The following is a 57,671-nucleotide window of genomic DNA, read 5'->3' on the forward strand; positions in this document are numbered from 1 at the left end:
AGGCCGCAATGCTCTCGGCATTTTCGCGGAATGCATCCCTGCTGTAGGAAATGATGCTGGAGCGCTTTTGGAAGTCGTTCACATTTAGCGGGCTTGAAAATCTGGCTGTGCCGTTAGTCGGCAGAACATGATTAGGGCCCGCAAAATAATCTCCCACCGGCTCTGAACTGTAGCGGCCCAGGAAAATGGCGCCCGCGTGTTTGATTTGTCCGAGCAGGGCGTCAGGCTGAGCTGTTAAAATTTCCAAATGTTCAGGAGCGAGCTCATTGATGACGGAAACAGCTTCATGCATCGTCTTTGTAACATAGATCAAACCGTGGTTGTCAATCGACTGCCGTGTAATCTCTTTTCTTGGAAGATGCTCGAGCTGTTCGTAAACCTCTTTTAAAACAGATTCGGCAAGCGGCTTTGAGTCGGTGACAAGAATGCTCGCTGCCATCGCATCATGCTCAGCCTGTGAAAGTAGATCAGCAGCGATTTCCCGGTAGTTTGCCGTACTATCAGCGAGAATGGCGATTTCACTTGGGCCCGCGATCATATCAATATCAACCTGGCCGAATACTTCCCGTTTAGCCAAGGCGACATAAATATTTCCAGGTCCTGTGATTTTATCGACGGGGGAAATGGTTTCTGTTCCGTAAGCCAATGCGGCAATCGCCTGAGCGCCGCCCATTTTGTAAATCTCTGTGACGCCAAGCTCAGCCGCAGCCGCCAGTACTCCCGCCGACAATTTGCCGTCTTTTCCCGGAGGTGAGGCAAGGGCGATGCGATCGACACCGGCAACAAGCGCCGGAATAACATTCATCAGAACGGATGATGGGTAAGCAGCCGTTCCGCCGGGCACGTACACTCCCGCTGAATCCAGGGGCGTGATTTTCTGGCCGAGCATCGTTCCGTCCTTGCGGTGGTAAAACCATGATGATGCGAGCTGCCGCTCATGATATTCTTTAATGTTAAAAATCGCCGCCCGAATAATCTCGAGATCACGTTCATTGAGCGTGATGTATGCTTCCTTGATTTCCTCTTCAGAAACGCGAAAGTCGGCCACATCCGCTCCGTCAAATTGTCTTGTGAATGCGGAAACTGCTGAATTCCCGTACTTTTTCACTTCATCGATAATGCCGCGGACCGCTTTTCTTTGCTCTTCCGTTCCGGCGTCAATGGTGCGCTTTAGGGAAACCGACGTATTTCCGCTGATGGTTTTGATCTTCATTTTACTTTTTCACCTTCCACAATAAGAGAAAGTTTTGAAGCCATTTCATCGATGACTGCGTCTTTCATTCGGTAGCTGACAGGATTTACGATGAAACGTGACGTGATGTCGCAAATTTTTTCGGTTTCAACCAGCCCGTTTTCCCTTAAAGTCTGTCCTGTTGATACGATATCAACGATTCGGCCGGCAAGTCCGATTAAGGGAGCGAGTTCAATCGAACCGTTGAGCTTGATGATTTCCACTTGTTCTCCCTGCTCCCTGAAGTAGCTTGACGCGACATTTGGATACTTGGTCGCAACCCGGGGCGCAACGTTGTCGGCCGCCGTCTCTGGCAGGCCGGCTACGGCAAGACGGCATTTGCTGATGTTTAAATCAAGAACCTCGTAGACATCGCGTTCTTCTTCCAGCAGCACATCTTTGCCGGCGATTCCGACATCGGCCACCCCGTGCTCGACATATGTTGTGACATCCATCGGCTTGGCGAGGATAAAGCGAAGGTTCTCTTCAGGCACCTGAATGATCAGTTTTCTCGAATCATCGAATTCTTCAGGGAGCTGATAGCCTGCTTTTCGAAGCATATCGGCAGCTTCTTCAAATATCCGCCCTTTCGGCATCGCAATCGTCAATTCCTTACCCATGCTTCTCTTCCTTTCTGGCCCCGATAAAATAGGTCACGTTTTGAAAAGACTTTGTCATTTGGTCAATATCTCCGATTCCCGCTAAGTCCTGTATAACGACTTTTTTGCCCTTTCTTCGCTCTTCTTCGGCAAATTTGATCGCCTCTTTTCTTTGTTCCGTGCTGAAGATGACGACATCGATTTTTTCTTGCTCTTCCGCCGGCTTCAATGCTTCTAGCAGCCTGTCAGTCCTGATGCCGAAACCGGTTGCCGGAGCGGGTGAGTCGAAGCGGCCGAGAAGCTGGTCGTATCTGCCGCCGTTTCCGATCGGAAAGCCGACGTTTTCAGCATAGATTTCAAACAAAACACCCGTATAGTAGCTCATATGGCTGACCATGCCTAAATCAAGTTTAATGTCGTCCGTGCAACCATAGTCGCCGAGTGTCTCCCAAAGCGTCTTCAGTTCTGAAACCGCGCGTTTTCCTTTTTCAGAATCGATGATCGATGCCGCCTTGCCGCACGTTTCAATACCGCCTCTCAGCTCCAAAAGCTCGAGCAGCCTGCTTTTATCAATTGAGGATAAATTGAGGGATTTTACATGCTCCCGGTAGCCGACATAGTTCTTTTCGTATAAATAGCGCCGCAGGACATGAGCCCTTTCTTCATTTCCTAAAACCTCCACAAACAAAGCATCTGAAATTCCGACATGGCCGATCGAGATTTTAAATGAAGTCAGGCCGGCATTTTTAAGCGAAAAAATGACGAGTGCAATCACTTCTGCGTCAGCGCTTGTAGATCCATCGCCGATCAGTTCGACGCCGACTTGCTCAAATTCGGCGGCACGTCCGCCTTCACGTTCCTGTGCCCTGAACACATTTGCAGCATAGCCCACTCTAAGCGGGTGATCATCTTTATGAAGCTTTGAGGCCGCCACCCTTGCGATCGGGGCCGTCATATCAGGTCTTAACACGAGCGTCTGCCCCTCCTGATCAAGGAGTTTAAATAACTGCTGATCCAATATGGCCGACTGCACACCGACCGTATCATAAAATTCAAGGGCCGGTGTCTCCATGAACTGATACCCCCACAAAGCCATCACCTCTGTTAATGAAGAGCGCACCTTTTTCTTTGTTTCGTAAAGCACAGGCAGCGTATCCCGCATGCCATGCGGTTTTTCAAACATAAACATCTACACTTGCACCCCCATAACTGTTTGAAGGAAAATTCCGAATCCTTTAGTTCGCTAATATGATAATATGCTAACAGATAAAAGAATCAAAATCAACAGCCGCTCTTAAAATAGACTACGGACCGTATGGGAAATGATAACTTTTATGTAATGAACATCTTGATGTTATAATATAAACAATTGCAAATCTTTGCCTTAACCAAACCAGCAAAGGGAAGACAGGAGACTCAGAATGAAATTTTTCAAAACTCTTTTTTTAATTTTTTTCGTAGCAGCTCTTATAACCGCCGTTCTTATACTGTTTTCTAAAGATGCGTTAAGCCCGTTAGCCGAAATGCTGCACAGCAGCCATAAGAATGCTGCTGACAATAAAGAAGTACATCAGCCGCTTGACGTCCCGCTGATCAACCAAATGGACTCGCCGAAGCTTTATAACGGCTGTGAAGTCGCCAGCCTGGCGATGATCTTAAACTACAGCGGATATCATGTCACAAAAAATGAGCTTGCCAATGAGGTGAAAAGAGTGCCTCTGCACTATGAAAGCGGCTTAAAGGGAAATCCTAACGACGGCTTTGTGGGAGATATGGAAAACGGACCCGGACTGAGTGTCTACCATGGCCCGATTTACGATTTGGCCTATTCATACGCAGGTACTAAAGCTGTCGATTTGACGGGAAGTGAGCCGGAGAAAATATATGAACAGCTGAATCAAGGAAGACCGGTTTGGGTTATCACCACTGTTCATTTCAGTCCAGTCAACGATATGGAAACATGGAATACGCCGTCAGGTAAAATCGATGTGACGTACAGCGTTCACAGTGTTGCCGTGACAGGCTATGATGAGGATTACGTTTATTTGAATGATCCGTACGGATATAAAAACAGAAAAACAGACAGAGAAAATTTTGAGAAATCATGGAAACAAATGGGCAGTCAGGCGATCGTGATCGCCGCTTAAAAAGGCAGATTAACCCCTGCCTTTTTTAGTTCTTTCCCCTTATTAAAATAAGCCTCTTTACCCTTTCATCACATCCAAAATACAGAAAAAAACCTCATTGCACGTGTTCAATTTACTGTTTTTTCATAATATTCAAATTATTTGTTTACTTTTCAGCAAGCTCGCATATATGATAGTACCGAAATAGGTGTCTCAACTTATTGCAAAAGGACCAGAAATTGTTTTCATCTAAGGGAGACAAATCTGTTTTGAACAATATTTCATGAGGAGGATGAAAATGATGAAGAGATTAGCAGGTACGGTTATTTTGTCAGGTTTGCTCGTCTGCGGGTTTGGACAGGCTCTGCCCGAAAAAGCCTCGGCCGCCGAGGTCGTTCACAAAACGATCGTAGTCGAAAAAGGACAAACGTATGACGGGAAAGGCAAGCGGCTGATTGCAGGTCCGGAGCTGGGGGACGGAAGCCAGCGCGAAGATCAAAAACCGATTTTCAAAGTGGAGAATGGTGCAACGCTCAAAAATGTCGTGCTTGGCGCTCCTGCTGCTGACGGTGTTCACACTTATGGTAACGCTTCTATAAGCAATGTTGTTTGGGAAGATGTCGGCGAAGATGCCCTGACTGTCAAAAGCGAAGGAAATGTCACGATTAACGGAGGATCAGCCCGGCTTGCCGCGGACAAAATCTTTCAGATTAATAAAGCGAGTACATTTACCGTGAAAAATTTCACTGCGGATCAAGGAGGCAAATTCATTCGCCAGCTCGGAGGCTCGACATTTAAGGCAGTGGTCAATATTGATAACTGCACGATTACAAATATGAAAGAGGCCATCTTCAGAACCGACAGCAGTACAAGTTCCGTTACGATGACAAATACAAGGTACTCAAAAGTCGGAAAGAAGTGGATCGGTGTGAAGCATATTACGGAAAGGAACAATCATGAATTTTAACTTTGATTGCAAATAAAGGCCCCCGTTCTTTATTCAGCGGGGGTCTCCAACCTTTTTTCCATTTCTTCTTTTGTATAGATCAGCCGCATCGGATTGCCGCCGACAAAAGCGCCCGGAGGCACATCTTTATGAACGAGCGTACCGGCGGAAATGACGGCGCCGTCTCCGATTTCGACGCCTGGAAGGATCGTCGTATTGGCTCCGATCATGACTTCATCGCCGATGACAACCTCGCCGAGCCGATATTCTTTTATTAAATACTCGTGCGCCAAAATGGTCGTATTGTAGCCGATCACGGTGTTACGCCCGACGGAGATCTTTTCAGGAAACATGATATCCGGCATGACCATTAAAGCAAATGAGCATTTCTCTCCGATTTTCATCCGCAAAAACGTCCGGTACATCCAATTTTTCATCCCAAGAAACGGCGTATAGCGCGCTGCCTGAATGACGATAAAGTTTTTGACCACTTTAAAAAATGGAACCGTCTGATAGATGTGCCATAAGGAATTGGAGCCGGACACCGGATAGCGCTTCGTTTTTCTCAAGCTTTCTCCACCTCAAGAATGCGAAGGAGATCGCTCATTTGCTGGAGCATAAAATCAGGCTCGTGTTTAGCCAGGCTTTCTTCTCCTTTAATCGTCCACGCAACGCCTGCTGTTTTCGTTCCGGCGTTCTTCCCTGCTAATATATCGTGGTAATTATCACCGATCATGATGGCTTCTTCCGGACGGCTGCCAAGCTTGGAAAGGGCGAGCAAAACAGGCTCGGGATCTGGCTTCGGCCGCTTGACGTCATCCAGCGTCACAACCGTCTCGAAAAAGGCATCAAGCCCCGTCAGTTTAAGCCCCATGATAACGGTGTCCCGCAGCTTTGTCGTGACAATCCCGAGCTTATACCCTTCTTCCGCGAGGCGTTCCAGCGTCTCGTAAACCGTCTCATACTCTGTTACCAGTTCATCATGCATCTGATGATTAAATGTCCGGTACATGGTGATCATTTCTTCAGCCTTATCCTTTTGAATGCTTGAGAACGTTTCATAAAGGGAAGGTCCGATGAAAGCAAGGACATCCTCCCGTTTATAGCGTCCCGGTGCATAATGGTCGAGCGTGTGCAAAAATGAGGCGATGATCAGCTCATTTGTATTGATTAGCGTTCCATCCAAATCAAATAAAACCGTATTAACTTTCATACAAAGCTTCCTTTCTGCGAACGGAATAACCCGGCTTTCTCCAGATGCGCGAAATCGCGATCGTCAGCAGAATCGCGGTTACAAGCCTGATCAACAAAAGAGGCCAGACCGGAATGCCGAGCGGGATAAATACCAATGTGTCTTCCACAACCGCGTGACAGGCAACGAGAAAAATAAACGCGATCGTTACATCTCTTTTGCTGACGCCGTCTTCTTCGACCGCTTTGATCATAACGCCGGCCCCATATGCAAGGCCGATCGTCAGCCCGGCAACCATCGTCATTGAGGTGTTCTCTTTCATGCCGAGCATTCTCGTCAGCGGTGCAAACCACTTTGAAAAAGTATGCAGCCAGCCAAGGTCTCTCATATATTGAATGATGATCATCAGCGGTATCACGATGGCTGCAAGCTGAAGGACACCAAGACCCGCCTTGGTGACGGCTTCAAGCGCAATTTCAAGCCAGCCGGAAGGAGCGGCGCTTTTCGCAGAGATCAAGCCGTATTTAGCCGCATCCTGACCGCCGTGCCAGACAAGGTTAATGATAAAGGCCGAAAAAACGGCGAGGCCGATGCGCACAAGCAAAATAAGCCATATTTTAATTCCGACCCTTGATGCAACGGTCGATTCGATAATCAAATTGTGGCAAAACGACAGCATCACCGCTAAAATAAACACTTCTTTAACTGTCAAATCAAGCGTTAAAATCCCCGCAATTCCGGCATACAAGTTCAGCATGTTACCGAGCACAAGCGGTATCGCCGCTTCCCCTGACAACCCGAAAATTCCCATCGCCGGCGTGATCAGCTTGATCAACCAGTCCATCACCGGTGTATGCTGAAGCAGGCTGACAATCAGCGTGACAGGAAAAATCACTTTTCCGAGCGTCCACGTCGTTTTCAGCCCCGCCACAGCTCCGGCTTTTAAAGTTCCCTTCATTGCTGTCTCCCCTTTGTAAAATCGCTACATCTCCTGATACCGTTTAATCTCTCGCCCTTTGAAACGTCTGTAGGCTATCAGCGCAGCCGCACTGAGGATCAGGACGATTGAAATCACCTGGGCGATGCGAAGGTTCGCCGTCAGCATCAGACTGTCCGTTCTCAGGCCTTCGATATAGTAGCGTCCCATCGAATACCAAATGACATAGATTAAGAACAGCTCGCCTCGCTTTAAATTCGCTTTTCTTAAAAGAAGCAGAACGACGACTCCCGTGAAGCTCCACAGCGATTCATACAAAAAGGTAGGCTGGTAGTACTGCCCGTCGATGTACATTTGATTGATGATAAAATCAGGCAGGTGGAGGTTTTCTAAAAATGCTCTTGACACCGCCTCACCGTGCGCTTCCTGGTTCATAAAGTTTCCCCAGCGGCCGATCGCCTGACCGAGCAGGATGCTTGGAGCAGCAATATCAGCCAGCTTCCAAAACGAAAGCCCTTTGACCTTCGCATAAATGATTCCCGTCAGTACGGCGCCGATCAGTCCGCCGTGGATCGCAAGGCCGCCGTTCCATATTTGAATAATTTGGTCCGGGTGTTCACTGTAATAGCCCCATTGAAAAATGACATAGTATGCCCTTGCACATAAAATCGCAATCGGGATCGCAAAAAGCACCAAATCGACAAAGGTGTCCTTATGCAGCCCCCTCCGTTCGCCTTCTCTGACCGCCAGCCACAAGCCCAGCAAAGCGCCAAGGCCGATGATAATGCCGTACCAATGGACAGCAATCGGCCCCAGGTGAAAAGCAATCGGATTTAAAGGTTCAATCGTTTCATTCATATTGTCAGCTCCTATTCTTCAAGCTCACCATCTTCAATCACATCCGCAAGCTTATGGGTAAATTGCTCAGCGGCATTCAGACCCATTCTCTTTAGTCTGAAGTTCATTGCGGCCACTTCGATGATGACGGCAAGATTTCTTCCCGGACGAACCGGAATTGTCAGCTTCGGAACGTCTGTATCAATAATTTTCATTGTATCTTCTTCAAGCCCTAAGCGGTCATACTGCTTTCCTTGCTCCCAAAGCTCCAGACTCATGACAAGAGTAATCCGCTTAAAGCTTCTGACCGCCCCCGCGCCAAATAACGTCATGACATTGATAATGCCAAGGCCTCTGATTTCCAGGAGATGCTCAATTAATTCAGGCGCGCTTCCGATCAATGTATCCTGGTCTTCCTGTCTGATCTCAACGCAGTCATCCGCCACAAGGCGATGGCCTCTTTTGACAAGCTCCAAAGCCGTTTCGCTTTTTCCAACGCCGCTCTTTCCGATAATGAGCACCCCGACGCCGTAAACATCGACGAGGACGCCGTGAATCGCAGTTGTCGGAGCCAGCTGGCTTTCAAGAAAATTCGTCAGACGGCTTGTCAGGCGCGTCGTCTTTAACGGGGATCGAAGCACAGGCACGCCGTTTTCTTCAGAAGCCTCGATGAGTTCAGGCGGAATCGGCAAATCACGGGAAAGGATGATCGCCGGTGTAATTTCCGTGCATAACGACAGCATCCGCTGCTTTTTTTCTTCCTCTGGAAGCTTTTCAAAAAAGGTAATCTCGGTCTTCCCAAGCAGCTGAACCCTCTCTTTTGGATAGTATGTAAAATAACCAGCCATTTCAAGGCCCGGTCTTGATAAATCGCTCATCGTAATCGGGCGGTTGATCCCTTCTTCTCCGCTGATGAGCTCAAGCTTAAATTTATCCATCACATCTTTTGTTCGAACTTTCGGCACGATTGATGCACCCTCCTCTTCTCAGATGAAGAACTAGACATTCAGCTTTATTCTATCACTTTCAAAATGAACCTAAAACATTTTTTGAAAATGGCCCCCCTTGACACTTCGGTGAAGTCTTCTTTTCCCGGGCTTTCTTTCAAAGCGAAAAATCAGTAGTATGTAAAGAGGAACGCGAAAAGGAAGTGAAGAACCGTTGAAATACAATATCCATGATACCACCGTGCTGAACGAAGACATTTTGACCCCGGAAGAAAAAGAGACATGGGTTCTTTATATGAAAGTACTGACCGCTGCCGGCCTGGGGGATGTCTCCGAATGGATGAAGCTCGATCTCAGCATGCCGCAAATGAAAGTTTTAATGCTTCTGAACAACCACGGCACACTGAAAGTCTCTGAAATCGCTGAAAAAATGGGCGCTTCCCTTTCAAATATGACCGGACTGCTCAGCCGCCTTGAACAAGCGAACTTCATCAAAAGAACACATTCCGAGCAAGACCGGAGAACGATTGTTGTTGAACTAACCGAAGATGCAAAGGGGATTTTTCGAAGTCTTTACAAAAAAGGCCACGAAAAGCTCAAAAAAGCGCTCCAGAAGCTGAACGAACAGGAAAAAACCAAAGTGAATGAAGGCCTTACCATTCTTGAAAAAGCGTTAAAAGCTGACGATGAATAGACAAGCTGCCCGGAAACCGGCGCAGCTTTTTTTGTTGAAAAATTTCTTTTGACAAAACGTGTTTTTTTAAGGATGATTAAAATAGTTAACTCAAAGTGAATTATTCATTTTGAATTAATAAAAAAGGAGGATATATGGTGTGAACCAAAAGTGGGCCGTATTATTATTTACGATCGGCGTGTTTATGGCTGCTTTAGACAATGGCATCATTTCAGCCGCGCTGACGACAATCAACGATTCTTTTCAAGTATCCCCCTCATGGGGAGCTTGGGGCATCACACTTTATACGCTCGGTTTGGCAGTCAGCGTCCCGATCGTCGGAAAGCTGTCTGACCGGTATGGACGTAAAAAGCTGTTTATCATCGAAGTCTTGCTGTTTGGCGCCGGTTCGCTGCTGGTTGCATTGAGCCAAAACTTCCCGATGTTTTTATTGGCAAGGCTGATTCAGTCGCTTGGCGGCGGCGGAATCTTTATTATCGGAAGCTCGCATATTCTCACTGCGCTGCCTAAAGAAAAACAGGGAACCGCACTGGGGCTTTTAGGTGCGATGAACGGCATCGCGGCAGTGCTCGGTCCGAATATCGGCAGCTTTATTTTGGATATGACCGGAAGCTGGCACTGGCTGTTTTTGATCAACCTTCCGATTGCCGCAGTGCTGATCATTCTCAGCGTTCCATTGATGAAAGAAACAAAAGGCGGAACACAGAAGCCGCTCGATCTGGCCGGAACTGTGATGTTGTCTCTTGGGATTTTAGCTGTGATGTACGGAATAACGAATATAAACGGACAGCACATGTCTGCCGTCCTGTCCGACCCAAAGGTTTACTGTTTTCTTCTGATCGGCTGCGCGCTGTTTGCAGGACTCATCTTTTATGAAAAACGCATAGAACTGAAAGGCGGCGACCCGATACTTGCCTACAGCTTATTAAAAAACAAGGTGTTTCAATGGACGCTTTTTATCGGATTTTTATCCGGCGGACTCTTGGCAGCCGTTATTTTCATTCCTGCATATGCGGAACAATATTTGCATGTCGCTCCTGAAAAAGCGGGGTATTGGATGACGCCTCTGGCGCTGGCTTCAGGAATAGGAGCAGGGCTCGGCGGAATGCTCGCCGATCGGAAAGGACCGGTAAAAGCGGCATGGCTCTCGGGAATCATTTCGTTCGCCGGGTTTTTACTCTTATCCGTCTGGGTGACAGAGAAGTGGGAATTTGTTTTGGCAAGCATTATCGCAGGGGTCGGTTTTGGTTTTCTGTTGGGCGCGCCGTTAAATATGCTTGTATCAGAGGCAGCAAAACAGGATTACGGGACAGCGCTCGGCACATTATCACTCGTCAGGCAGATGGGAATGACCTTGGCGCCCGCTTTGTATGCAGGATATATAACGGCCGGCTACGAAAATATCGGCACACATATCAAACAAAAACTGAATGATGCAGGGATGCCGATAAAAGAATTTACAGGCGGTGAGTCGGACGTATCGCGTCTGAACGAATCACTCAGCCAGATTCCCGATCCAAAAGTCAAGGACATTATAAGCGAAGCGATCCATGAAAGTGTGGGAACGGGGTTTTTTAACCTCTACTTCACGGCCGCCGTCCTTTCCCTTGCCGTCATCGCTTCTGTCAGCATTTTATCGCTTTACAGAAAAAAACAAGCCGACACGGCAACCCGTCTGAAAAAAGATGTGACAAACTAAAAAGCATTTGCTCCCCTTAAGAAAACAAATGCTTTTTACGTTCACAAATGAATACCGCAGCCAGCCAAAAGCCGATTACAGCAATTGGGGGATTTTTCATACCTGACGGCTCAAGTTTCGCTTGCTTTAACTTCATGCCGGCCGGCGGGGGGCTCCCCGACAATTGCCACAGAGCTGAGCCCATCCCGGCGGTTTGATCTATCAAAAAGGATCTCATGCCGTCATCTTTTGTCGTCAATTTCCACATCTGAGATCTGCTTTTGCCGCCGTAATGGTCAGAAGCTGCGGCGTACCAGAAATAGGTTGTGTTCGGCTGTAAATCCTTCCATGTCACTGAAGCCGTCTTTCCGCTTTTCACCGTTTTTGCTTTCCCAATTTCCTTGTTCGAAAAGACATTCAGCTCAAAATAATCGGTTTTAACCTTTTTCTTCCGTGGTTTCAGATCCGTTTTGATGTTGAACTCGTCTTTCGGGCCGAATTGGTGCGGATCATAAAAATTATAGTCGTCAAGATATGGCGAATACGTTTTGACATGGATCGTGTCATGCTTCGGATCTACATGAAGAATTCTTAAATAACCTTGGCCTCCTTCAGGACCGCCCTGATAGTCGGCAAGCATTTGATACACCTTGCGATCCGGCTTGCCGTCCCCGTTATCATCAAGCCTGTCGACTTTTAAGTTAGAGCTGTGATAGTGGCCGCTCAACACGGCGATCACATTCGGATTCCGCTTGATGATCTGTTCAAATATTTTCTCCCCGATTGGACTTCTGCTTCCGCTGACAAGCAAAAACTCGTGAAATGACAAAATCGCTTTTCGGTCGGGATGGCGTTTCAGAACATCATCTATCCACTGCAGTTCTTTTTTTCCGATTCCCCACCCCATCGATACCATGATATAGTCGTTTCCCCCGCTGGAGATGAGATCGTAATGCCCTTTGTTATTCTGATAAGACCCGCCGTAATGCGGTTTTTGTTTAAAACGTCTTTCCCCGAAATACCTGCCGAATTTCAAATAAGACCGGTCTTTATGGCTGACATCGTGATTGCCCGCCAGCACGCCGTATGGAACTTGATGGTCGTCGAGAACTTTCATGAACTGGTCGGCGCGCTTCCATTGCAGCGGCTGATCCGCTTCATCCACAAGATCCCCCGTATGAAAGACGTACTGAATGTTCAGCTTGTCCTTTTGTTCGGCGATCCACTTGACCTGACGTTCAAAAATGTGCGGATAGCTTTCCGAATAATATTGCGTATCAGACATCCACACAAATGTATAGTCATTTTGCGAAAGCTGAATTTGATCCTGAATGATGATGCTCGCCTTGGACTGGCGGATATAATCAGCAGCTTTTATGCTTCCTTTGAGGGTGAAAGGTTTGTCATCCTTTGCAACATGGAATGTCAGCGTCTCCCACCTCTTGCTCGTGTAATTCCAAGCGAACATGGAGACTTTTCTGCCGGGAAGTGAACTGCCGCGCCACAGCACTTCCACCTTGTCGTTCGGCCCCGTATTTTCATCCACTTTGACATCAAAGCGATGGTACGGAAACTTTGTTGTTGATGACGTTTCAAAACCTTTTCCGTCAGGTGCGGACATGCCGCTGCGCTCTTCTTTTGTCAGCGCCTTTTCCCCTCTGACCGCAAAGCTTTGCGGAGGTTCCGTCCCGCTTTCGTTCGCTGACACGTCAACGTGCTCTTCGTCTTTTACAGTGTACTGAAACCCTTGATGGAATGACACTTTCATCTTATCTTTGGTCGGGTCCTTGACGCGGACGGCCAGCTTAGCTTGTGTGCTGCCGGGGGCATTTTTGACCTGGGCTGGCTTGTCCGGCTTTTCCTCTTTAATATAAAATGCCTTTTTCACGATTGACAGGTTGCCGGCGCTGTCCTCCGCTTTTATTTTCAGTTCGTGCTTTCCCGCATCCAGGCCGGCAGAAGATATAAAATAGGGAAGCGCTATTTTTTTGCCGTCAAGAACGGCTTTTATGCTTTTCACACCGCTCCATTTATCGTGTGCGACCGCATTGATCTCAAACGATCCTTTATACGTCCTGCCGTCTTTTAATGACGTTTTGATCTCAGGGCCTGTATTATCAACCGTCACCCTGCGGATGAGCCTTTCTTCGCCATTCTCCGCTTCAACGATGTGCGTGCCTTCATCCCAGGCCTGTGTATGCCATTGACTGGCAAGCGATGTAAACTTGGCTTCCGGAATCGAAAAACGGAATTCATACCATTCGCGCGCCCCTGGACCGTCGCCGGCCGGAAGCTCAGCTTTCGGATCGTCGTACTGCTCATCGCGAATGATGGTCCCATCCGCTAAGATAAGACGGGGGTTCTTGAGGACAAAATCATCCCTGTTTTCTTCTGCAGATTGTTCAAATGGGGTTGACTTCGTGCCTGAACGAACTTTAATCGCAAATGGCTTTCCTTTTTTAAATTCCTCCGGAGAAACCGGAACCGTAATGGTCGTATACCGGCGGCGCGAATCGTCAAAAACTTTTTGAACCCTCCTGCCGATCGTTACAGCATTTTTAAAATACAGATTTGTTTGATTGACATCGAAGGCAAAGTAGGCTTTTTTTTCAAGCGCTGATTCACCTTTTTTTTGTTCAATTCCGTCAATCCGAATTGTCGTTTCAAAAGGCGGCTTTTCTGCTGTGGCTTTCAACAGCATTTTTCCGGAAACGGTTCCGCCTTCGCTTACATTCAGCCTGAGCCCCTTTAAAATCCGCTGTTCAAGCGGTATCGTTTTCTTTTCAGTCGCCGTAATATTTGATCCATCGCCGGCCCGCATATAGTATTCCACTTTTTCTTTGCCAATGAGCTCGGCAAAATAGATATTGTGGCGGTACAAACCGTCATTGCGGCTTTTTTCAACACGGACTTCAGTAAACGGCTCATCATCATTCATACGGTAGAAAAACTGCGCCTGTTTCACTTGCCGATTGTCTTTCATGTCAGCTAAGAGCTGAATCGTTTCACCCGGTTTGACCGCTTGATGATCCGTCATATCATGGATCGCCGGCTTTTCTCTGTCAGGCATGACCGTCACCGTCTGTGAAGGAACCTGCGCCTTCAGGAGCGAACCAGGAGACGGTGTTTCTTCCCCGGCCGATATCATTTTCATATGCTTCGTTCCATCCAGCGGATATCGATAAAGAAGCGCTTTATTTTTAGTGACATCGGTTTTATCCGGCTTGCTTTGATAACGGGCAGATGCGACCTCTTCCCCGCTGTTTGTGCAGATAATCACCTCTCTCGGCGCCGTATTCGCCAGGCCGCTCCCTTTGAGAACAGAAAGCGTTTTGCCTTCACGAAGGTGAACACCGTAATGCTGATTGAAGTCATCTTCCGTCAAATGTCCGTTTGAGCGATTTTTCACCCAAAACACGTGTGTTTGACCGGAAGGAATCGCCACATCATCGCGTTCAAAAGGCCAGACGTTGTCTGATTCCTTGCCCTTTTCAGGATGCCTGTATTTCATTTTGTAATTGTTCAGATGAACAACTTTATTGGTATTGTTATAAACTTCAATAAATTCATAGCCGTCCTTTGCACCGGTGTTTGACGTGTCGACAGCCATTTCCGTGATCAACAGCTCCGGAAGCTTTTGTGTATCCGTACGTACGCCTTTCAGGGCGACAGTATACACATCCGTCTTCACAGAGGAACGACCGGCCTGAGCCTCAATGTAATATTGGACTTTGTCGGATGCTATGGATTCGCTTTCCAACTTGGCAATATAGCCGTTCTGTTTGCCCGGCTCTACTTCCATCGGAATCCCCCGATACGGCAATTCGGCATGCTGCTTGTAATACAGAATGACCGTGTCAGCGGCCGCCTCCGCGGAAAAATACAAGTCGTCTCCTTTTTTTACTTGTTCAACAAAAGTATGCCTGATGGCCGGTGAACTAAGCTGAATGTGCTCTTTTTCCGCCGCGGACGATATCGGCATCTGTAAGGCAAAAAGTAAAACTGCGGCCAGAAACAAAAGGGTTTGGCGATTTCTGTACTTTTTCATCGTCTACCTCCCTTTCGTATTTTGCCTTTACAGATCATTTTTATGAAAGAGACATCCGTGCAAATAAAAAGAAGCCTGATGATTCATCAGACTTCAACTTATTTTTTGGACATCGGTTCGATAATTGCTTTTTGAATGAGCAAGTGGAAAACCGACAGGACGATCGACGCAAAAATGGCTGTCCCAAAGCCGTCCAGGTCAAAACTGTCCCCCATAATGGATGCGGTCATATAAAGAGTAATCGCATTGATGATAAACAAAAATAAACCTAACGTAATCACCGTGACAGGCAGCGTCAAAATCACCAGCACCGGCTTCACAAACATATTTAAGATCGATAAAATCAAGCTTGCCGTGATGGCTGCCCCGATGCTTCTGACGTGAACCGAATCAAAGTAACCGGCAATAACGATTAATAATAAGGCATTGACAAGAACGTTTATGATCCATTTCATCATCTGTCGACGTCCCCTTCATTCGGCACTAGGAATACCCAGACAATATAAATCAGCAGAACGGGAACTCCGGTCGAAAATATAAATAATAGAACCGTAATGATTCTCAGCAATGACGCATCCATATTTAAATACTCAGCAAGACCCCCGACGACCCCGGCAATCTTTCTGTCTGTTTCGGATCGAAATAGCCTTTTCATTGTATCACTCCTGTGTATGGTTTAAATGGATCGATCCTGTCTTCGATTCCAAAAAAACAGTCATGCTATGATCATGATTTTGATTTGCTTTTAGATACATTTCTTTCTGGATTGTCTCGTTTTTTTCTTTTAAAATTTCCGCATCTGACAGATCATGAGACAGAGAACCGAGATTGCTTTTCAGCTCCGCTGTCACAGCGCAGTCCCGGGGAACATTCAGCTCTACGCTTCCAGTCGTTGTTTTCACGTATGCCGTCCGGCAGTGCGGATTTTTGACTGTTGCAGCAATATTACCGTTAAAGCTCTGCAGGTCAAGTGCATCGCATGAACCTTTAAGATCGATCAATCCATTGATGGTTTCCGCTTCAATCTCTCCGCAAGTATGGTCGGCGAGTTTGATTTGCCCATTTGCAGTTTCCAATGAAGCTTTTCCTGCCGTGAGAGCAGAGAACGACAGCACGCCGTTCGTCGTTTTGGCGGACAGCTCTTTTACGTTTAAATGTTCCCCTCTGACCGGGCCGTTAAACAGCTTAAAGCGGATTTTGCCGTACTCTTTGTCCGGTATATAGACGGTAAGGTTGGTCTTCATTGTTTTTTTCTCCGTGCGGATCGTGAACTTATCGCCTTCCACACCGCAGTCGATATGCTGGAGAAAAGCCTGCCTTGCTTCATCCTGATTTTCGGCGCGGTACACTTTTGCCTGGCATTCGACTCTGATGTCGGAATCGTTCCATGGTACAAGGTTGACGCTGCCGTTGGCAAGCTGAATATCCAGAGTCGAAAAATCGGAGTCTTTGAACTGGAATATATGCTGAACCTCGAACGAGTGCCCGAAATTCAAATCCAGGTCTGCTTCTTTCACTTTTTTTACAGCGGTATCAATCCATTCGAACAGTTTGGAACCGATTGAAGGCTTCGGTTCTTTTTTCTTTTCGCTGTAGAAGTCTTCCGCATCAATGACATTTTCAGACAGAGCTGTCACCTTGCTCTCCGTTTCTCTGTAGTCTTCTTCAAGTTTTTCGATCAGGATCAGCGCCTCTTTCGCAGACAGTTTTCCTTCCTCGACCAATTTTAAAATTCGCTCTTTCTCATGCTTCATGAAAAGCTCCCCCGTTCTCCTTCTTTTAGGCCTGAGTCAGCATTTTAATCCCTTGAACAACGTTCCAGACCACAATAATCAAGCTGATGATCCCGAAAAAAACAAAACCTCCGACCATGAAAATGACCGCCAAATAACCGCCGTCATTAAAGATAAGCGAACCGCTGATCGCGCCTGCTGCCAATATGACTACGCTTATAAACGGAATAATATGCGAAATAAGCGAACGCATCGCATGCTTTTTCGTTTCTTGATCATCTGTTATAAAATACGCAGCGATTGGCAAAATAAGCGGGGCAAAAAAAACGCTAAAATAACAAATTGCAGAAATCAGTGCGTTGTTTCTCGTCATGCAAAACACTCCTTATCGATGTAAAGCGTTCTTGTGAGTCTAATGTACAGTGACCTTATACTCAGTTTACGTGTATCTTGGCCTTTAGGTTTCATTTTCATTCGATCGGCGTGCGTCAAACTTCGCGAATTGATTTTTTTAGATTTTATGAATAGATTCTTTTTTTATAACCCTTTAAAATATGTGGCAAAGCCAAAGAAAAGGAGCGAGCGTTATGAAACAGAAATCGGAAGTACACACCTCATCCGCCTCCCAGCTTCTTAGTCTGATTCAGGAACAAAAAAGGATGAATCAGGAGATCGTGAACCGATTGGAAGCGATCAACTCCGCTCCTCCGCTTTCCAGCGAAATCCGCTATTTAAAGGTTCTGCTGAACAGCAGCAGCACCCACATTTTAAACAGTATGATTGAAGCGGCCAAACACATCAGCCGAACTGAGCGTTAAACGTTCTCACGAAGTTCGTTTGATATTTCAACCAGATTTCCGTCGGGATCTCTGATATACACCGAAACGATCGGTCCTTCAGCGCCCGTCCGCTCTGCGGGGCCTTCTTCAATCTGAATGGACAGCCCTTCCAGATGACGGATCACATCATCAATGCCTGTATTTGTGATGAAACACAGGTCCAGGGAGCCGGGCACCGGGTGCTGTGCCTTCGGCTCAAATTCTTTTCCGGCCTCGTGGAGGTTTATTTTTTGCCTGCCGAATGTCAGCGCTTTTCTTCCTTCTCTAAAAGTGACCGCATCCATCCCCAACACACGGCTGTAAAATTCGCATGTCGCTTCAAGGTCTTTGACCGTCAGGACCAGATGATCAATCCGATCGATCTTCATCACCCCATCCCCCTTTATGGTTTGTTTTTTACGTTATAACAGCTATTGAATAAAAGAGCAATGAAAATCTTTTGAACAAAGCTTGCCGCTGATCATTCGGCCATTGAAAAAGCCGCCGACGTGAGATCGGCAGCATGTTATTTACGGTCTGACAGCTTCTTTTTCCTGAAGCCGCTTTTTCATTCTGTTTTTGTCGCGTTCAATGATCGGTTTTAAATAATGGCCGGTATATGACCCTTCAACTTTCATGACTTCTTCGGGCGGTCCGGAGGCCACGATCGTCCCCCCGCCGTCTCCTCCTTCAGGGCCCAAATCGATCAAATAATCAGCTGCTTTTATAATATCGAGATTGTGTTCGATTACAAGCACGGTATCTCCATTATCGACCAGGCGCTGCAGAACGGCCAAAAGCCTTGCGATATCATCGACATGCAGTCCTGTCGTCGGCTCGTCCAAGATATAGAGTGATCTTCCCGTTGAACGGCGATGAAGTTCAGATGCCAATTTGACCCGCTGCGCTTCTCCCCCGGAAAGCGTTGTAGCCGGCTGTCCGAGCGTAATATAGCCAAGCCCGACATCATAGAGGGTCTGCAGCTTGCGCTTGATTTTCGGGATGTTCTCAAAAAATTGAACGGCATTTTCGACCGTCATCTCAAGCACGTCAGAAATGTTTTTACCTTTGTATGTGACCTGAAGCGTTTCACGGTTGTATCTCTTTCCGTGGCAAACCTCACAAGGAACGTATACATCGGGCAGGAAGTGCATCTCGATTTTGATAATTCCGTCGCCTTTGCAGGCTTCACAGCGCCCGCCTTTGACGTTAAAGCTGAAGCGCCCTTTTTTGTATCCTCTGACTTTCGCTTCATTCGTCTGGGCAAACACGTCACGGATGTCATCGAACACGCCGGTATATGTGGCCGGGTTTGACCTCGGCGTCCGGCCGATCGGAGACTGGTCGATGTCGATCACTTTATCGAGGTGCTCGATTCCTTTTATTTCTTTGTATTCTCCCGGTTTTGCCTTCGCCCGATGCAGCTTCTGAGCCAGCGTTTTGTGGAGAATTTCATTGACGAGCGTGCTTTTCCCTGATCCCGATACCCCGGTGACAGCTGTGAACACGCCGAGCGGAAACTTCACGGAAACATTTTTCAAGTTGTTTTCCTTTGCGCCTTTTACCTCGATAAAACGGTTGTCAGGCTTCCTTCTCTCGGCAGGAAGAGGAATGAATTTTTTCCCTGAGAGGTACTGCCCTGTCAGCGATTGATCATCGTTCATCACTTCTTCCGGTGTTCCGGCAGAGATCACTTCTCCCCCGTGTACGCCCGCGCCGGGTCCGATATCAATTAAATAGTCGGCGGCAAGCATCGTGTCCTCGTCATGCTCGACGACGATCAAGGTGTTTCCGATATCCCTCATGTTTTTGAGCGTATCAATCAGGCGGTCATTATCGCGCTGATGAAGACCGATTGACGGCTCATCAAGAATGTAGAGGACACCGGTCAGCCTTGAGCCGATTTGCGTTGCAAGCCTGATCCGCTGCGCTTCTCCTCCCGACAGAGTGCCGGCGGCACGGCTGAGCGTCAAATAGTCAAGCCCGACATTGTTCAAAAATCCAAGGCGCTCTTTAATCTCCCGCAAAATGAGGTTGGCGATCTTCATGTCTTTTTCCGAAAGTTCAAGTTCACGGAAAAATTGAAGGGCGTTAGAAACCGACATTTCGGTTATCTTGCCGATGTGAAGGCCGTTTATCAGCACGGCGAGGGATTCCTTTTTCAGACGATAGCCTTTGCATGAAGGGCACGGCTGATTGGCCATGTATTTTTCCATCAGTTCACGAACGTAATCAGAGCTCGTTTCTTTATAGCGCCTTTCGATATTGCGGATGACGCCTTCGAACTCAATGTAGTTTTCCCGGACCTGTCCGAAGTCGTTTTCATATCTGAAATAAATCTGCTCATCTCCGCTGCCGTAAAGGATTTTTTCAAGCTGGTGCTTCGGCAGCTCCCCGACCGGAACATCCATATCGATTCCATAATGGCTGCATACCGCTTCAAGCAGCTTCGGATAATACTGGGAGCTTTGCGGTTCCCAAGGTGCAATCGCATTCTCCTTTAGCGACAGCTCATCGTTTGGAATGACGAGCTCTACATCGACTTCCAGCTTGGACCCGAGGCCGTCGCAGCTCGGACACGCGCCGAACGGGCTGTTGAAAGAGAACATTCTCGGCTCCAGTTCACCGATTGAAAAACCGCAGTGCGGGCAGGCATGATGTTCGCTGAAAAGCAGCTCTTCCTGTCCGATCACATCGATGATCACGCGGCCTTCACCGAGGCGGAGCGCCGTTTCGAGCGAGTCTGTGAGACGAGCTGCTACTCCTTCTTTTATAACGATACGGTCGACGACGACTTCAATCGAATGCTTTTTATTCTTTTCGAGCTCGATGTCTTCTGAGAGGTCGTTCATTTCGCCGTCGATCCGGACTCTCACATAGCCTTGTTTTCTGATTTGGTCGAGCACTTTCACGTGCGAACCTTTTCTTCCCGAGACGATCGGCGCGAGCACCTGGATCTTCGTGCGCTCGGGATATTCCAAAATTCTGTCCGTCATCTGTTCGATCGTTTGCGAGGTAATTTCAATGCCGTGAACCGGGCAGACCGGCTTTCCGATTCTGGCAAACAGCAGCCGGAGATAATCATAGATTTCCGTCACCGTTCCGACTGTCGACCGGGGGTTCCGGCTCGTCGTTTTCTGATCGATGCTGATCGCCGGCGACAGGCCTTCGATCGCATCGACGTCGGGTTTGTCCATCTGTCCTAAAAACTGGCGGGCATATGCGGAGAGAGACTCGACATAGCGCCGTTGCCCCTCTGCATATATCGTATCGAACGCAAGGGATGATTTCCCTGATCCCGAAAGACCTGTCAGCACGACAAGCTGGTCCCTCGGAATAGAGACATCGATATTTTTCAGGTTGTGGGCCCTTGCACCTTTCACCTCAATTCGTTTCGTTGCCATTCTCCATTCATCCTTCCGATTTTAACTCTAGGAGCAAGTCGCGAAGCTCAGCGGCACGTTCAAAGTCAAGCGCTTTTGCGGCTTCCTTCATGTCGTTTTCCATTTGAGCGATCACTTTTTCCCGCTCTTTCTTCGTCATCTTCGAAAGCTTCGGCTCCTCTTTTGCTTGATATTCTTCCTGCTCTTCAGCAGCATGAGTTGCCCGGATGACGTCCCTGATCTTTTTGTTGATCGTTTTCGGCGTAATGCCGTGTTTATCATTATAGGCCTCCTGCTGTTCGCGGCGGCGCTTCGTTTCATTGATTGCGATTTCCATTGAGTTGGTGATTTTGTCGGCATACATGATCACGCGGCCTTCGGCATTTCTGGCGGCGCGGCCGATTGTTTGAATGAGCGAACGCTCAGACCGCAAAAAGCCTTCTTTGTCTGCATCAAGGATGGCGACAAGTGAAACCTCCGGAATATCGAGTCCTTCCCTCAGCAGGTTGATGCCGATGAGAACGTCATGCTTGCCGAGGCGAAGGTCGCGTATGATCTCGATCCGCTCCAGCGTTTTAATCTCGGAATGCAGGTACGTGACCTTGATTCCGATTTCTTTCAGATAATCCGTCAAATCCTCGGACATTTTTTTCGTCAGCGTAGTGACGAGGACGCGTTCATTCCGCTCGATTCTCTGCTGGATTTCGCCGATCAGATCATCGATCTGCCCTTCAATCGGCCTTACCTCAATGATCGGATCGAGCAGCCCCGTCGGCCGGATGATCTGCTCTACCATTTCAGGCGTATGCTCAAGTTCATAAGGGCCCGGCGTAGCCGACACATACACGATGTTGTGAATGTGCTTTTCAAACTCTTCAAACCTGAGCGGACGGTTATCCAAAGCGGAAGGGAGCCTGAATCCGTGATCGACGAGAACCTGTTTCCTCGCCTGGTCTCCGTTGTACATTCCTCTGATCTGCGGCATGGTGACATGCGACTCGTCTATGACCATCAGGAAATCGTCCGGAAAGTAATCGAGCAGCGTATATGGAGTCGAACCTGCCGGACGAAGCGTCAAATGTCTTGAATAGTTTTCGATGCCCGAGCAAAAACCCATTTCGCGCATCATTTCCAAATCGTATCTCGTCCGCTGTTCCAGACGCTGGGCTTCAAGGAGCTTGCCTTCTTCACGAAGCGCTTTAAGGCGCTCTTCCAGCTCCTCTTCAATGTTTATGATCGCTTTCTTCATCTTTTCTTCCCGCGTGACGAAGTGGGAAGCCGGGAAGATCGCGACGTGTTCCCTCTCCCCTAAGATTTCGCCTGTCAGGGCATCCACTTCCCTGATCCGTTCGATTTCGTCCCCGAAAAATTCAACCCGGATGCAGTGCTCATCCCTTGAAGCCGGGAAAATCTCGACGACATCGCCGCGCACCCTGAATGTTCCGCGCTGAAAGTCGATATCATTCCGCGCATATTGGATGTCAACGAGCTTTCTGAGCAGCTCATTTCGCTCGATTTCCATTTCCGCTCTGAGCGAGAGCACCAGTTCCCTGTATTCCTCCGGGGAACCCAAGCCGTAAATACAAGAAACACTCGCCACAATGATGACATCTTTGCGTTCAAAAAGAGCAGACGTGGCAGAGTGCCTTAATTTATCAATCTCATCGTTAATGCTGGCATCTTTTTCGATAAATGTATCAGTCTGAGGCACGTAAGCTTCAGGCTGGTAATAGTCATAATAGCTGACAAAATATTCAACTGCGTTGTTTGGGAAAAATTCCTTAAACTCGCTGTACAGCTGTCCGGCGAGCGTTTTGTTGTGGGCGATGACGAGAGTCGGTTTGTTGACTTCTTTAATCACGTTTGACATCGTAAACGTCTTTCCTGTACCGGTCGCCCCCAAAAGCGTCTGATGCTTTCTGCCTTCATTGATTCCTTTGACAAGCTGATCAATCGCTCTCGGCTGATCCCCCTGGGGCTGATAATTCGAGACTAATTCAAAGCGGTCTTTCACAAAAAAGCCTCCGTTTCTTTACGAAATCTTCCTGCTTATTATTTTAACACACCCGAAGTAAAAATACGAACTAAAGTTCGGTTTCTGTGTTTTCCCACAAAAGCCGGCCCTTCCTGATCTATCAAAAAACCCCTCCTTTTTGTCATCAAAAGCAGGGCTTTACGGCAATCATTCTTACGATTTCTATGAGTCTTCCTTCTTTTCACCCGCCTTTTTCGCCGCATAGAGTGAACCGGCCACGAGCGAGACGATATCAAGTCCTACAATAAAAAAGGTTTCCGTATAACCTTTTAAATATGAAGCGAACAACAGCGCTGCGGTCAGCGCAATCCCGACGTAATGGTTATAGGTCACCCTTGTAAAAAACAAGACAAGCAAGAAAGGAAATATCAGTGCAAAAACGGCTTTTGTAAACACAAAAACCCTCCTCACGTTTCTTGATCTTATTCGATTATATTAAAGAACAAAGAAACGGACAAACATGGACACTCATTCATTTTGTCCATTATCATGCCGCGTTATTCGGAATCAGACGTTAAAAGGCGAAAAAGAACGAGATTCCGGCTGCCAGGAGGTTCGGCATGGCGAAAACAGCGAGTGCGTTTGCCAGTTTGCCGTTCCACTCCCTGTGCTCCTTCGTTTCCGAATCGTGATTTCCCCTGAACCGGTCACCGCTGACAAATACGCCGGAACATAAAGCAGACAGCAGAATTGCGCCTAGTCCGGCGGATCCCGAAACTTTGAAAATCAACGTCCAATCCCCGGCCGCAGCCGAAATCAATACAGCTATCAAACAAACAAAAACACCGGCGAGAAAAGCCTTTTTCATCAATCATTCTCCTTCAATCAGTTCTATCCATCATCCTAGCGGAACGTTTTGTAAAAGACAACCAAAAAGATTCCCCAAAAGGAAAAGCAAAAGCGCCCGAAAAAGCGGCGCTTTATTAACATCAATTATTCTGTTTCTTGTGAGGCGGCTGCCTCAGCGTGCTTCATCGCCGCATCCTCTTCTTTTACAAAGATGATGCCAAGCTCATGATGCTCTCCTTCATATGAAGCTCTTTGTTCAAAACGAATTTCATTGTTTAAACCGACGACTTCAAGTTTGAAGAAAGCACGGTTCTTTTGAAGCGCTTCGTAGAAGTCCGCCGCATTTTTCACTGAAATCCCGTTAACCTTCGTGATGATTTCGCCGATCTTGAGACCGAGATCGGCTGCCGGCGTGTTCGGAATAATGCCGAGCACCACGAGCCCCTGGTCTCTCTTTGAAAAATGGAAAGGGGCGGAATTATCGTTCATCCGCTGTTTCCATGATAAAAAGGCCCTTCCTGCGATCGCCGCTCCGGCGGCAAGAGCGGCAAGCGGCGTCCACCATACGCTTCCGGCCGCGAGCAGCAGAATGATAATACCAAGCACGCTGATGCGCTTCGCTGTAATTTTAATGCTTTCAATCGGAAGCGATCCTTGAACTCTTTGGCCGAAGCCGATGAAATAAGGAATCCAGAGGAGCTCAAAGCCTCCGTTAAATGACAGAACGGGCCACCACGGAACCGATGATTCGATCGCATGTCCCGGAATGAGAATGAACAACGGCAAAAGCCAGGTTCTGCCCGCAATCTGCTGGCCGATCGGGAGCCCCCTTTTGCTCATAACGATCGCAGGGGAAGTTTTGATATGTGCCGTTTTGTAGACGAGCACTCCTTCCGCTACCAACAGAAGTCCGAGCAAGACGGCAGCAGCCGGCCAATTCGCGAGGGACAGCTGCGGAAGTAATTCGTCAAGCGCTCCGAAACCGGTGTATTCGATACATAAACCGGCGACGATGCTCACGCCAAGCGTATATGCCGCTGACAGCAGACTCTGTCTGAAAGTTAAAGCTGCGGCAACGCTGACCGCCGCTATTAAAACCAGCATACCCATCGGCAGATACAGCCCTAAGCCGAACGAAACAATGGACAGCACGAGTCCCGCCAAGAGTCCTTTAGAATATGTAAACTTAAACTCGTCATAAATATCTTCAATACGCGTATGAAACGTCTTTCTTTCACGTTTGATCCGGGCATAGCCGTAAGCAAGACTCATGATCATCATAAAATAGAAGAGCGGGTGCAGAAAAAACAATCCTGCTCCTTTTAAAAGTTCAATTAAGCTTTCTTCAACTGACAAGGGAACGTTCACCGCCTCAGCCAAGCATTTCAGGCCGCCTTAAATACGGCAGCTTTTTAACGTTGGATATTTTAGGGAAACCCAGCTTGTCTAAAGCGTCGGCACGAGGAAATGACGTGCGGCCGTTCAGGCGGGATGCCTGAGCCGTCAGCCGCAGAAACTTTCGTCATGATGCTTTAACGCCGGTGCTTTTTAAGCGCATTCGTGACGACAAATGCTGGCACCTTTAGGCAAGCTGGTGCATTTTATTATTATTCTAACAAATAATAAAATGCTTGGGTATGGTAAACGTGAGGTTTATTTCTCCTGGCTCATCCAAAGCGTCACATTCGACAAAGAAAAGTCTTTCAGGTAATGATTGACTTCGACATCTAGAATATCTCCTATCAGCTGCATTGACCGCTTGATATCGGTCAGATTGATGCCGAGCCGCTTGTGGTTGTCCATCAAGTAGTTGAAATAAAGTTCCGCGCAATCCTCATTGATATCCTCCACACTTTCGACCGAAGTGTAGTTTACGAGGTATCTGCTGAACAGCATAAGCAACCCTACTGCCTTTGTAGCGGAAAACGTAACGTCTTGTGATCGAACTTTTAACTGCTCCACTAATTCATAGTATTTTTTCTCTCTCACAATACTTGCCCTTTTCAATCGTGTACCCCCATTTATTATTTATATATAAGAAAAGCGCAAGCGTCAGACGACTCCACCAACAGAGACGAAGAACGCAAACCGCGCTAACATTCTCCGCAAAAAAAATGCACACATTATAATTCTTGAAAAAGCTTTGGTTCTATTTTAAAAAGTTTTCCTTAGTTATACAACTTGCAAAAGTTACATTTTTACTGCATCTTTACATCCTTATAAAGTCTCCCATACACTTATGTTATCGGGTCAATTCTATTCATTATGAATGTTTTTTTTATGAAAAAACAAAAATTTTAGGTAAAAAGATTGAGAATTTATTTTCTGAGAATAAAAAAAGTGAGGACATTCTGTGTCCTCACTTTTTATTAAACAGCACTTTTAATGCGGTTTGCAGCTGAAGATCGTTCTTTTCTTTCATCTTTTTCTCTTCAATCCGCAGGTTCATTGTATTTGCCGTTTTTTGGTCAATGATGCCCGTTTGTTTCAGCTTGTTTTCAGCCTGAAACGCCATGACGGCTTTTTTTGTGCCTTCACTGTAATAGCCGTCTTCCCGGCCGGGGACAAACCCGAGTCCTTTCAGCAGGTGCTGTGCCCGCTTAATTTCATTGTTGTTCATATCCGGCTTGAGAGGCTCCTTCAGCTGTACAGGCCCCACCGAGAAATATGCAGGCTGGGCGACTGGAACGGTCGGCTGAATTCCCTGCTTATGGATCCAATTCCCTTTAGGCGTCAGCCATTTATACAGCGTCAGCTTAATATTGCTTCCGTCTCCCATCGGAACCGCTTGCTGGACGGTTCCCTTTCCAAAGGAAGGATCGCCCACCACGTCGTAACCCTCGGCTTCTTTTAATGCACCTGCAAGAATTTCCGACGCTGAAGCGCTGCCCTTGTCCGTAATCACGCTCACAGGATATGGTTTTTTCTCTTTTAATTTTGAGAAGTATTGTTTTTTATTTCCGTTTCTTTCGGCGATTTGTATATATGGATGATCTTTTGTCACAAAATGTTTTAAAATGTCTTCAACGCTTTGCAAGTATCCGCCCGGATTGCCTCTTACATCCAAAACGAGCCCTTTTATTCCCTTTTTCTCAAGCTTTTTCAGTTCAGCAGTAAAATCTTTTGCCGTATGTTCGGAAAAGGAAGATATTGCGATATAGCCGACAGGTTTGTCCTGTATTTTTTTAATGGAAGCAAATACCGTTTCCAGCGGAATTTCATCGCGCTTAATCGTAAATGTCAGCTGATCTTTCATGCCGGGCCGATGAACTTTCAGCGTAACCGTCGACCCTTTTTTGCCCCTGATCTTTAATACGGCGTCATTCAAATCCATTCCGGCCATGGAATCGCCGTCGATACTGATGATTTCATCGTTCGGCTTTAATCCGGCTTTCTCTGCCGGAGACTGTTTAAAAGGAGAAACGATAATGATTTTCCTGTCTTCCATTCCGATTTCTGCGCCGATTCCTTCAAAAGAGGAATCAAGGGAATCTGAAAACCGCTTTGCCGTCTGTTTATCCATATAAACCGAGTATGGGTCATTCAATGTTGAAAGCATGCCCTGTATGGCTCCTTCCAACAGCTTTTCCCTGTCGACCTGCTCTACATATTCATTTGAAATCAGGTCATATGCTTTCTCAATTTTCTCCAATTCGTTTCTGGCGGCAGCCGCTGATGCTTTTGGAACGGCATCATGAAACGGAATCGGACCGGCGCCTGTTACCAAGCCGCATAACAGGCTGAGCGCAATGATGAGCCGTGCAATCTTCTGATTCATCCTATACCTCCTCTTCTGCCTGCACTATGTTTTGTTGCTTGAAGTATTATGCGCAAAAACCGCCCGTATCATGTAATCGATTTTCCATTCACAGCAAAAAAACTGCCGGATTGCCGGCAGCTTTTGCTTATATAGTCTTCACACGCTTGATGATTTCTTCTGTCACTTCATCCGTCGTACTTGAACCGCCGATATCAGGCGTCAAGTAACCGCTTTTTAGAACGTCTTCGATCACGTCAAGCAATCTGGCACCGAGTTCTTCTTCTCCAAAATGATCAAGCATCATTTTAGCCGTCCAAATTTGGCCGATCGGGTTTGCAATTCCTTTGCCGATAATATCCGGGGCAGAGCCGTGCACAGGCTCAAACATGGACGGATATTTGCCGTTTACATTGATATTGGCGGCCGGCGCCACGCCTATACTCCCCATAATCGCCGCCCCGATATCGGTCAAAATATCACCGAATAAGTTGCTGGCAACAATGACGTCAAGCTTCTCCGGCTTCGTTACAAAAAAGGCCGACAGCGCGTCAATGTGCTGCGAATCAGCGGTAATGCCAGGGTAGTCTTTTGCCGTGTTCGCAAAGACTTCATCCCAAAAAGGCATTGAATATACGATTCCGTTCGATTTTGTTGCGCTTGTGACATGCTTTTTCCGTTTAGCCGCCAACTCAAATGCAAAGCGCATCGCCCTCTCCGCCCCTTTTCTTGAAAAAACGGCATTTTGGATGGCGATTTCATCTTCATCTCTGAAGATTCTGCCTCCGATCGAGCTGTATTCCCCTTCACTGTTTTCCCTGACGACAAGAAGATCGAAATCTTTTGGATTGGCCAGCGGAGACTTGATTCCTTGCAAATATTTCGCAGGTCTAACATTGATGACCTGTTCAAATTCGCGGCGGATTTTAATGAGCAGCCCCCATAGGGAAATATGGTCGGGGACAAGCTTGCTGTTTCCTACCGCTCCAAGGAAGATGCTGTCGAACTCTTTCAGCTGCTCCATACCGTCATCGGGCATCATTTCCCCGTGTTCCAAATAATACTCGCAGCTGTATGGAAACTCCGTAAACCGAAATGAGAGTCCTCCGTGAACATCAGAAACCGCTTTCAAAACTCGCTGTGCAGCAGGTACGACTTCTTTTCCTACTCCGTCACCGGGTATGCTGGCAATGTTGAATACTTTCATTAGATCATCCCCTATTCAAATAGTCGACTGTCGACAGATGTCACTTTCATTCTATACCTTGTGTTATTTTCTGACAAGAACAAATTTTGAAGCATCTCGATTAAATAACAAAAAGCCGATTCGGTCCATTTCCGGACGAATCGGCTTTCATTTTTAAAGCGGTATATAATTGGCCGGGTCAACAGCATTGGATTTCGCGTTGTTCCAAAGGCCTTTATGAATTTCAAAGTGAAGATGCTGCCCGTAGGATTGGCCTGTATTTCCCATCGTTCCGATCACTTGTCCCTGTTCAACACGCTGGCCTGTCTGCACTTTAATCGAAGACATGTGAGCGTAGACCGTCTGATATGTTTGCCCGTTGATATTATGGGTAATAAACACAACATTGCCGTAGCTGGACGAGTAATGGGCGTTATAGACCGTTCCGGCGGCTGCCGCATGAATCGGAACACCTGAACCGCGCTTGGCGATATCTACGCCGAAGTGATTCCCGAGCGAACGATTTCCGAACCCGGAAGTAAATGTGCCGGAAGCAGGACGGATAAAGCCTGAGCTGCTTGGTGCCGACGGTTTAGAAGAAGAGGCTTCCGATTGGCCGCTTGAAGCCCGGCGGCTCGCTTCAGCTTCCTGCTTTTTCCGATGCGCCTCTTCAGCTTTGATCGCTTCATCCTGACGCTTTAAAATTTCTGCTTCATTTTCGAGTGAACCAAGTTCTTCATGCGCATGATCTTTATCTTGCTTCACTTTTTTCATGACGTTTGCTTTCTCTTTTTGCTGCTTGTCGAGCGTCTTTTTTAAATCTTCCAGGTCTTTGAGCGCTTTTTCAAGGCTTTCAAGATCCTTGCTCAGCTTTGTCTCCTTTTCCTCAACAAGCTGAAGATCGCGCTTTTGCTCTTCCATCAGGTCTTTATCAGCTTCGACAATTGTCGAAACCGCACCCGCACGGCTGATGAAATCCCCAAAGCTTTTCGATCCGAGAAGCACATCTATGTATTGAACGGAACCGCCGTTTTCCTGCATGGAGCGAACCCGGTCTTTCAATATTTTATTGCGTTTTTCAATCTTTTCTTTAAGCTTTTTGATTTGCTTTTTCAGCTCTTCAATGCTTTTCTTTGTTTGGTCGATTTCTTCGTTTTTCTTTTCCAGCTTTTCATTCGTGTTCGTCATCTGACGGTCGATTTTCTCGATCTCGCTTTTCAGGCCTGCTTCTTTTGATTCAAGCTTTGAAAGCTCCTGTTTCTTTTTTTCGAGTTTTGACTCGTTTTCAGATTTTTTGCTTTGAACGTCGCTCTTTTTTTTCTCCAAGTCTTCATAAGCTAAAGCATGGTTGCTTTTTAGGGGGATCAGCACTGCCGACGATCCGAGCACAGCGGTCAGCCCCAGCGTCATAAGCTTTCTTTTCAACCTTGGTTCCTCCTTGCCTTCAGAATCAAGGGAGCCCGGCGCTTTGCAGGCATCCCAGCTTTAAACATGATACAACCGGCGAGAGCGCCGGTTTAAACTTTTAAGAATTTGCGAATCGACATCAAGCTTCCCCATACACCGATAACGGCTCCGATCAGCACAAGGATCGCTGAAATTTGGAAGACGAACGGATTGTACGGCAAGAGCTGTATGAATGTGCCCTGAACTTTCGGAGCGATCCACTGAACGGCATGATGATACGTTCCGAGCAAAATAGCGATCGGAATGATAGAACCGCATACGCCTAAGAGCAGACCTTCAATGAAGAACGGCCAGCGAATGAACCAGTTTGTCGCGCCTACAAGTTTCATAATCTCGATTTCTTTGCGTCTTGCAAAAATCGTGATTTTGATCGTATTAGAGATTAAAAACATCGCCGTAAACAGCAGGCCGACAACCAATGCAATCCCGATTATTTTGGTGACACCGCTGATTTTAAACAGGCGGTCTACCTGCTCCTGCCCGTATGTCACCTTATAGACGTTGGTCAGCTTCTCAAGCTTCTTGGCAGCTTTCGGTGTGTCTTGAGGGTCTTTTGTTTTTACGACAAATGCATCGTTCAGCGGGTTTTCCTGCTCGAACATTGCAAAGAATTTCCCGTCTTCCCCAAAGCTGTCTTTCAGGTTTTTCAGCTCTTCATCTTTAGATGAGTATTTGACACTGCTGATTTCCGGTATTTTTTTTATTTCTTTTTCCAATGTATTTTTTTGGTCCTGGTTGGCCGTCAAGTCAACAAGCACTTTGACTTCGACTTCCTGTTCGGCTTTTAATGTCATATTGTATACGTTCAGCATGATGACCATGAACACGCCGACCAAGATAAGTGTTACAGTTACAGCACTGATGGATGCGAAAGTCATCCACGCGTTTCTCCCGAGAGATTTTAAGCTCTCGCGCAAATGCCGTCCGAGAGTTCTAATCATAAGAACCATACTCCCCTCTAGCTTCATCACGCACAATGACCCCGTCTTCGATTGCGATGACCCGTTTCTTCATGGTGTTTACGATTTCTTTGTTATGAGTCGCCATAACGACTGTTGTTCCACGGTTGTTGATCTCTTCGAGCGTCTTCATGATTTCCCAAGACGTCTCAGGGTCAAGGTTTCCCGTCGGCTCGTCAGCGATCACGACATCAGGGTCGTTGACGATTGACCGTGCAATTGAAACCCGTTGCTGTTCTCCCCCGGACAGCTGATCAGGGAATTGCCTTGCTTTGTGCTTCAGCTGGACAAGATCAAGCACTTCAAGCACTTTTTTTCTGATCACCTCTGGACGCTCCCCGATGACCTCTAAAGCAAATGCAACATTTTCAAACACCGTCAGCTTTGGCAGCAGTTTAAAGTCCTGGAATACAACGCCGATTTTCCTTCTGATAAAAGGAATCTCTTTTTCTTTGAGCTGCGCCAAATTTTTATTGTTTATGACAATCTTCCCTTTGGAAGGCTTTTCTTCGCGGTAAATCATCTTAATGAAGGTTGATTTTCCTGCTCCGCTCGGTCCTACAACATAAACAAATTCCCCGGGATATATAGAGATGCTTATTCCGTTCAGCGCCGAGACCCCGTTGGAATAAGTCTTATATACATCTTTTATTTCGATCATGTAATCACCTAATCTTCTATGTTTATACGGTCATACTCTTCGAAAGGACATGTCGTTTTGTGTCCTGCTAAATTCACGGTAAATGGTATTGATCCAAGCCCTTTTTCAACAACACCCATTATACGTCAAGATTAGACAAAATGATATTACAGTTTTGTTTCAATGCCGACATAAGTTATAGGAAAAACGCAAAATCAGACAAAAAATTTGTACTTTGGGCCTTTTCTGAGATAAAAGAACTTGTTTTTCTTCGTTCTTTAATAGGCATAAAGGCCTTTTCAACAAAAAAAGAACCTTTTTCACCCGAATGTGAAGAAGGTTCTCTTCGCCTCCTGACCGGCAAGGCATTCTTATTTTTTCTCTGAAAGCCACTTCGCGACCGCTTCAGCTTCTTTTTCGTCTACAAGATTGCCAGGCATTCCGCCGCGGCCGTTGACTACAATGTCTTTAATTTCGCTTTCCTTATACTTGCCGCCAACTTCTTTCAAGCTCGGGGCGGAACCGCCGGACAAATCCTTACCATGGCAGCCTGTGCAGTTTTGCTGGTAAATCTCTTCCCCGTCCGTTGCAGTTGCTTGCCCGCCTGTGTTTTTCTCTTTGCTTTCATTGTTATTGCCCCCGCAGGCAGCCAGCACAAAAGAAACAGCCATAAACAGAGTAAACAGCTTCATTTTCATTTTTTTAAGTCAGCTCCTTTAACAAGTCAACCTTTATTATAACCTCGATTACGCGCGTTTAAAACCCTCGCCAAACACCTCTGAAGCATCCATTGCAATGACAAATGCAGACTCATCAATGTGTTTCACGAGTTGTTTCAGCTTTGTGAACTCGGTCTGGCCGACCACGCACATCAAAATGGGCCGCTCATCATCTGTATAGCCCCCGACCGCTGATATTTTCGTAATCCCTCTGTCAATTTTATTCAGTACCGCATGTCGAACTTCCTCTTCCCGGTTGGTAATGATCATCGCCATTTTGGAACGGTTCAGCCCGACCTGGATAACATCGATGGTTTTGCTTGATATATAAACGCCAAGCATAGCATACAGTCCCTGTTCGATGTTAAAAACAAACATCGCCGACAGGACGATCGTTCCGTCGATCAGCGCCAAACATTTGCCTTGCGAAAGCCCGGTGTACTTATGAATGATTTGCGCAGCCAGCGCAGTCCCGCCTGTAGAACCCCTTCCGAGAAAGACCATCCCGATACCAACTCCGATGCCGACACCGCCGAAAATGGCGGCTAAGAGCGGATTCTCTGTCGCCGGAGCAATGTCCCGTGTCATATATACGATAAAGGGGAGAAAAACAGACCCGACAAGCGTTTTAATGCCGAATTTTCCTCCGAGTATGAGAATCCCGGCAATAAATAAAGGAATATTAAATGCCCATTGCACATAGGCAGCTTCAAAGCCGAATGATTGCAAAATGGTGCTGATGCCGCTGACTCCGCCGGCTGCAATCCGGTTGGGAAGCAGAAACATATTAAATGTCATAGCGACGACAGCTGATCCAAACAGGATATAGCCGTAGTCACGCAACACCGCAAACAATTGATGTCTCGTTTTATCCATATTCATATCTGTCATCCTCCGCACGATTCGTTACCAATCGAGAGTATAGCATTTAGCTTATTGTAAGTAAATAACAGCCAAATAACGTATTAATCGGATAAAGCGGCAGAGGGACAAAGCTTCTTACGGCTTAGGCTGAACATATCCAGGCGGATTTACCCGCAAAAAAAAAGACACATCTCACAATATGGATGTGTCTTTCTCAAATTTAGGAAAGCTTTGAACGCAAATATGCGTCGATGAAAGAGTCAATGTCTCCGTCCATAACCGCCTGCACGTTCCCCATTTCCGTGTTCGTTCTATGATCCTTCACTAGGGAATACGGATGGAAAACGTATGAGCGGATCTGGCTTCCCCAGCCGATTTCTTTTTGTTCGCCGCGAATTTCGTCAAGCTGTGCCTGCTGCTCTTCGATTCTGCGCTGATACAGCTTCGACTTCAGCATTTTCATGGCACGTTCGCGGTTTTTAATTTGTGAGCGCTCCGTTTGGCAAGTGACGATGACGCCTGTCGGCAGGTGGGTGATCCTGACGGCGGAGTCTGTCGTATTGACGTGCTGCCCGCCGGCGCCGCTTGCCCTGTACGTATCGACTTTAATATCTTCCGTACGGATCTCAATGTCGATTTCTTCGTTGAATTCAGGCATGACATCACAAGACACAAACGACGTGTGCCTGCGCCCTGATGAGTCGAACGGAGAAATTCTGACGAGCCTGTGTACGCCTTTCTCGGCTTTTAAATAGCCGTAGGCATTGTGTCCTTTGATCAGGAGAGTGACAGACTTGATTCCTGCTTCATCCCCTGGGAGGTAATCAAGGGTTTCCACCTTAAATCCTCGGCGCTCTGCCCACCTGGTGTACATTCTGAGAAGCATTGAACCCCAATCCTGTGATTCGGTGCCGCCGGCTCCCGGGTGAAGCTCAAGAATCGCATTGTTTTTATCATACGGCTCGCTTAACAATAGCTGCAGCTCAAATTCGTTAAATTGCTTTGTTAAGCTTTTCAGCTCGCTGACCAGTTCATTTTGCAGGTCTTGGTCAGGATCTTCTTTTAAAAGATCGTGTGTCATTTGCAGTTCTTCATGAGATTCGCTCAACTTGTTATACGTGTTGACATAATCTTTTAACGCATTCGCTTCATTAATGATCGTCTGCGCTTTCTGCTGATCTCCCCAAAAGTCAGGGTCAGCCATCTGCTCGTCTAATTCGCTGATTCTTGCTTCCTTTGTTTCGAGGTCAAAGAGACCCCCTGAAGTCCGCTAATCGAGTAGCCATATTTTCAAGTTCCTGTCTGATTTCTGCCAATTCCATTATTCTTTCACCTCATCATAGATTTCAGCCTGTTCAAAATAAAAAGAGGCGTGCACCTCTTTTTATTCTGTTCTTCCGCAGCAGTTTTTATATTTTTTTCCGCTCCCGCAGTAGCAAGGATCATTGCGTCCGATATCCACCGCTTTGCGGACCGGTTTTTTCTTCGCTTGTTTTTCCTCATCGCCTTCTTTCGGCTGATGGGCTGTCGTCTGTCCTTGAATGACCTCTTCGCGCTCAAGGTTGTTTTCAATTTCAGCCTTCATGACGAATTTGGCTACATCATCTTCGATGGCCGCGATCATGTTTTCAAACATTGCAAAGCCTTCCATTTGATACTCGCGAAGCGGGTTTGTCTGAGCGTAAGCGCGCAGATGAATTCCTTGACGCAGCTGATCCATCGCATCGATGTGATCCATCCATTTCGTATCCACTTCGCGGAGAACGATGACTTTCTCAAATTCGCGCATTTGTTCAGAGCCGTACCGCTCTTCTTTCTCATCGTATTTCGTCTTGATCCTGTCATAAATGAGCTCTGTAATCTCCTCAGGCTCTTTTCCGAAAATGTCGCTTTTCTCCACTCCGCCCTCATCAAGGAAATTCGCATTTACAAGCTCGACAAGGCCTTCAAGATTCCACTCTTCAGGCAGATCTTCCTTTGGCGTGTATGAAGCAACAGCCCTCTCAAGTGAAGCTTTAATCATATTTTCGACGATGGAGCGGAGGTTGTCGGAATCGATGACCTCAAAGCGCTGTTTATAGATGACCTCACGCTGCTGGCGGAGCACGTCATCGTATTGCAGGAGCTGCTTACGGGCATCAAAGTTGTTGCCTTCCACACGCTTCTGTGAAGATTCGACCGCTCTTGAAACCATCTTGCTCTGAATCGGCGTCGAATCGTCCATTCCGAAGCGGTCAAGCATCGCCATCGTCCTTTCTGCACCGAAGCGTTTCATTAATTCATCTTCCATGGAAAGATAAAATTGGGTGATACCAGGGTCCCCCTGACGGCCTGAACGTCCGCGCAGCTGGTTGTCAATCCGCCGTGATTCATGGCGCTCTGTACCGATAACGGCCAGTCCGCCAAGCTCTTTTACGCCTTCGCCAAGCTTGATGTCCGTACCACGTCCCGCCATGTTGGTCGCGATGGTGACCGCGCCTTTTTGCCCGGCATCTTCGATAATCTGGGCTTCCCGCTCGTGGTTTTTCGCGTTTAACACCTGATGCGGAATGCCTTTATTTTTAAGCAGCTTTGAAATCAATTCAGATGTTTCAACCGCAACCGTACCGACAAGAACCGGCTGACCGACCATATAGCGCTGGGCGACATCCTCTGCAACAGCTTTAAATTTTCCTTCCATGGTCCGGTAAATTAAATCCGGGCGGTCATCACGGGCGATCGGCTTGTTGGTCGGAATCGTTACAACCTGCATGTTGTAGATGTTGCGGAATTCTTCTTCTTCCGTTTTTGCCGTACCCGTCATCCCTGCCAATTTTTCATACATGCGGAAATAGTTCTGGAAGGTGATCGTCGCGAGCGTCATGCTCTCATTTTGGATCTCAAGTCCTTCCTTCGCTTCAATGGCCTGGTGGAGCCCGTCGCTGTAGCGGCGGCCTTTCATCAGACGGCCTGTGAAAGAGTCGACGATAACGACCTGGCCGTCTTCGACGACGTAATCGACGTCTTTATGCATCGCCGCATGGGCTTTAAGCGCCTGGGCAATATGATGGTTTAAGGCAACATGGCGGACATCAAACAAGTTTTCGATGCCAAATGCCTTTTCGGCTTTTGTCATCCCTTCTTCAGTCAGCTGAACGCCTTTTGTTTTCACATCGTATGTGTAGTCCTGATCCACTTTTAACGTGCGGACAAACGCATTGGCCTGAACGTACAGCTTTGTGGATTTGGCCGCTTGTCCAGAAATGATGAGCGGCGTTCTTGCTTCATCGATCAAAATCGAGTCGACTTCATCGATGACTGCAAAATGAAGCGGACGCTGAACCATCTGCTCTTTATAAAGCACCATGTTGTCGCGCAAGTAGTCAAAGCCAAGCTCATTATTCGTAGAGTACGTAATATCGGCTGCATAGGCTTCACGCTTCTCGTCTTTTGAAAGGCTGTTCAGGTTTAAGCCGACTGTCAGCCCGAGAAATTCATAGATTTTTCCCATCTCTTCAGCATCGCGGCTCGCCAGGTATTCGTTGACCGTCACGATGTGAACGCCTTTCCCTGACAAAGCGTTCAAATAAACGGGCATTGTGGACGTCAGCGTTTTACCTTCCCCCGTTTTCATTTCGGCGATATTCCCTTCATGAAGGGCAACGCCTCCCATCAGCTGAACCTTAAACGGGAACATGCCTGTCACGCGCCGGGAAGCTTCCCTGACAACGGCAAACGCTTCAGTCAAAAGGTCGTCAACTGTTTCGCCTTTTTCAAGGCGCTCTTTGAACTCGATTGTCTTTTGTTTCAAAGCTTCGTCTGAAAGCCTCTCTATATCTGCCTTGAGCGCATCAATCTCGTTCGCTTTCTTTTCATAACGGCTGAGCGTGCGTTTTGTCGGATCAAACACTTTATTTAAAATTCCAAGCATAGAATAACGCTCCTCTTTATTTTCCTTGTTTAAGTATGAGTAAACAGTAATTTTTATATATGCAATATCATATCATACCTTTTGTCATTTCCAAACAATTTACCGCGGGGAAACGGAAAAAATCCCCTCTGCGGAAGATCCGGGAGGGGACTTGATATATTTATTCGTTCGGTTCGATCAAACCGTATTTTCCGTCGTTTCTTCGGTAGACCACATTGGTCAGATTGGTTTCGGCGTTCGTGAATACAAAGAAGCTGTGTCCAAGCATATTCATTTGTAAAATCGCTTCTTCATTATCCATCGGTTTTAAATTAAAGCGCTTTTGACGGACAACCTGCGGCTGTTCATCCTCAGCGTCATCCTGCACGGCCGTTCCGATGCCGTTTTCTTCGGCAAAAACATACTTCGGAGAACCTTTTTCGCGGAACTTCCGGTTCACTTTTGTTTTGTGCTTGCGAATTTGACGTTCCAGTTTGTTCGTTGCGAGATCGATTGCATTGTACATATCTTCGTGGTGAACTTCCGCACGGAGAGAGAGGTCTGTCATTGGAATTGTCACTTCCACCTTAGATTCCTGATCGTTGTAGAATTTCAAGTTGACGTGAACAATCGCATCAACGTTATTTTCAAAATAACGCTCAAGCTTTCCAATTTTCTTCTCGACGTGTTCTCTTAACGCTGGTGTTACATCAATGTTTTCTCCTCTGACGTTGTACTCCATCAAAAGAACGCCTCCTTTATATTAAGGATATGTAAATACATTTCGTCTTTTCCCTGCTGAATTCCTGCATAAACGTAAAAATTATGTGAAAAATCCGTGAATTTTGACGAAGATTGTCTCCTGTCATTTGAACCCCTTTATTAAATCTTAAATATATTCACATGCGAATAAAATCAGAACGCCATTTTTGCTTTTTAAAAAATATGGCATACACCTGTCAGGTGTATGCCGTCAATGGATAACGTAAGGTCTCATGCATTGGTGGATCGTTTTCATCCATTCCCGATAAAGCGGTAAAAAATGATGGGTTAAGTCATGCTGAAATTCAGCAGACGGATAATTGTAATAAATCAGACTGTCAAACTCACGGAAGACTCTGTCAAAAAAACGAATCGAAGATTTGGCACAGCTTGTCTCCAAAATCGACAGCAATACAGCGTGCGACGAATCCAACTGAAAAAAAGCATAGATTAAATCGTTAAAAATCCGCTCTCCTTCTGTCTTCGCCAAATCTTGATTCGCTTCTATTAAATAGCAAAACCCCTCTTCAATCGTAAACAAAAGCTGATAATAAGTCGTTAAGAGCATGTAATCGTCGGTGCTTGTCAAAGCGATCACCTATTTGCGCTTGTCATAATATGTGCCGTCAATCGTCATGTTGGCGTACGGATTGATATAGGAATGATGCATGGCTCGCTTCTGCTTCGCCTGAAGCAGCTCATGTTTGACAGTCTGCTGCAGCCTTTTCAGTTCGGCCATGAGCAATGGCTCCATATCCGTCACTTGCCGCAGCTGCTGCTTTTCTGTCTCAGAAAGAGGCGGCTTGATCTCCTTGATCAAGCCATCGCGTTTTTCAAGAAAAGCTTCGATTGCCTGAACCAGCTCATCACTTTCCGGGGCGTCTTTTATTTGAGCGAGCATATGTTTTGTTTCGCTGTACAGCAGCTCAATCTTTTCCATTATGCCAGCCCGCCCGATCCGAACCGGCCCTGCCGTTCGATTTGAAGCGCTTGCTTCCAGGCATCGCGTAAATCTTTAACATACCCTTCGACTTCCGTCACGATATCTTTGTCATTGCGAATGTTGGCTTCAACCAGGCGGCGGTGGATATACTCGTACATTGCCCCCATTGATGCGGCCAATTCGACTTTCCGGTCAAGAGTGATATTGAGCTCCTGAATAATCTTTTGAGCTTTAACAAGGTTCGTATTTTTCGTTTCCATATCCTCTTGTTCAATCGCCTGTTTCGCCAGCTTCATAAATTTAAGGCAGCCATCAAATAGCATAAGCGTCAATTCTCCAGGGGTCGCCGTGTTGATTGAATTTTGCTGATAAGCTGCATACGGGTTGTTTAAAGCCATTGTTGATCCTCCACCAAATTATTGTCCAAGCATTTGTAATAAGTATGTCGATTGTTCGTTCGCTTTTTGAATCGCTTTTTCCATTGCAGTGAACTTTGTGTAGTAGCGGTTTTCGACTTGTCTCAGGCGGGCGTTCATTGACGAAATGTCAGATTCAACTGTATTCAAGTTTTTCCCGATTGTAAATTGATTGTTTGTCATTGCTGAATTTCCGGCTTTATCTTCAATCTGCTTCTTCGTATCGGTCAAAACAGTCTGAAGCCTTCTCATGATACCTTTTTCATTGTAGTTTTCAGTGCTGCTTGTTCCCGCCATAAAGAGATTAGCCACACTGTCGGGGTCCTCTGCGATCTTTTCTTTCAGTTTTTTTTCGTTTATCTCTAAATGACCACGCTGACTGTAAACGCTCGATGTCGTAATTCCAAACTGAGTGAGCTGCAGCGATTCGCCGTTCACCGACACATTGGAATAAAAATCGGTCCTCATTTGATTGGTGGCGCCGCTTAAAATCGTGTCGCCCCTTAACAATCCGCTTTTCGCTTTTTCTTCCCACAGTTCAATTTGCTTTTCCGTCATATCTGCTTTTTGTTCTTCTGTCAGCGGCGTATAGTCGCGGTATTTCTTTTCCGTGAGCTTGCCGTTGACCATATCGATCAGTTCATTGTACTTTGTAACGAAGTCTTTAATCTTCTCGTAAATCCCGTCAACATCGGTCGCTACGTCAAGCGAAACAGGGCTGGTCGTCGTATTTTTCAGCTGATATGTCACATTACTGACGGTAAAATTGTTCGTTGTTTTTTCAATTTGCAGTCCGTTGATAACAACTTCGGCGTTTTGACCTTCCTGGCTGGCTGTCAGCTTGTTGTCGGCGTCAAGCGCAAAACCGAGCTGATTGGACATAAAGCTTGCCGTCGCATCATCAGCTGCCTGTATGCTGCCCCCTGCGCCGGTAGCTTTTGATGTAAAAGCGATCGTTTCCACATATTCAGACCCGTTATAAATTTTTTCTTTCATAGCGGTTACGCCCAAATTTGATTTGTTGATTTTGGAAACGATGTCATCCAGCGTATCCGTGCTGCTGACACTGATTTCAACCTTTTTCGCAGCCGTTTCTCCAGGAGCTGTCACTTGGAAAGTTAACGTTTGATCGCTCCCAGTATACCCTGAAAGGCTAGAAGATTTATAGGTAGCCGCAGTTGCCAGCTTGTTGACTTGGATCGTGCCTGATGTCGCATTCGTGGTGCCTGTTGCCGTAACAGCCGACTCATTAGAGCTTGTCACCTTTTTCGCGCCGTATGTACTAGGACGGAGCATAAGGTTGATTGATTCCTGCAAATCTTTAATTTTCGTATTGATTTCACGATAGCTGTCGCGCTGCCATTCTAAAGTCTGTTTCTTTTGCGTGAGCTTATCAAGCGGGACGCGCTCCGTCTTCATTAATTTGCTGACAATATCGTCTACATCCATCCCTGAAGCTAAACCTGATATTCTGATCGCCATTTCATCTAACACTCCTGTTCTATGTAGTTTTATCGACAATTAACCCCATACATTCCGCCATTGCTGCATAAAAATCGAGCCACTCTTTTGGCGGGATCTCACGGACGACTTCCTCTGTCCGATTGTCCACGACTTTCACATAATACTCGCCCAATTTTTCGTGAAGCACGAACTGAAGGTGGACTTGCGACGGCTCCAAAAGGTTGTTTGCGCCTTGTACGGTTTTTTCAAGCTGAGCAAATGTAAATTCTGCAGCGTCCGTCTGCTGCAGGCGTTCCACAGCTTCAGACTGTTTATTCATCATCTGCGTTTTGTAAGCATCAATAATGGGTTCTAAAGATGACAATCTATTGATCGACAATTTTTACCATCCCCTATGCTATGATCTAAAACTTATATCGGCTAAGGGCGAATGAGATTAAATATCTTTATGGAAAAAAATTAATTAAGGTAGATAGAAACTAGCCACTCACAGTATATTTTAAGAATAAAGACCATGATAGAACTTCCTTATGATAGCCATTATAAAATCCTTTTGGATACGAAAATATCTTTCAATAAATATTCAAATTTGTTATTTATTATAATGTTATAATTGAACTGACAATATCTACAAGAAAGGGGATTTGTTCATGAAAAAAATATTTGTGTCGCTGGCACTAGCCTTTGTATTGTCATTTAGTTTTTACTCGTCTTCGAAGGCAGCAGTTTTGGCTCGAGTAGCTGTATACCCTGGTGAAGTTCGCCAAAGCGCTGATATTTTTCGTGGCGTTGGGGAGGGGGATTTCCGGTGCAGATTTTATAATGCAACACGTTTAGGCGGTGGCACTTGTTCACTTTATGAAATTACTCCAGATGGAAGAAATACATTAGTTGCCTCTTCCAGTGTAGATTACTCGCTACAACAAGAAATTCAGACAGTTTATACAGATCCAGATCACCTCTACTATATAAAAGGGAAGAATTCTGCACTAAGTGGTACAAGAACACTTATTATTAGCGATTTCTCTAATTAATAGGCATTCTATATTGAGACACTCTAAGGTCAATGATTGAGTGTCTCTTTTCTAGTCTTACAAAAAAGGATCTTAGTTGATGTTGCAATAAAAAAGACCTTGGCAAAAGCCAAGATCTTTTTTAAGCAATTAACGAAGCAACTGAAGAACGTTTTGCGGCTGTTGGTTCGCTTGAGCAAGCATCGCTTGAGAAGCTTGAGAAAGAATGTTGTTCTTTGTGAACTCGCTCATTTCTTTAGCCATGTCTACGTCACGGATACGAGATTCAGCAGCTGTTAAGTTCTCAGAAGAAGCACCAAGGTTGTTGATTGTGTGCTCTAGACGGTTTTGTACCGCACCAAGTTTTGCACGTTGTGCAGATACTTGGCTGATTGCACTGTCAACGATTTTTAATTGGTCATTGAAACCAACATCTGGTTCAGTAGCTGCGTTATCAGCAAATTTAGTTACATTGATATCTCCAACTGTTTGGTTAGCTAACATAGTTTGACCAGTAGTATCTGCAGGATCTTTAACTCCTAATGCATCAGTGCTCATTTTTTCAATGTTAACAGAAATTTGTTGCTTTGCGTTAGCACCAATTTGGAATACTAAAGATTTATCGGTTGGTGCTGGGTTTGCTGGATCTGCTGGTGCTTTGAAAGTACCATCCAACAATTTTTTACCGTTGAACTCTGTACGTTCTGAGATGCCGTCAATTTCGTCTTTTAATGCTTTGATTTCATCTTGAATGGCTGTTAAATCTTCAGTTTGTTGTGTACCAGTGTTTCCAGCTTGAACAACTAGTTCACGAACACGTTGAAGGATTGAGTGAGTTTCAGTCAATGCACCCTCAGCTGTTTGGATAAGAGAGATGCCATCTTGAGCGTTCTTAGAAGCCATTTCTAGACCGCGGATTTGTCCTCTCATTTTTTCAGAGATTGCAAGACCTGCTGCGTCATCTCCAGCACGGTTGATGCGAAGACCTGAAGAAAGTTTCTCCATGTTCTTTTGGCTTGCGCCATTGTTTGCTGACAGACGGTTCAGCGTGTTAAGCGCCGCAATGTTGTGGTTGATTCTCATTGTGTATTTCCTCCTTGAAATGTGTTTGATTGCACGTCCATGTGCATGTTTGAAGCATTCAGGCTGTCCTTCCTGCTACATATTTTATATCGGAGGTGCCTTGAAATTGTTTATAGCAAAAATAAAAAAATCCTCACTTTTTTTGTGAGGATAATTTCGCAAGCAAATCGTTTGAGATGGAAGCGGCCCGGCTGTTTTCTTCCTGGATCGCCAAATAGATTTCCTTGCGGTGAATTTCGATATGCTTCGGCGCGTCGATGCCGATTTTCACCTGGTCTCCGTCAACGGATATGATTTTCACTTCAATATCGTCTCCGATTTGAATCGCTTCATTGAGCTTGCGGGATAAGACTAGCATGCTTCCCCTCCTATCGGCTGCTTTGTCTGATAAGAAGAGTCATGCAAAATCACTTGTTTGGCAAGCATTTTTCTGCGGTTCACCACAATCGGCGCCATCAAATTGGCCGTTGATTTCTCGAATGGCTCTTCGATCGTTAAAATCGCCATCACTTCAACGTCTTCGGCAGATTCGATTTCAAGAAGTTCAACCGTCGTTTCATCAAGGTCAAAGCCATAATTTTTGAAAAAGACGAACGGACTGGCGACAATGAATGCCAGCTCTTCCGACTGCACCGACTGAAGGACGACGAACGGCGAATCCTCGGAAAGCGGCAGGATGACGAACTTCTTCTCCCCTGTAAATCCAGGCAGGCCGTTTTTAAACACGATTGTCTGGTCTTCTTGAATTTGCGTTTCTCCGTGATACTTCGTTTTAATGATCATCATTCACGATCCTTTGCTGAATTACTTTTGTTTTGGGTATTCCACATCTATTTTTACCTCCGGATATTGGAGCATGTCAACCTTCACACTGCCTGGCGTATAGTTAACAACCGGTTTATTCGGCGTTGCTTCGATAACAGGCTTGCGCGGCGTCGCTTCAATGTTCACTTTAGCCGGTTCGTATGCGATTTTCACCCTGTCAAATGACGGCGTAAAATGAACGCCGATTTGAATCGGTTCAGGCTCGCTGTTCCGCCTCGCCTGGTCTGCCAGCGGATTGCCTTCGATTTCGATCCGCATCATTTCGTCCCCTTCTTCAGCGGTCCGCGCCATTCCGGCGAGCCAATCTTGATAGCCCTGCTGCGCCCCTTCTTCAATCCTTTTAAATACATGCTTTCTTTCTAAGTCTTCCCAAGCTTTTGTCTGGTCAATCGTGAGCTTTGAAGGGGTGGTTGTTATCTCCAGTTCGGCCGGCGGCTGTTCGATTTTCAAGTCGGCTTGCGGCTGTTCCATTTTTAAGTCCGGCGGCGTCGTTGTTAAACCGATACGGCCGGGGATATTTTGCATGATCAGCCTCGGCATCTCCATTATGATATCCTCCTTTTGCTGAAAAAAAAGCAACTCGGATAGAGTCGCTTTTATCTTAAAAAGTCAACCAGTGTCGGCTGAACGATTTTCGCATTTATGGCAAGTGCAGCTCTATGAACCGATTGCTGTGTAATAAATTCAGTAATGATTTCTTCAAGCTCAACATCTTCGTTGTCTGACAATACCTTTGTCGCCGTCTCTTCCTGTTCGCTCAGCCGCGCATTAATCAATTCGAGCCGGTTGTAGCGCGCTCCGATATCAGACCGCTCATTACTCATCTGATTGGAAAACTGGTCAATGTCTGAGAGGGCGTTTTCCATTCCTTCCATTGTTCCCGCTTTTAAGGCGTTCTCGAGAGACTCAATCATTTCAAACACATTTTGTCCGCTGCCTGACTGTCCGCCGAAAGCCGAAATCGGATTTGAGTTTACATTTAAGGTTGCGTTTGGCGAAACATTGATGAGAACGTCAGAGCTGCTTGTATAGTTTTCAAAATTGTATGTGTAAGTACCGTCGGCGTTTTTTGTGATCGGAGCGACGTCAGAGTTCGTTCCGTTGAACAGGTAGCGGCCGTTGACCTGCGTATTAGCGATCTGAATCAGCTGATCCTTCAGTTGGCCGATTTCGACCCCGATCGCATTTAATTCATCCTCGCCGTTAGTACTGTTTTGAGCCTTAACAGTCAGTTCCCTGATTTTCGACATGATATCAATGCCTTCTGTAATGTTCGTTTCCGTATTTTCAAGCCATGTAAAAGCTTGCGAGGCATTGCTTTGGTATTGTTTAACCTGGGACAACTGTGTATTATACTTCAGGCTTTTCATTGCGACAACTGGGTCGTCAGATGCTTTTGTGATCTTTTTTCCCGAAGAAATCTGGGATTGAAGCTTATCCAGCTTTCCATAGCTTGAATTGATGTAGCGCAAAGAATTTTTTGCGATCATCCCTTGGGTTACCCGCATGAATCTCTACCTACCTTCCTACGACACCCATGCCGTTAATAATCTTATCGAGGACTTCGTCCTGCAGCGTAATCATTCTAGCAGCCGCGTTATAAGCATGCTGGAATTGGATCATGTTCGACATTTCTTCATCTAATGATACGGCGCTAACAGACTGTCTGTTCAATTCAGCCGTGTTTACAAGCGTTTCTGTATTTTTGGCCAGCCTGTTGGTTTCCTGAGCTTTTACGCCCATTTCACCGATGATGCCTGCGTAATAGTCTAAAACTGTCGTCGTTTTGTCACCGATTTGAATTTTCTTGGTGAAGACATTAGCCAGATTTGTCGCGTTGGCGTTGTCACTCGCTTCACCATTCAGCGATGCGGCGATTTTATCGCCTTTTGAATTCATGATCTCATCGGCTACTTTGATTTTGCCGGCAGCTCCCTTTGCAGGCTCAGCCTCTCCCCCGGTGAATTCAAAGAAAATGCCTCCCGGTTCTCCTGATGAAGTAAACCCGCTTTGATGGACTGCATTAAACTCTTTCGCAAAAGCAAGCGCCATCGTATCCAGGTCTGCGAGCATTTCAGGATATAAACCTTTTTCTTCACCGTTTGACATATATCCGAAGGACTCGATTAAACCGAGCAGCGACCCTTTGCTAGTAAACGAATCGATGCCGATGTCCGTCCCGCCGAGGGAAACGCCTGTCACAAGGCCTGTATCGTTGTCGTAATTTACTTTGACCGTTTCAGTCGTGAAGTTTGGTCCGTCAAGAACCTGGCCCAGAGACTGGCCGTTTTCGTCCAGGATTTCTATTGATGCAATGCCTTCAGCGGTTGCAAGTGGGTTGCCGCCAGTCTTCGTATAGCTGACTTTGATATTAACCATTGAAGACAGCTCATCAAGGAGCTGGTCACGCTTATCGTACAAATCATTCGGGAGATAGCCGTTTGGCTCGACTTTGGCGATTTGCTCGTTTAAGCTGTTCAGCTGTGACAGAAGCGAGTTGATCGTCATCACATTTTGATCAATCTGGTCGCCTAAATTTGATTGAACGGTTGTCAGCGATTCATACAGAGTGTTAAATGTCTCGGCGACCGCCTGCCCTTTTTGTCCGACGACAGAAGCTGCGCTCGGCTCGTGGGCGTTATTCGTCAATTCCTGAATGGAATTCCAGAATGAATTCAGAACCTTGTTTAATCCGGTGTCGTTCAGTTCATTCATAATCCCTTCCATTTGGTTAAAAGCGTCCACTTTTGCATTGTAATAGCCGGCCTTTGTATTCTGCGTCCGGTATTGATAGTCCAGAAAGCTGTCTCTAACCCGTTCAACCGAACCGATTTCAACGCCTGTACCCATCTGGCCGGCAAGCCCGACAGAGTCTCTTGATACGGATGGATAAGGGGTTGATGCTTTAAATGTAACACGTTGTCTTGAATACCCTTCGGTATTGGCGTTGGATATATTGTTTGCTGTTACGCTCAGAGCTGATTGCTGCGCGGACAATCCTCTTTTGGCGATTTCCAGCCCTAAAAAAGTTGGGTTTGTCATCTTTTTCACTCCGTTCTAAGCTTTTGAGTCGAATAAAGAAAGCCGTTTTGCCCCGCCTGTCTGGTTTGGCTGCTGCTCTTTTCCGTAATTTGAACCGCCTTCTTTCGGAAGGAGCATATCAAATGTAAGCGAGATAAATTGAAGCGACTGAAAAGTCAGCTGCTTGTTCAAATCGTTCACATCCTTTAAACGGATGACGAGCTGTGAGAGCTTGGCATACAGCTGTTCCAGCACCTTTTTCTCGCCGCCCGCAGCTTTGCTGATACATGCGCTGATAGTCGCGTCCGAGCTGCCGATACAGCTTTTAGTTGCTTCAATGCGGGACTGCTCCGTTTGTTCAATCGCCTGCACATACTTTTGTTCTTTCGTCACGATTTCTGAAAGTGCCTTTATTTCGTTCGTCTTCAGCGCCTCCGTTTTTTGTTCCGACAGAGACAGCAGATGTTCATGCAGCACGCATAAGCGCTCCAGCTCTTCAATCACCCGTTTCACTGAACTGACTTCCTCCTTTTATTGCTGTTTATAAAAATTGACCATTTTTTCAGCTATGCCTTTGCCGTCCACTTTGTACGTTCCATTCTCCACGGCTGCTTTCAGCTGGGCAATTTTCTCCTGACGCTCTTTCATTAAATCAGGACCTTTTTGCAGCTCCTTTGCTTTCGCAGAAATCTCAACTTTATCTTCCGGCTGGGCTGCACCCTGTGAAGAAGCTGTTTGTTTTTCAAATGATTTATGATAAGGATTAACAGGTTGTGTTCCATATTGGTTGATCTTCATGGGATTCCTCTCACTTTCCGCCATAGTTATCTATGATCATACTCATTTTATCGTCTGAGCTTCAAGTTAGTTTAGGGAATCAGTCATTTTTAGGATTAAAGGTATAGTACGTGCCTTTAGAACTATTTCTCTTCTCTTTTTCAAGCTGCTCCAGCTGGTCTAATTGACTCATTTGCGATGCTAAATCTTGATCGCATGACAGGCAATAACGCCCCTCCCGAATAAGTGTGCCGCACCTTTCGCACGGATAGCCGAGATTCGGAAAATTGGAGATTTGAATGCGTTTCTGTCTGATGAACTTCAATATTAACTCTTCTTCGACACCTGTTTTTTCTACGATCTGAAACATTGTAGACTGTCGGTTTTCCTGTTTTTTCAGAAATTTATAAACGGTTTCAAACGCACGTTCTTCTTCTTTCAAGCATGAAACGCAAACGGTTTGAAAACTGCTTTTCATAAACAATGCATTACATCTTGGACAATTCGCCAATTGACTCATAAATTTTGACCCCTATCCTTAAATTCTATCTTTTATATCGGCAGTGAAAAAAAATGATTTAGCTTCGAATTAATGTAAATGATGATACAGATTTTGCCTCACCGGATGTCATCAGACAAGCAGCGGCATGATGAAGGGTCGCCCCTGTCGTATACAAGTCGTCGATCAATATGATATCCAGATTCTTTACCGATCCCTTTTCGGTTCTAAAAACCGTTTTGGGCTTGATCCGTTCTTTTCTGCTTTTTTTGGATTGTTTTTCATTTTCGATTCTGATCAAAGGATGCATAACGGGTTTTTTTAATAAGGAAGCAAGCCTCTCCGCCTGATTGAATCCCCGCTCCGCTTTACGTTCTTCACTGAGTGGTATCGGAACTAAAACAGCTGGAGTGCGGCGGTAATATTGGTGGAAAGCATTGATAAATAAAGGAGCAAAAGCGAAGACCAGTTCAGCATCACCTCTGAACTTAAAACGGGCAAGGACTTCTTTCATGAAGGTATTGTAGATATAGACAGAGCGGTTTTGCCTCAAAAGAGAGCGGGTTAACGGATCAGCTTCCCATTTTAGGCAGTCACCGCACAGTTCTTCGCTCTCTTGGGGGCGCCCGCACTTAGGGCACACCGTTCTTCCTTCGATCCTGATAAAATTGTCTTTACATGCCCTGCATATTTTCTCTTCTGATCGTAAAAAGAATAAAGCGCGCCATGAAAGAGAATGTAAAAGAGGCGCTTCACAAATTAAACAATGCAGTTCATTTCCTCCCTTTTCGATTGCTTTCGCAAAGCGGGTTGTCATTCACCTTTCTGGCAGCTTCAGCCAAGGTGACGAGCATTGATGTATTTTTTTGTTTGTCAACGAGCTCTGCTTTTATGTAAGTCAGCTTCGACTCATCTGTTACATATTGCGGTTTTACTGCATTTAAAGCCAAGGCGAGCACATCCTCTCTGCACCTGCTGCACATACAGCTCATGTGCAGCTGTTCGATATACTGATCAAACAACTCTTCCAAAACAGCCTCTTTAGCATTGACTAGCATCCGGCACCGCTCCTCATTTTATATTCATAGGTATACTTTACCATGAATATCAGACTAGTCAATCAACATTTCCTTTTTAGACAGTTTATTCATATATTGAATATGACGTCGTGCCGCATTCATCGACTTTGTCCTGCCGTGATGAAAGAAACAGACGTCTCCATCTGTGTGCTCGGGATGCCTGCCGGCTCTGCCGGCCATTTGGACAAGAGCGCTTTCCGAAAAAACAGCCGACTCTGCCCCCAATACTCCAACCTGTGCTTTTTTGACGGTTACACCTCTTTCCAAAATCGTTGTCGTCACGAGCACCTCAAGCTTACTTTTCCTAAACCGGTTCACTTTTTCATTTCTCTCAGGGTCTTCGGCATAGACTCCTTCTGCGCGAAATGTTTCCTTTTTCAGCAGACTGACCACGGTTTTAAGAACAGGGATAGAGGGAACAAACAGAAAAACCGGATGCTGCAGTTCCTGGTGCTTAAAAAGCCATTTTTTGAGGCGTAAAGGAACTTTTCTTCGTTTCAAACCCCTTTCCCAATTTCCGCACCAAATCAATGTAGGTTCAGGCAGCGGGCTGCGGTGGAATCTTGCGGGAATACGGACGGTGTGCAGCTTTCCGCTCTCAGCCCTTTTCTTCATATCTCTAGAAGGCGTGGCGGTTAAATAGATATGTGCGCTTTGCCGTTTTGCCGATTTTTTAACAGCGTATTGCAGCGTATTATCAATAGAATACGGAAAAGCATCCACTTCATCTATGATGATCACGTCAAATGCTTCTTTATAGCGGAGCAGCTGGTGGGTAGTTGAAATGACAAGCGGCGAGAGAGTTCCAACGTCTGGGCTTCCTCCGTATAAAGCGGCGATTTCCATCCCGGGAAAGGCGTGGCGAAACCGCGGTTCAAGCTCAAGCACAACGTCTGTTCTCGGAGTGGCGATACATACTCTCAAACCGTTGTTCAGCGCGAATTCGATCCCTTGAAAAAGAAGTTCCGTTTTTCCCGATCCGCAAACCGCCCAGATCAACAGCTCTTCTTTCCTGCGTATAGCATCGATAATAGATTTTGCCGCTTTTTCCTGACCGGCTGAAAGTACGCCTTTCCACTCCGTGTAAACAGGCGCCCATTCATGTCTGCCATGTCCACGCCAAGTCAACAGAGACGTACACTCGCTCACCCTGCCCATCATGACACAGGCTCGGCAGTACACGCAGCATTTATTGCACCTATAGCAAGGATATCGAGCGAAACAGAAGCGCTCGTGCTGGCCGCACCTCAAGCAAACAAAGCCTCTCTTCGTTTTTTTAATGCCTTCCTCCGTTTTTATCAGGCCTTCTTCTTGGATATGCCAATCAATGACAGGTTCCGGAAAAGGAAGTTCGCTTTTCAGAAGGTGGCGCTGCTCCAAACATGACCGCAATTCACAGGAATAGGATGCCGGATGTTCGATGTGAATCACCTCCAATCTGCCATTCAGTATCTATCATCCATGTTTTCTTGTAAAACAGTCAAAATCTAAAAATCTCCCTCAAAAACCGTAGAAAAAGAAAAAATCTCCGTTTTGCAAAACGGAGATTGGCTTTTATACTGTATACCAGGCGATACCCATTGCTCCTTCACCAAGGTGGGTGCCGATCACAGGCCCGAAATAGCTTTTATAAAATTCGACATGTGCGTATTGCTGCGACAATTCTTCGATTATTTGATCGGCTTCTTCTTCACGGTTGGCATGAATCACAACCGCTCTCAACGGCTTTCCTTTTTCGGCATCTTCGCCAAAAAGCTCAAATAAACGGTTCATCGCTTTTTTTCTCGTCCGGATTTTTTCGAAGGGAACGATCAGCTTGTTCTCAAAATGCAAAATCGGCTTTACTTTTAAAAGGCTTCCGACAAAAGCCTGGGCGCCGCTCAGGCGTCCTCCCCTTTGCAAATGCGAAAGGTCGTCAACCATAAAATAAGCCCTCATTGAGGTTTTCATATGATCCAAGTGGCGAATGATTTCTTCCGGAGCCGCTCCTTTTTCCGCCATCTCAGCCGCTTCGATCGCATAAAAACCTTGAGCCATGCAGCTGATTTCTGAATCAAACGGATACACTTTAATTCCTTCAAGCATACCGCGTGCTGATACAGCGCTGTTGAATGTTCCGCTGATGCCGCTGGAAAGGTGGATGCTGATGACCGCATCATATGTTTCCCCGAGTTTTTCATAGAGAGAAATCAGCTCGCCGTATGCGGGCTGGGAAGTCGTCGGGAGATTTTCGTGAGCTTTTACTTCTTTGTAATAGTCCTTCCAGCTCATATCGATTTCTTCCCTGTATGAAGTCTCTCCAAAGATCACATTGAGAGGTATCATATAAATATTGTAGCGCTCACGCAGGTCTTTAGGTATATATGCCGTACTGTCTGTTACTACTGCTGTTTTCATGAAATAAACCTTCCTTATGAAAGATACTCTTTTCTATTCTAAAAGAAAAAGCAGCTTTTTTCATTATAAAGTTTGATTTTCTGCTAAAAGAAAAGACCTGCCTTATGGCAAGTCCACCTTTATCTCATTTCTACCCAGCCATTTTTAATGGCTACAACGACAGCCTGCGTTCTGTCGTTTACATTCATTTTTTGAAGGATGTTGCTGACATGGTTTTTAACCGTTTTTTCACTGATAAATAATGATTCGCCGATTCCGCGGTTGCTTTTTCCGTCCGCCAGCATCTGCAGAACCTCGCATTCCCTTCTGGTAAGAATGTGAAGAGGTCTCCGGATTTCCGGATACACTTCATGTTGAGCGTGAGATGATACACCGCTTGTTGCAAGACGGCGGAATTCATTCACAAGATTATGAGTAACCTTAGGATGCAGATAAGATCCGCCTTCAGCCACAACTTTCACGGCTTCGATCAGCGTGTCGGCATCCATTTCTTTCAGCAGATAGCCGCGGGCTCCTGTTTTTAATGCATGTGTAACATAGTTTTCATCGTCATGGATAGATAAAATAATAACCTTTGATTCCGGATACAAGTCGACCAGTTGTTTTGTCGCTTCTACGCCGTTTACATTCGGCATATTAATATCCATGATTACCACATCAGGATGGTAGTGCTCGACAATGCGAGCCGCTTCATCTCCGTCGTCTCCTTCGGCCACTACCTCAAAGGTAGGTTCGAAATCCAAAATCCGTTTGACACCTTCACGGAATAACTGATGATCGTCAATAATTACAATATTTACTTTAGTCACAAGCTACGCCTCCCCATTCTCATTGTTAAACACACCGCTTTTATGGTCAATATGTCTTTTGTCTCTATTTTACAATTATCTTTACAAAGACAGCGGAACTTTAATCAAAATAAATGTCCCAAGACCTATTTTCGAATCGATTGTCATTGAACCTTCGAGCAAATCGACTCTTTCTTTCATACCTAGCAGACCGAAAGATTTGTTCTTCTTGCCTTTAACTTCTTTTAAGTCAAAGCCGTTTCCATTGTCTTTGATAATCAACGTCACAAAATCTTTTGTCACTTCTACTTTAACATGAATCTCAGTTGATTCGGAGTGTTTTAAGGCGTTTGTCACTGCTTCCTGTGCAAGCCGGAAAAGTGCAACCTCAAACCGCGGTGCTATTCTTCTATCTTCGGATTCTCCGATGCATTGGAAATGGATCTTTGCTTTTCCATGATAATCTTCGATCGTGTTCAAGTATTTTCTGAGCGTCGGTATCAATCCCAAATCATCTAAAGCCATCGGTCTTAAATCATAAATGATTCTTCTGACTTCATAAAGAGCATTTCTTACGTTTTGCCGGAGGTTTCTAATTTCCTGAAAGCCTTCTTCTGTTCCTTTGTCTCTGAAGATGCGTTCGATCAGCTCAGATCTCATCATGACGTTGGCCAGCATTTGCGCAGGGCCGTCGTGGATTTCCCTTGAGACCCTTTTTCTTTCTTCCTCTTGGGCTTCGATGATCCGCAGTCCGAAATCCTGTTTGGCCTGCGCATCTTCTAGGAGAACGCCAACCTGGCGCAGATCCTGATTTAAATAGTTTAAGACGACGGTAATCTGGCTGACAAGCCCTTCTGAACGCTCGATGATTTCCTGAAGCCCCAAAAGGCGCCGTTCCAGATCATCACGCTTCTCTCTCAGCTGCTTTTCACGCTGCTGGATCATCGTCAGTTCAACCTGCAGTTTGTGGGCTTTTTCATAAGCTTCGCGAATCTCTTCTTCACTGAATTTATGAAAGTTTCTGCTGACCTCAGACAAGCGGTTTCGCGCATGGCGGGCATGCACTTCCAGCCTGTCTCCAAGATCGATGACTTCGTTGACCTGCTGTTTAATCTGCTTCAGCTCTTCTACCAAGCCTTCATATTGCTGACGGGACTGCTCTCCGATTTGAAAGACCTCATCCTTGCTCCCATCAACCGTTTTTAACATCTTCATAATGATTGAATCTAAAACTTTGGAGTCCATTTTGGAAACACTCACCCATTTTCCCTCCGTAACAGCATTGTCATTTACTTTTATCATAAATTTCATTGAACTGAAATTCGTGTCGAATTATAATGAAAGAATGCGTATTCTGGTTTTTTGGTCTTTTTATGGTTACCGATCCATTTCTATTTAATCATAACAAAATACGCGCCAAAATTCTAAGTCTGTTCGATTTTTAGGAGAACAGCCGCATGGCTTGTCAGGAGGTAAGCAGGCATGCTGCAAAGTTATCTCACTGTTGCAGGTGAAGGGACCCATGAAATCGTGATTGAAAAATCCCGGTTTATATGTCACTTAAGCCGCGTCAGTACTGAAGAAGAAGCACAGAACTTTATCAATCACATAAAAAAGCAGCATTGGAATGCGACGCATAATTGCTCGGCTTACGTCATAGGAGAAAATGATCAAATTCAAAAAGCGAATGATGACGGAGAACCGAGCGGGACAGCTGGAGTTCCGATGCTTGAAGTTTTGAAGAAACGCAACCTTAAAGATACGTGCGCCGTTGTGACGAGGTATTTCGGCGGTATTAAACTCGGCGCTGGAGGGCTGATACGGGCTTATGGAAAATCCGTGTCAGAGGGGCTGAACCATGTCGGCGTTGTCGAACGAAAGCTGATGCGGGTGATGCACACGACAGTGAACTATACATGGCTCGGCAAGCTTGAAAACGAGCTTCGCGAGTCCCCTTATCAAATAAAAGACATTCATTATGCCGACGATGTCGAATTTGAAACGTATGTGAAGGAAAGTGAAAAACAGGCATTTACGGAATGGATAACCGAATTAACAAATGGCAAGAGTGAGAATAGAGAAGGCATTCAAGTTTATTTGGAAGAAGCTTTTAACAATTAAAGGAGAATTATTATATGGCTGAGCGTATTAAAGTGAAAGTGCGAAAAAAAAAGAATAAAAAGAGAAAGCTGATTAAACGGTTTATAGTCCTTATGCTGCTCGCACTTCTCGTAGTCGGCGGAGTGGGCATATATAAAATTATTAACACGATTTCCGCTGCTGACGGCACTTATGATGAGCTTGAGCGCGGAGAGAAGTCAAAGCTCAGGGACGATGTCGTTAATATTCAAAAAAAGCCGTTTTCGATTCTTTTTATGGGTGTTGAAGATTATTCGACAAACGGCGAGCACGGACGGACGGATTCCCTGATTGTCGTGACGCTCGATCCTAAAAAGAAGTCGATGAAAATGCTGAGCATTCCGAGGGACACAAGGGTGCATTTGGCCAGTGACACAACCGGCACAAAAACAAAAATAAATGCGGCCTATGCAAAAGGCGGCAAGGATGAAACAATCGAGACGGTAGAGGACTTCCTCGGAATCCCGATCGATTACTATGCCACAGTCGATTTTGACGGGTTCAAAGATGTCATCGATGAAATCGGCGGAATCGATATTGACGTCCCGTTTGATTTCAGCGAAAAAAGCGATGTCTCCAAATCCAAGAGAATCTATTTTAAAAAAGGGAACATGCATCTAAATGGAGAGGAAGCTCTTGCCTACGCAAGGATGAGAAAACAGGATAAGCGGGGAGACTTCGGGAGAAACGACAGACAAAAGCAAATCTTAAAAGCCGTTCTTGATCAAATCTCAAAACCGCAAAACCTCGCTAAAATTGATAAAATAGCCCAAAAAGCAAGCAAAAACATTCAGACAAACTTCAAAATCACACAGGCTCTGGCGCTTCAGCAAATCTACAGCGGCTTTGCTGGTGATGATATAAAAACATTAAACATCACAGGAAAAGATCTTACGATCGCTGATGTTTACTACTTTGAGCCTGACCAGCAAAACCTTGCAAACGTGCAAAATGAATTGACCCATCACTTGTATCCAGACTCAACCGCTGATTCAAGCGGAACATCGTCTGAATCTTCCGCAACCGCTGACGGGACAGACAGCTCAGCTGAATCGTCTGCTGCTTCTTCTTAATGAAAAAACCTCTTGAAAACTGATGACAGTTTCCAAGAGGTTTTTTAGTTATTAAAATTATTTCTTATATTTATTGACTTCAAACATCAAAATATTATTAAAGACGACATAATCCTTTTTGCTCTCAAATGGTCCTTTATTATTATCATGTTCATCAATTTCATAAAAACCTGGACCCTCACCGGCATCTCTCTGCTTGTACCAACTCAAAAAAGCATTCACTTCTTTCATTGAAAGCTGATACTCCTTTTGAAGGCCGTTTACCATCGTAATAACAAGCAGCGCGTCTCCTTCTTCTGATTGGTCTTTGTCATCTGTTTTGCCTTGGTTGTCGTCATTCGGATTCTTTGAATCTAGTGACAGCATTTCAACAGACCTAAATTTAGAAGTATGCAATAATTTAAGGTTTACACTTTCACTTCCACCTATTGCATATAAATCATTTCCAACAGCAACTGTTGCTGCACCTGCCCGTTTATATTGAAGATTTTGAATTTCCTCTACTGTATCACTTTTTGGATCATATACTTGGACCTTAGAAGTAACAGAATTTTTGCCTATAGCTCCGCCTGCAATATAAATTTTGTTTCCTACCACTGCAGATGATACATAAGTGGCCAGACTTTTTAAGTTACTCTTCTTAACCCAATTGTCTGTTTTTGGATCATATTCATAGATAAAACCTGAAATACCCGAACCACTGTTATGCGTTCCCCCACCTATATAATATATTTTTCCGTTGACAGTAGCAGCTGCTGCACCTGAATTATTTCTAGGTTGACGATATTTTGTTTCCCACTTCTTTGTTGCTGTGTTATACGCAAAATGCGTAGGCATACTTGGCTCTTGTTGAGTAAATAAGTGAATCGTATTATCTATAACAGCCGCTGTAGATAAATAACTTTTTACTGGGGCATCAACCCCACTTTCCCAAGTGTCAGTTTTATAATCATAAATTTCAACTTTTTCAGTGTTTGCATAATTGCTGGTGTTATATGTATTACCACCAATCACATATATTTTATGATCCACAACTGCCACTGCAGCACCTGCTCTTTTGGTAGGCATATCCTTTTTTTGCGTCCACTCATTTGTTTTAGGATCATAAACATATGTTGTGTTAGTCGCTATATTTTCAGATCCGAATCCTCCAATCACATAAATCTTTCCATCAACAACAGCAGTAGCCGCTGCGCTTCTGACCTCCGGTAAATCAGCTTTACTTACCCAGCTCTTCCCGCTGTTTTCCTCTGCTGACGCACTTCCAAACGGCGACAAAACAGCTGAAAACAGAATTACAAACATAAAGAACAGCTTTTTCACAAAAAACACTCCTTATAATAAAATATTCCACCATTTCCTTTATCGTCTAATCAGATGGATATTTAACATTAGCTTGTATTTAAAAGACAAAAAGACCTGATTTCAAAAATGAATGAAATCAGGTCTTTTCTCAATTCCTCTTCACCATCCGCCTGTAAAACTTCGTAAAGGGCTTGTACTGCTCATTTACAAGGCCTGTCACTTCTGCGATGATCTGCATGAACAGGATTAAGCCGAAGATGATGAAGATGGACACCCAGAGCGTCGCGGTTTTTAAAAGAATGGCGCTCAGGCTGAAGACGATGCCAATTAAATAAATGACGATGACGGCTTTCCGATGGGACAGTCCAAAGGCCATTAGCCTGTGGTGAATATGCGATTTGTCGGGCGCCGAAATCGGCTGTTTGTTTAAAATCCGCCTGATGATCGCGAATGTCGTGTCAAATATCGGCACTCCTAATATAATGATTGGAATGACGACGCTGAACAGGGTCACGCTTTTATACAGTCCGAGAAGCGACAGAACCGAGATCACATAGCCCAAGAAGAGCGAGCCCGTGTCTCCCATAAAAATTTTCGCCGGGTGGAAGTTATA

The 57,671-nt window shown here is 45.7% G+C and carries 60 protein-coding genes (2 of these 60 cut by a window edge); 8 read left to right on the forward strand and 52 right to left on the reverse strand.

Translation table 11 applies throughout. The features are described from left to right. The 3 genes in view from hisD to MHB72_RS19170 are tightly spaced (each overlapping or abutting the next) and all read right to left on the reverse strand, a layout consistent with a single transcriptional unit that may run on beyond the window. Positions 1-1,213: the 5' portion of a histidinol dehydrogenase gene (gene hisD / locus MHB72_RS19160; RefSeq protein WP_096748340.1), read on the reverse strand. 68 nt of this gene lie to the left of the window's left edge; 1,213 of the gene's 1,281 nt are visible here — the first part of the coding sequence; it begins with the start codon at positions 1,211-1,213; its stop codon lies beyond the left edge, outside the window. Further along, the gene (hisG, locus tag MHB72_RS19165; RefSeq protein ID WP_023856361.1) at positions 1,210-1,851 is read right to left on the reverse strand and encodes an ATP phosphoribosyltransferase; all 642 of its coding nucleotides are present in this window, start codon (positions 1,849-1,851) and stop codon (positions 1,210-1,212) included. Before hisG ends, hisD begins: the two co-directional genes overlap by 4 nt. Continuing rightward, the gene (locus MHB72_RS19170) at positions 1,844-3,019 is read right to left on the reverse strand and encodes an ATP phosphoribosyltransferase regulatory subunit (protein WP_023856362.1); all 1,176 of its coding nucleotides are present in this window, start codon (positions 3,017-3,019) and stop codon (positions 1,844-1,846) included. The genes hisG and MHB72_RS19170 overlap by 8 nt, the downstream gene beginning before the upstream one ends. Before the next feature lie 232 nt (positions 3,020-3,251). On the opposite strand from MHB72_RS19170, the gene MHB72_RS19175 reads away from it, so the two are divergent. Further along, the gene (locus MHB72_RS19175; RefSeq protein ID WP_216919445.1) at positions 3,252-3,977 is read left to right on the forward strand and encodes a C39 family peptidase; all 726 of its coding nucleotides are present in this window, start codon (positions 3,252-3,254) and stop codon (positions 3,975-3,977) included. Between the two features lie 277 nt (positions 3,978-4,254). Then, positions 4,255-4,923 carry a pectate lyase gene (locus tag MHB72_RS19180; protein ID WP_020453073.1) on the forward strand — a complete coding sequence of 223 codons (669 nt, stop codon included), beginning with the start codon at positions 4,255-4,257 and terminating at the stop codon, positions 4,921-4,923. 29 nt (positions 4,924-4,952) lie between these two features. Here the strand turns inward: MHB72_RS19180 and MHB72_RS19185 are convergent, their stop codons facing one another. The 5 genes from MHB72_RS19185 to hprK are packed head-to-tail and all read right to left on the reverse strand — an operon-like array spanning position 4,953 to position 8,833. Next, positions 4,953-5,471: an acyltransferase gene (locus MHB72_RS19185; protein ID WP_023856365.1), complete on the reverse strand. Its 519-nt coding sequence runs from the start codon at positions 5,469-5,471 to the stop codon at positions 4,953-4,955. Next, a complete protein-coding gene (gene ppaX, locus MHB72_RS19190) occupies positions 5,468-6,115 on the reverse strand; it encodes a pyrophosphatase PpaX (RefSeq protein WP_025810719.1) in 648 nt (215 codons plus the stop codon). Before ppaX ends, MHB72_RS19185 begins: the two co-directional genes overlap by 4 nt. Then, positions 6,105-7,052 (reverse strand): nucleoside recognition domain-containing protein, encoded by a 948-nt coding sequence (locus tag MHB72_RS19195; RefSeq protein WP_145654569.1) that lies wholly within the window; start codon positions 7,050-7,052, stop codon positions 6,105-6,107. Before MHB72_RS19195 ends, ppaX begins: the two co-directional genes overlap by 11 nt. Before the next feature lie 24 nt (positions 7,053-7,076). Then, the gene (lgt, locus tag MHB72_RS19200; RefSeq protein WP_020453077.1) at positions 7,077-7,889 is read right to left on the reverse strand and encodes a prolipoprotein diacylglyceryl transferase; all 813 of its coding nucleotides are present in this window, start codon (positions 7,887-7,889) and stop codon (positions 7,077-7,079) included. An 11-nt stretch (positions 7,890-7,900) separates the two neighbouring features. Further along, a complete protein-coding gene (gene hprK / locus MHB72_RS19205) occupies positions 7,901-8,833 on the reverse strand; it encodes an HPr(Ser) kinase/phosphatase (protein WP_020453078.1) in 933 nt (310 codons plus the stop codon). Between the two features lie 196 nt (positions 8,834-9,029). Between hprK and MHB72_RS19210 the strand changes: the two genes are divergently transcribed. Both MHB72_RS19210 and MHB72_RS19215 read left to right on the forward strand, forming a co-directional pair. Then, the gene (locus MHB72_RS19210) at positions 9,030-9,509 is read left to right on the forward strand and encodes a MarR family transcriptional regulator (protein ID WP_020453079.1); all 480 of its coding nucleotides are present in this window, start codon (positions 9,030-9,032) and stop codon (positions 9,507-9,509) included. A gap of 139 nt (positions 9,510-9,648) precedes the next feature. Continuing rightward, positions 9,649-11,208: an MFS transporter gene (locus MHB72_RS19215; protein ID WP_216919442.1), complete on the forward strand. Its 1,560-nt coding sequence runs from the start codon at positions 9,649-9,651 to the stop codon at positions 11,206-11,208. Between the two features lie 16 nt (positions 11,209-11,224). On the opposite strand, the gene MHB72_RS19220 is transcribed toward MHB72_RS19215, so the two are convergent. The 5 genes from MHB72_RS19220 to MHB72_RS19240 all read right to left on the reverse strand — a co-directional run bounded on the left by MHB72_RS19220 (position 11,225) and on the right by MHB72_RS19240 (position 17,341). Further along, positions 11,225-15,235: a metallophosphoesterase gene (locus tag MHB72_RS19220; protein ID WP_340903663.1), complete on the reverse strand. Its 4,011-nt coding sequence runs from the start codon at positions 15,233-15,235 to the stop codon at positions 11,225-11,227. A 98-nt stretch (positions 15,236-15,333) separates the two neighbouring features. Continuing rightward, positions 15,334-15,693, reverse strand: coding sequence for a phage holin family protein (locus tag MHB72_RS19225; protein WP_023856370.1), 360 nt, complete (start codon positions 15,691-15,693; stop codon positions 15,334-15,336). Next, positions 15,690-15,890 (reverse strand): PspC domain-containing protein, encoded by a 201-nt coding sequence (locus MHB72_RS19230; protein ID WP_020453083.1) that lies wholly within the window; start codon positions 15,888-15,890, stop codon positions 15,690-15,692. The genes MHB72_RS19225 and MHB72_RS19230 overlap by 4 nt, the downstream gene beginning before the upstream one ends. A gap of 4 nt (positions 15,891-15,894) precedes the next feature. Beyond that, positions 15,895-16,989, reverse strand: coding sequence for a DUF4097 family beta strand repeat-containing protein (locus tag MHB72_RS19235; RefSeq protein WP_020453084.1), 1,095 nt, complete (start codon positions 16,987-16,989; stop codon positions 15,895-15,897). A 25-nt stretch (positions 16,990-17,014) separates the two neighbouring features. Further along, positions 17,015-17,341, reverse strand: coding sequence for a DUF4870 domain-containing protein (locus tag MHB72_RS19240; RefSeq protein ID WP_020453085.1), 327 nt, complete (start codon positions 17,339-17,341; stop codon positions 17,015-17,017). A 214-nt stretch (positions 17,342-17,555) separates the two neighbouring features. Between MHB72_RS19240 and MHB72_RS19245 the strand changes: the two genes are divergently transcribed. Next, on the forward strand, positions 17,556-17,786 hold the full coding sequence (locus tag MHB72_RS19245) for a hypothetical protein (protein ID WP_023856371.1): 231 nt from the start codon (positions 17,556-17,558) through the stop codon (positions 17,784-17,786). Here MHB72_RS19245 and MHB72_RS19250 read toward each other — a convergent pair. From MHB72_RS19250 to flaG, 22 genes are all read right to left on the reverse strand, one after another. Continuing rightward, positions 17,783-18,175 (reverse strand): VOC family protein, encoded by a 393-nt coding sequence (locus MHB72_RS19250; protein ID WP_199792208.1) that lies wholly within the window; start codon positions 18,173-18,175, stop codon positions 17,783-17,785. The two genes, MHB72_RS19245 and MHB72_RS19250, sit on opposite strands and share 4 nt — an antisense overlap. Positions 18,176-18,316: 141 nt before the next feature. Then, positions 18,317-21,190 carry an excinuclease ABC subunit UvrA gene (uvrA, locus tag MHB72_RS19255; RefSeq protein WP_216919438.1) on the reverse strand — a complete coding sequence of 958 codons (2,874 nt, stop codon included), beginning with the start codon at positions 21,188-21,190 and terminating at the stop codon, positions 18,317-18,319. Between the two features lie 7 nt (positions 21,191-21,197). Next, positions 21,198-23,183, reverse strand: coding sequence for an excinuclease ABC subunit UvrB (uvrB, locus tag MHB72_RS19260; RefSeq protein ID WP_025810713.1), 1,986 nt, complete (start codon positions 23,181-23,183; stop codon positions 21,198-21,200). 183 nt (positions 23,184-23,366) lie between these two features. Further along, positions 23,367-23,600: a CsbA family protein gene (locus MHB72_RS19265; RefSeq protein ID WP_020453089.1), complete on the reverse strand. Its 234-nt coding sequence runs from the start codon at positions 23,598-23,600 to the stop codon at positions 23,367-23,369. Positions 23,601-23,718: 118 nt separating this feature from the next. Continuing rightward, entirely contained in the window at positions 23,719-24,012 is a 294-nt protein-coding gene (locus MHB72_RS19270) for a DUF5316 domain-containing protein (RefSeq protein ID WP_216919436.1), read from the reverse strand. 125 nt (positions 24,013-24,137) lie between these two features. Next, on the reverse strand, positions 24,138-25,373 hold the full coding sequence (locus MHB72_RS19275; RefSeq protein ID WP_079289200.1) for a PDZ domain-containing protein: 1,236 nt from the start codon (positions 25,371-25,373) through the stop codon (positions 24,138-24,140). A gap of 273 nt (positions 25,374-25,646) precedes the next feature. Then, positions 25,647-26,000, reverse strand: coding sequence for a swarming motility protein SwrAA (gene swrA / locus MHB72_RS19280; protein ID WP_003185659.1), 354 nt, complete (start codon positions 25,998-26,000; stop codon positions 25,647-25,649). Positions 26,001-26,352: 352 nt separating this feature from the next. Continuing rightward, complete coding sequence (gene ctpB / locus MHB72_RS19285) at positions 26,353-27,771, reverse strand: carboxy-terminal processing protease CtpB (RefSeq protein ID WP_101561419.1); 1,419 nt, start codon at positions 27,769-27,771, stop codon at positions 26,353-26,355. A 127-nt stretch (positions 27,772-27,898) separates the two neighbouring features. Beyond that, entirely contained in the window at positions 27,899-28,957 is a 1,059-nt protein-coding gene (locus tag MHB72_RS19290; protein WP_020453093.1) for a tartrate dehydrogenase, read from the reverse strand. A 153-nt stretch (positions 28,958-29,110) separates the two neighbouring features. After that, entirely contained in the window at positions 29,111-30,361 is a 1,251-nt protein-coding gene (locus MHB72_RS19295; protein WP_035337775.1) for a murein hydrolase activator EnvC family protein, read from the reverse strand. A gap of 92 nt (positions 30,362-30,453) precedes the next feature. After that, entirely contained in the window at positions 30,454-31,344 is an 891-nt protein-coding gene (gene ftsX / locus MHB72_RS19300) for a permease-like cell division protein FtsX (RefSeq protein WP_025810709.1), read from the reverse strand. Further along, positions 31,337-32,023, reverse strand: coding sequence for a cell division ATP-binding protein FtsE (ftsE, locus tag MHB72_RS19305; protein WP_003185670.1), 687 nt, complete (start codon positions 32,021-32,023; stop codon positions 31,337-31,339). The genes ftsX and ftsE overlap by 8 nt, the downstream gene beginning before the upstream one ends. Positions 32,024-32,373: 350 nt before the next feature. Beyond that, positions 32,374-32,700 carry a cytochrome c551 gene (gene cccB / locus MHB72_RS19310; protein WP_020453096.1) on the reverse strand — a complete coding sequence of 109 codons (327 nt, stop codon included), beginning with the start codon at positions 32,698-32,700 and terminating at the stop codon, positions 32,374-32,376. 48 nt (positions 32,701-32,748) lie between these two features. Further along, the gene (locus MHB72_RS19315) at positions 32,749-33,603 is read right to left on the reverse strand and encodes a YitT family protein (RefSeq protein WP_436967729.1); all 855 of its coding nucleotides are present in this window, start codon (positions 33,601-33,603) and stop codon (positions 32,749-32,751) included. A 202-nt stretch (positions 33,604-33,805) separates the two neighbouring features. Further along, a protein-coding gene (gene prfB / locus MHB72_RS19320) for a peptide chain release factor 2 (RefSeq protein ID WP_096748347.1) occupies positions 33,806-34,907 on the reverse strand; the annotation gives its coding sequence in 2 pieces (ribosomal slippage) (positions 33,806-34,834 and positions 34,836-34,907; 1,101 coding nt in all). Positions 34,908-34,969: 62 nt separating this feature from the next. Further along, entirely contained in the window at positions 34,970-37,495 is a 2,526-nt protein-coding gene (secA, locus tag MHB72_RS19325; RefSeq protein ID WP_020453099.1) for a preprotein translocase subunit SecA, read from the reverse strand. Between the two features lie 160 nt (positions 37,496-37,655). Beyond that, the gene (gene hpf / locus MHB72_RS19330; protein ID WP_026580169.1) at positions 37,656-38,216 is read right to left on the reverse strand and encodes a ribosome hibernation-promoting factor, HPF/YfiA family; all 561 of its coding nucleotides are present in this window, start codon (positions 38,214-38,216) and stop codon (positions 37,656-37,658) included. A 231-nt stretch (positions 38,217-38,447) separates the two neighbouring features. Beyond that, positions 38,448-38,825 carry a hypothetical protein gene (locus MHB72_RS19335; protein WP_020453101.1) on the reverse strand — a complete coding sequence of 126 codons (378 nt, stop codon included), beginning with the start codon at positions 38,823-38,825 and terminating at the stop codon, positions 38,448-38,450. A 9-nt stretch (positions 38,826-38,834) separates the two neighbouring features. Beyond that, on the reverse strand, positions 38,835-39,176 hold the full coding sequence (locus MHB72_RS19340; protein ID WP_216919434.1) for a flagellar protein FliT: 342 nt from the start codon (positions 39,174-39,176) through the stop codon (positions 38,835-38,837). Further along, on the reverse strand, positions 39,176-39,577 hold the full coding sequence (gene fliS, locus MHB72_RS19345) for a flagellar export chaperone FliS (RefSeq protein WP_020453103.1): 402 nt from the start codon (positions 39,575-39,577) through the stop codon (positions 39,176-39,178). The genes MHB72_RS19340 and fliS overlap by 1 nt, the downstream gene beginning before the upstream one ends. Before the next feature lie 18 nt (positions 39,578-39,595). Next, a complete protein-coding gene (locus MHB72_RS19350; protein WP_216919432.1) occupies positions 39,596-41,077 on the reverse strand; it encodes a flagellar hook-associated protein 2 in 1,482 nt (493 codons plus the stop codon). Between the two features lie 19 nt (positions 41,078-41,096). Then, the gene (gene flaG / locus MHB72_RS19355) at positions 41,097-41,438 is read right to left on the reverse strand and encodes a flagellar protein FlaG (protein WP_216919430.1); all 342 of its coding nucleotides are present in this window, start codon (positions 41,436-41,438) and stop codon (positions 41,097-41,099) included. Between the two features lie 271 nt (positions 41,439-41,709). On the opposite strand from flaG, the gene MHB72_RS19360 reads away from it, so the two are divergent. Continuing rightward, positions 41,710-42,093 (forward strand): hypothetical protein, encoded by a 384-nt coding sequence (locus MHB72_RS19360; protein ID WP_026580170.1) that lies wholly within the window; start codon positions 41,710-41,712, stop codon positions 42,091-42,093. Positions 42,094-42,222: 129 nt separating this feature from the next. Here MHB72_RS19360 and hag read toward each other — a convergent pair whose 3' ends face one another. The 15 genes from hag to MHB72_RS19435 form a co-directional block, all read right to left on the reverse strand. Then, complete coding sequence (gene hag, locus MHB72_RS19365) at positions 42,223-43,155, reverse strand: flagellin Hag (RefSeq protein WP_025810704.1); 933 nt, start codon at positions 43,153-43,155, stop codon at positions 42,223-42,225. A 133-nt stretch (positions 43,156-43,288) separates the two neighbouring features. Next, on the reverse strand, positions 43,289-43,513 hold the full coding sequence (gene csrA / locus MHB72_RS19370) for a carbon storage regulator CsrA (protein ID WP_003185697.1): 225 nt from the start codon (positions 43,511-43,513) through the stop codon (positions 43,289-43,291). Next, positions 43,507-43,938 (reverse strand): flagellar assembly protein FliW, encoded by a 432-nt coding sequence (gene fliW, locus MHB72_RS19375; RefSeq protein WP_025810703.1) that lies wholly within the window; start codon positions 43,936-43,938, stop codon positions 43,507-43,509. The genes csrA and fliW overlap by 7 nt, the downstream gene beginning before the upstream one ends. Positions 43,939-43,959: 21 nt before the next feature. Further along, on the reverse strand, positions 43,960-44,526 hold the full coding sequence (locus tag MHB72_RS19380) for a DUF6470 family protein (protein WP_025810702.1): 567 nt from the start codon (positions 44,524-44,526) through the stop codon (positions 43,960-43,962). 50 nt (positions 44,527-44,576) lie between these two features. After that, positions 44,577-45,488 (reverse strand): flagellar hook-associated protein FlgL, encoded by a 912-nt coding sequence (gene flgL, locus MHB72_RS19385; RefSeq protein WP_216919428.1) that lies wholly within the window; start codon positions 45,486-45,488, stop codon positions 44,577-44,579. A 10-nt stretch (positions 45,489-45,498) separates the two neighbouring features. Beyond that, the gene (gene flgK, locus MHB72_RS19390; RefSeq protein ID WP_026580173.1) at positions 45,499-47,022 is read right to left on the reverse strand and encodes a flagellar hook-associated protein FlgK; all 1,524 of its coding nucleotides are present in this window, start codon (positions 47,020-47,022) and stop codon (positions 45,499-45,501) included. A gap of 15 nt (positions 47,023-47,037) precedes the next feature. Then, positions 47,038-47,514: a flagellar protein FlgN gene (locus MHB72_RS19395; protein WP_025810700.1), complete on the reverse strand. Its 477-nt coding sequence runs from the start codon at positions 47,512-47,514 to the stop codon at positions 47,038-47,040. Between the two features lie 18 nt (positions 47,515-47,532). Next, positions 47,533-47,799, reverse strand: a complete 267-nt coding sequence (gene flgM, locus MHB72_RS19400; RefSeq protein WP_003185713.1) for a flagellar biosynthesis anti-sigma factor FlgM — start codon at positions 47,797-47,799, stop codon at positions 47,533-47,535. A gap of 79 nt (positions 47,800-47,878) precedes the next feature. Then, a complete protein-coding gene (locus MHB72_RS19405; protein ID WP_020453114.1) occupies positions 47,879-48,298 on the reverse strand; it encodes a TIGR03826 family flagellar region protein in 420 nt (139 codons plus the stop codon). A 58-nt stretch (positions 48,299-48,356) separates the two neighbouring features. After that, positions 48,357-49,094 (reverse strand): ComF family protein, encoded by a 738-nt coding sequence (locus tag MHB72_RS19410; RefSeq protein ID WP_026580174.1) that lies wholly within the window; start codon positions 49,092-49,094, stop codon positions 48,357-48,359. After that, the gene (locus MHB72_RS19415) at positions 49,051-49,335 is read right to left on the reverse strand and encodes a late competence development ComFB family protein (protein ID WP_216919426.1); all 285 of its coding nucleotides are present in this window, start codon (positions 49,333-49,335) and stop codon (positions 49,051-49,053) included. Before MHB72_RS19415 ends, MHB72_RS19410 begins: the two co-directional genes overlap by 44 nt. 54 nt (positions 49,336-49,389) lie before the next feature. After that, complete coding sequence (locus tag MHB72_RS19420; protein ID WP_216919424.1) at positions 49,390-50,787, reverse strand: DEAD/DEAH box helicase; 1,398 nt, start codon at positions 50,785-50,787, stop codon at positions 49,390-49,392. Positions 50,788-50,910: 123 nt separating this feature from the next. Next, positions 50,911-51,753 carry a DegV family protein gene (locus MHB72_RS19425; RefSeq protein ID WP_020453118.1) on the reverse strand — a complete coding sequence of 281 codons (843 nt, stop codon included), beginning with the start codon at positions 51,751-51,753 and terminating at the stop codon, positions 50,911-50,913. Positions 51,754-51,872: 119 nt separating this feature from the next. Then, the gene (gene degU / locus MHB72_RS19430; RefSeq protein WP_003185730.1) at positions 51,873-52,562 is read right to left on the reverse strand and encodes a two-component system response regulator DegU; all 690 of its coding nucleotides are present in this window, start codon (positions 52,560-52,562) and stop codon (positions 51,873-51,875) included. 81 nt (positions 52,563-52,643) lie between these two features. Continuing rightward, positions 52,644-53,801: a sensor histidine kinase gene (locus MHB72_RS19435; RefSeq protein ID WP_020453119.1), complete on the reverse strand. Its 1,158-nt coding sequence runs from the start codon at positions 53,799-53,801 to the stop codon at positions 52,644-52,646. Between the two features lie 222 nt (positions 53,802-54,023). Between MHB72_RS19435 and MHB72_RS19440 the strand changes: the two genes are divergently transcribed. Together MHB72_RS19440 and MHB72_RS19445 are read left to right on the forward strand one after the other, a co-directional pair. After that, positions 54,024-54,662, forward strand: coding sequence for a YigZ family protein (locus MHB72_RS19440; RefSeq protein ID WP_023856394.1), 639 nt, complete (start codon positions 54,024-54,026; stop codon positions 54,660-54,662). A gap of 14 nt (positions 54,663-54,676) precedes the next feature. Then, on the forward strand, positions 54,677-55,753 hold the full coding sequence (locus MHB72_RS19445; RefSeq protein ID WP_144497831.1) for an LCP family protein: 1,077 nt from the start codon (positions 54,677-54,679) through the stop codon (positions 55,751-55,753). Between the two features lie 57 nt (positions 55,754-55,810). Here the strand turns inward: MHB72_RS19445 and MHB72_RS19450 are convergent, their stop codons facing one another. Further along, complete coding sequence (locus MHB72_RS19450; protein WP_340903678.1) at positions 55,811-57,076, reverse strand: Kelch repeat-containing protein; 1,266 nt, start codon at positions 57,074-57,076, stop codon at positions 55,811-55,813. Positions 57,077-57,206: 130 nt separating this feature from the next. Next, positions 57,207-57,671, reverse strand: partial view of a glycosyltransferase family 4 protein gene (locus tag MHB72_RS19455; protein ID WP_025810697.1) — the 3' end only. The gene runs 600 nt beyond the window's last position; 465 of the gene's 1,065 nt are visible here — the last part of the coding sequence; the start codon falls outside the window, past its right edge — the gene reads right to left on this strand; it ends in the stop codon at positions 57,207-57,209.

This window comes from Bacillus sp. FSL K6-1284 (genome assembly GCF_038002625.1).
GTDB lineage: Bacteria > Bacillota > Bacilli > Bacillales > Bacillaceae > Bacillus > Bacillus paralicheniformis.

Excerpts from the sequence above, each read along its gene's own strand:
- hisG (WP_023856361.1), bottom strand. The coding sequence starts at position 1,851 with ATGGGTAAGGAATTGACGATTGCGATGCCGAAAGGGCGGATATTTGAA.
- MHB72_RS19170 (WP_023856362.1), bottom strand. The coding sequence starts at position 3,019 with ATGTTTATGTTTGAAAAACCGCATGGCATGCGGGATACGCTGCCTGTG.
- MHB72_RS19175 (WP_216919445.1), top strand. The coding sequence starts at position 3,252 with ATGAAATTTTTCAAAACTCTTTTTTTAATTTTTTTCGTAGCAGCTCTT.
- MHB72_RS19180 (WP_020453073.1), top strand. The coding sequence starts at position 4,255 with ATGATGAAGAGATTAGCAGGTACGGTTATTTTGTCAGGTTTGCTCGTC.
- ppaX (WP_025810719.1), bottom strand. The coding sequence starts at position 6,115 with ATGAAAGTTAATACGGTTTTATTTGATTTGGATGGAACGCTAATCAAT.
- MHB72_RS19195 (WP_145654569.1), bottom strand. The coding sequence starts at position 7,052 with ATGAAGGGAACTTTAAAAGCCGGAGCTGTGGCGGGGCTGAAAACGACG.
- lgt (WP_020453077.1), bottom strand. The coding sequence starts at position 7,889 with ATGAATGAAACGATTGAACCTTTAAATCCGATTGCTTTTCACCTGGGG.
- MHB72_RS19220 (WP_340903663.1), bottom strand. The coding sequence starts at position 15,235 with ATGAAAAAGTACAGAAATCGCCAAACCCTTTTGTTTCTGGCCGCAGTT.
- MHB72_RS19225 (WP_023856370.1), bottom strand. The coding sequence starts at position 15,693 with ATGATGAAATGGATCATAAACGTTCTTGTCAATGCCTTATTATTAATC.
- MHB72_RS19230 (WP_020453083.1), bottom strand. The coding sequence starts at position 15,890 with ATGAAAAGGCTATTTCGATCCGAAACAGACAGAAAGATTGCCGGGGTC.
- MHB72_RS19235 (WP_020453084.1), bottom strand. The coding sequence starts at position 16,989 with ATGAAGCATGAGAAAGAGCGAATTTTAAAATTGGTCGAGGAAGGAAAA.
- MHB72_RS19240 (WP_020453085.1), bottom strand. The coding sequence starts at position 17,341 with ATGACGAGAAACAACGCACTGATTTCTGCAATTTGTTATTTTAGCGTT.
- MHB72_RS19245 (WP_023856371.1), top strand. The coding sequence starts at position 17,556 with ATGAAACAGAAATCGGAAGTACACACCTCATCCGCCTCCCAGCTTCTT.
- MHB72_RS19250 (WP_199792208.1), bottom strand. The coding sequence starts at position 18,175 with ATGAAGATCGATCGGATTGATCATCTGGTCCTGACGGTCAAAGACCTT.
- uvrA (WP_216919438.1), bottom strand. The coding sequence starts at position 21,190 with ATGGCAACGAAACGAATTGAGGTGAAAGGTGCAAGGGCCCACAACCTG.
- MHB72_RS19270 (WP_216919436.1), bottom strand. The coding sequence starts at position 24,012 with ATGAAAAAGGCTTTTCTCGCCGGTGTTTTTGTTTGTTTGATAGCTGTA.
- ctpB (WP_101561419.1), bottom strand. The coding sequence starts at position 27,771 with ATGAATCAGAAGATTGCACGGCTCATCATTGCGCTCAGCCTGTTATGC.
- MHB72_RS19290 (WP_020453093.1), bottom strand. The coding sequence starts at position 28,957 with ATGAAAGTATTCAACATTGCCAGCATACCCGGTGACGGAGTAGGAAAA.
- ftsX (WP_025810709.1), bottom strand. The coding sequence starts at position 31,344 with ATGATTAGAACTCTCGGACGGCATTTGCGCGAGAGCTTAAAATCTCTC.
- ftsE (WP_003185670.1), bottom strand. The coding sequence starts at position 32,023 with ATGATCGAAATAAAAGATGTATATAAGACTTATTCCAACGGGGTCTCG.
- cccB (WP_020453096.1), bottom strand. The coding sequence starts at position 32,700 with ATGAAAATGAAGCTGTTTACTCTGTTTATGGCTGTTTCTTTTGTGCTG.
- MHB72_RS19315 (WP_436967729.1), bottom strand. The coding sequence starts at position 33,603 with ATGAATATGGATAAAACGAGACATCAATTGTTTGCGGTGTTGCGTGAC.
- secA (WP_020453099.1), bottom strand. The coding sequence starts at position 37,495 with ATGCTTGGAATTTTAAATAAAGTGTTTGATCCGACAAAACGCACGCTC.
- hpf (WP_026580169.1), bottom strand. The coding sequence starts at position 38,216 with ATGGAGTACAACGTCAGAGGAGAAAACATTGATGTAACACCAGCGTTA.
- MHB72_RS19340 (WP_216919434.1), bottom strand. The coding sequence starts at position 39,176 with ATGGAAAAGATTGAGCTGCTGTACAGCGAAACAAAACATATGCTCGCT.
- fliS (WP_020453103.1), bottom strand. The coding sequence starts at position 39,577 with ATGGCTTTAAACAACCCGTATGCAGCTTATCAGCAAAATTCAATCAAC.
- MHB72_RS19350 (WP_216919432.1), bottom strand. The coding sequence starts at position 41,077 with ATGGCGATCAGAATATCAGGTTTAGCTTCAGGGATGGATGTAGACGAT.
- MHB72_RS19360 (WP_026580170.1), top strand. The coding sequence starts at position 41,710 with ATGAAAAAAATATTTGTGTCGCTGGCACTAGCCTTTGTATTGTCATTT.
- hag (WP_025810704.1), bottom strand. The coding sequence starts at position 43,155 with ATGAGAATCAACCACAACATTGCGGCGCTTAACACGCTGAACCGTCTG.
- csrA (WP_003185697.1), bottom strand. The coding sequence starts at position 43,513 with ATGCTAGTCTTATCCCGCAAGCTCAATGAAGCGATTCAAATCGGAGAC.
- fliW (WP_025810703.1), bottom strand. The coding sequence starts at position 43,938 with ATGATCATTAAAACGAAGTATCACGGAGAAACGCAAATTCAAGAAGAC.
- MHB72_RS19380 (WP_025810702.1), bottom strand. The coding sequence starts at position 44,526 with ATGGAGATGCCGAGGCTGATCATGCAAAATATCCCCGGCCGTATCGGT.
- flgL (WP_216919428.1), bottom strand. The coding sequence starts at position 45,488 with ATGCGGGTAACCCAAGGGATGATCGCAAAAAATTCTTTGCGCTACATC.
- flgK (WP_026580173.1), bottom strand. The coding sequence starts at position 47,022 with ATGACAAACCCAACTTTTTTAGGGCTGGAAATCGCCAAAAGAGGATTG.
- flgM (WP_003185713.1), bottom strand. The coding sequence starts at position 47,799 with ATGAAGATCAACCAATATGGAACACAACCTGTTAATCCTTATCATAAA.
- MHB72_RS19405 (WP_020453114.1), bottom strand. The coding sequence starts at position 48,298 with ATGAGTCAATTGGCGAATTGTCCAAGATGTAATGCATTGTTTATGAAA.
- MHB72_RS19410 (WP_026580174.1), bottom strand. The coding sequence starts at position 49,094 with ATGACAACCCGCTTTGCGAAAGCAATCGAAAAGGGAGGAAATGAACTG.
- MHB72_RS19415 (WP_216919426.1), bottom strand. The coding sequence starts at position 49,335 with ATGCTAGTCAATGCTAAAGAGGCTGTTTTGGAAGAGTTGTTTGATCAG.
- MHB72_RS19425 (WP_020453118.1), bottom strand. The coding sequence starts at position 51,753 with ATGAAAACAGCAGTAGTAACAGACAGTACGGCATATATACCTAAAGAC.
- MHB72_RS19440 (WP_023856394.1), top strand. The coding sequence starts at position 54,024 with ATGCTGCAAAGTTATCTCACTGTTGCAGGTGAAGGGACCCATGAAATC.
- MHB72_RS19445 (WP_144497831.1), top strand. The coding sequence starts at position 54,677 with ATGGCTGAGCGTATTAAAGTGAAAGTGCGAAAAAAAAAGAATAAAAAG.